Source organism: Massilia sp. LXY-6, from assembly GCF_051233485.1.
Lineage (GTDB): Bacteria > Pseudomonadota > Gammaproteobacteria > Burkholderiales > Burkholderiaceae_D > Telluria.
Genome location: NZ_JBKFGF010000042.1, coordinates 56,385 through 99,141, shown reverse-complemented (window position 1 = coordinate 99,141; position 42,757 = coordinate 56,385). Strand labels below are relative to the sequence as shown.

General features: G+C 65.9%; 42 protein-coding genes and 1 tRNA gene (1 of these 43 running past the window's edge). 29 read left to right on the top strand and 14 right to left on the bottom strand.

Annotated features, from left to right (window positions below; all coding sequences use genetic code 11):
- Positions 1 to 83 precede the first annotated feature (83 nt).
- The 9 genes from ACI48D_RS19190 to ACI48D_RS19150 all read left to right on the top strand — a co-directional run bounded on the left by ACI48D_RS19190 (position 84) and on the right by ACI48D_RS19150 (position 6,608).
- Positions 84 to 836 (top strand): SDR family oxidoreductase, encoded by a 753-nt coding sequence (locus ACI48D_RS19190; RefSeq protein ID WP_435572845.1) that lies wholly within the window; start codon positions 84 to 86, stop codon positions 834 to 836.
- 294 nt (positions 837 to 1,130) lie between these two features.
- The gene (gene ybgC / locus ACI48D_RS19185) at positions 1,131 to 1,535 is read left to right on the top strand and encodes a tol-pal system-associated acyl-CoA thioesterase (protein ID WP_435572844.1); all 405 of its coding nucleotides are present in this window, start codon (positions 1,131 to 1,133) and stop codon (positions 1,533 to 1,535) included.
- 22 nt (positions 1,536 to 1,557) lie between these two features.
- The gene (gene tolQ / locus ACI48D_RS19180; protein WP_435572842.1) at positions 1,558 to 2,241 is read left to right on the top strand and encodes a protein TolQ; all 684 of its coding nucleotides are present in this window, start codon (positions 1,558 to 1,560) and stop codon (positions 2,239 to 2,241) included.
- Positions 2,242 to 2,247: 6 nt separating this feature from the next.
- Positions 2,248 to 2,676, top strand: a complete 429-nt coding sequence (locus tag ACI48D_RS19175; RefSeq protein ID WP_435572841.1) for a biopolymer transporter ExbD — start codon at positions 2,248 to 2,250, stop codon at positions 2,674 to 2,676.
- A gap of 16 nt (positions 2,677 to 2,692) precedes the next feature.
- Positions 2,693 to 3,745 (top strand): cell envelope integrity protein TolA, encoded by a 1,053-nt coding sequence (tolA, locus tag ACI48D_RS19170; RefSeq protein ID WP_435572840.1) that lies wholly within the window; start codon positions 2,693 to 2,695, stop codon positions 3,743 to 3,745.
- Positions 3,746 to 3,776: 31 nt separating this feature from the next.
- A complete protein-coding gene (gene tolB, locus ACI48D_RS19165) occupies positions 3,777 to 5,048 on the top strand; it encodes a Tol-Pal system beta propeller repeat protein TolB (protein ID WP_435572839.1) in 1,272 nt (423 codons plus the stop codon).
- Positions 5,049 to 5,072: 24 nt separating this feature from the next.
- Positions 5,073 to 5,597 (top strand): peptidoglycan-associated lipoprotein Pal, encoded by a 525-nt coding sequence (gene pal / locus ACI48D_RS19160; RefSeq protein ID WP_435572838.1) that lies wholly within the window; start codon positions 5,073 to 5,075, stop codon positions 5,595 to 5,597.
- 116 nt (positions 5,598 to 5,713) lie between these two features.
- Complete coding sequence (gene ybgF / locus ACI48D_RS19155) at positions 5,714 to 6,475, top strand: tol-pal system protein YbgF (protein ID WP_435572837.1); 762 nt, start codon at positions 5,714 to 5,716, stop codon at positions 6,473 to 6,475.
- Between the two features lie 57 nt (positions 6,476 to 6,532).
- Positions 6,533 to 6,608: transfer RNA gene (locus ACI48D_RS19150), tRNA-Lys, on the top strand.
- Between the two features lie 102 nt (positions 6,609 to 6,710).
- Here the strand turns inward: ACI48D_RS19150 and ACI48D_RS19145 are convergent.
- Positions 6,711 to 7,277, bottom strand: a complete 567-nt coding sequence (locus tag ACI48D_RS19145) for a hypothetical protein (protein ID WP_435572836.1) — start codon at positions 7,275 to 7,277, stop codon at positions 6,711 to 6,713.
- A 242-nt stretch (positions 7,278 to 7,519) separates the two neighbouring features.
- Here ACI48D_RS19145 and ACI48D_RS19140 point away from each other — a divergent pair, with 242 nt between their 5' ends.
- Positions 7,520 to 8,533 (top strand): 5'-nucleotidase, encoded by a 1,014-nt coding sequence (locus tag ACI48D_RS19140; protein ID WP_435572835.1) that lies wholly within the window; start codon positions 7,520 to 7,522, stop codon positions 8,531 to 8,533.
- 169 nt (positions 8,534 to 8,702) lie between these two features.
- Positions 8,703 to 10,103 carry an L-cystine transporter gene (locus ACI48D_RS19135; RefSeq protein ID WP_435572834.1) on the top strand — a complete coding sequence of 467 codons (1,401 nt, stop codon included), beginning with the start codon at positions 8,703 to 8,705 and terminating at the stop codon, positions 10,101 to 10,103.
- On the opposite strand, the gene ACI48D_RS19130 is transcribed toward ACI48D_RS19135, so the two are convergent.
- Positions 10,072 to 10,281 (bottom strand): hypothetical protein, encoded by a 210-nt coding sequence (locus tag ACI48D_RS19130; RefSeq protein WP_435572833.1) that lies wholly within the window; start codon positions 10,279 to 10,281, stop codon positions 10,072 to 10,074. The genes ACI48D_RS19135 and ACI48D_RS19130 overlap by 32 nt on opposite strands.
- Positions 10,282 to 10,451: 170 nt before the next feature.
- On the opposite strand from ACI48D_RS19130, the gene ACI48D_RS19125 reads away from it, so the two are divergent.
- The 3 genes from ACI48D_RS19125 to ACI48D_RS19115 all read left to right on the top strand — a co-directional run bounded on the left by ACI48D_RS19125 (position 10,452) and on the right by ACI48D_RS19115 (position 12,848).
- Positions 10,452 to 11,216 carry a histidine phosphatase family protein gene (locus ACI48D_RS19125; protein WP_435572832.1) on the top strand — a complete coding sequence of 255 codons (765 nt, stop codon included), beginning with the start codon at positions 10,452 to 10,454 and terminating at the stop codon, positions 11,214 to 11,216.
- Positions 11,217 to 11,229: 13 nt separating this feature from the next.
- Complete coding sequence (locus tag ACI48D_RS19120; protein WP_435572831.1) at positions 11,230 to 12,201, top strand: NAD(P)H-hydrate dehydratase; 972 nt, start codon at positions 11,230 to 11,232, stop codon at positions 12,199 to 12,201.
- A 236-nt stretch (positions 12,202 to 12,437) separates the two neighbouring features.
- Positions 12,438 to 12,848, top strand: coding sequence for a hypothetical protein (locus ACI48D_RS19115; protein WP_435572830.1), 411 nt, complete (start codon positions 12,438 to 12,440; stop codon positions 12,846 to 12,848).
- Positions 12,849 to 12,997: 149 nt separating this feature from the next.
- On the opposite strand, the gene ACI48D_RS19110 is transcribed toward ACI48D_RS19115, so the two are convergent.
- The 3 genes from ACI48D_RS19110 to ACI48D_RS19100 form a co-directional block, all read right to left on the bottom strand.
- On the bottom strand, positions 12,998 to 16,201 hold the full coding sequence (locus ACI48D_RS19110) for an efflux RND transporter permease subunit (RefSeq protein ID WP_435572829.1): 3,204 nt from the start codon (positions 16,199 to 16,201) through the stop codon (positions 12,998 to 13,000).
- A 12-nt stretch (positions 16,202 to 16,213) separates the two neighbouring features.
- Complete coding sequence (locus ACI48D_RS19105) at positions 16,214 to 17,389, bottom strand: efflux RND transporter periplasmic adaptor subunit (RefSeq protein ID WP_435572828.1); 1,176 nt, start codon at positions 17,387 to 17,389, stop codon at positions 16,214 to 16,216.
- 309 nt (positions 17,390 to 17,698) lie between these two features.
- Positions 17,699 to 18,124 carry a divergent PAP2 family protein gene (locus tag ACI48D_RS19100; RefSeq protein ID WP_435572827.1) on the bottom strand — a complete coding sequence of 142 codons (426 nt, stop codon included), beginning with the start codon at positions 18,122 to 18,124 and terminating at the stop codon, positions 17,699 to 17,701.
- Positions 18,125 to 18,255: 131 nt separating this feature from the next.
- Here ACI48D_RS19100 and ACI48D_RS19095 point away from each other — a divergent pair, with 131 nt between their 5' ends.
- The 4 genes from ACI48D_RS19095 to ACI48D_RS19080 all read left to right on the top strand — a co-directional run bounded on the left by ACI48D_RS19095 (position 18,256) and on the right by ACI48D_RS19080 (position 21,426).
- Positions 18,256 to 19,296, top strand: coding sequence for a DUF475 domain-containing protein (locus ACI48D_RS19095; RefSeq protein WP_435572826.1), 1,041 nt, complete (start codon positions 18,256 to 18,258; stop codon positions 19,294 to 19,296).
- 22 nt (positions 19,297 to 19,318) lie between these two features.
- A complete protein-coding gene (locus tag ACI48D_RS19090) occupies positions 19,319 to 19,894 on the top strand; it encodes a TerD family protein (RefSeq protein WP_435572825.1) in 576 nt (191 codons plus the stop codon).
- Positions 19,895 to 19,968: 74 nt separating this feature from the next.
- Positions 19,969 to 20,376 carry a hypothetical protein gene (locus ACI48D_RS19085; RefSeq protein WP_435572824.1) on the top strand — a complete coding sequence of 136 codons (408 nt, stop codon included), beginning with the start codon at positions 19,969 to 19,971 and terminating at the stop codon, positions 20,374 to 20,376.
- A 75-nt stretch (positions 20,377 to 20,451) separates the two neighbouring features.
- The gene (locus ACI48D_RS19080) at positions 20,452 to 21,426 is read left to right on the top strand and encodes an alpha/beta hydrolase family esterase (protein WP_435572823.1); all 975 of its coding nucleotides are present in this window, start codon (positions 20,452 to 20,454) and stop codon (positions 21,424 to 21,426) included.
- A gap of 37 nt (positions 21,427 to 21,463) precedes the next feature.
- Here the strand turns inward: ACI48D_RS19080 and ACI48D_RS19075 are convergent, their stop codons facing one another.
- Complete coding sequence (locus ACI48D_RS19075; RefSeq protein ID WP_435572822.1) at positions 21,464 to 23,776, bottom strand: hypothetical protein; 2,313 nt, start codon at positions 23,774 to 23,776, stop codon at positions 21,464 to 21,466.
- Between the two features lie 124 nt (positions 23,777 to 23,900).
- Positions 23,901 to 24,893, bottom strand: a complete 993-nt coding sequence (locus ACI48D_RS19070) for a serine/threonine protein kinase (RefSeq protein WP_435572821.1) — start codon at positions 24,891 to 24,893, stop codon at positions 23,901 to 23,903.
- A gap of 243 nt (positions 24,894 to 25,136) precedes the next feature.
- Between ACI48D_RS19070 and ACI48D_RS19065 the strand changes: the two genes are divergently transcribed.
- Both ACI48D_RS19065 and ACI48D_RS19060 read left to right on the top strand, forming a co-directional pair.
- Positions 25,137 to 26,189 carry an alpha/beta hydrolase gene (locus ACI48D_RS19065; protein ID WP_435572820.1) on the top strand — a complete coding sequence of 351 codons (1,053 nt, stop codon included), beginning with the start codon at positions 25,137 to 25,139 and terminating at the stop codon, positions 26,187 to 26,189.
- A 126-nt stretch (positions 26,190 to 26,315) separates the two neighbouring features.
- Positions 26,316 to 27,005, top strand: coding sequence for a UPF0149 family protein (locus tag ACI48D_RS19060; protein ID WP_435572819.1), 690 nt, complete (start codon positions 26,316 to 26,318; stop codon positions 27,003 to 27,005).
- Here the strand turns inward: ACI48D_RS19060 and ACI48D_RS19055 are convergent.
- The 4 genes from ACI48D_RS19055 to ACI48D_RS19040 form a co-directional block, all read right to left on the bottom strand.
- Positions 26,974 to 27,324, bottom strand: a complete 351-nt coding sequence (locus ACI48D_RS19055; protein ID WP_435572818.1) for a cupredoxin domain-containing protein — start codon at positions 27,322 to 27,324, stop codon at positions 26,974 to 26,976. The two genes, ACI48D_RS19060 and ACI48D_RS19055, sit on opposite strands and share 32 nt — an antisense overlap.
- On the bottom strand, positions 27,321 to 27,842 hold the full coding sequence (locus tag ACI48D_RS19050; protein WP_435572817.1) for a DUF4142 domain-containing protein: 522 nt from the start codon (positions 27,840 to 27,842) through the stop codon (positions 27,321 to 27,323). Before ACI48D_RS19050 ends, ACI48D_RS19055 begins: the two co-directional genes overlap by 4 nt.
- A gap of 73 nt (positions 27,843 to 27,915) precedes the next feature.
- Entirely contained in the window at positions 27,916 to 28,602 is a 687-nt protein-coding gene (locus tag ACI48D_RS19045; RefSeq protein WP_435572816.1) for an RNA polymerase sigma factor, read from the bottom strand.
- 159 nt (positions 28,603 to 28,761) lie between these two features.
- Complete coding sequence (locus tag ACI48D_RS19040; RefSeq protein WP_435572815.1) at positions 28,762 to 29,934, bottom strand: HPP family protein; 1,173 nt, start codon at positions 29,932 to 29,934, stop codon at positions 28,762 to 28,764.
- Between the two features lie 126 nt (positions 29,935 to 30,060).
- On the opposite strand from ACI48D_RS19040, the gene ACI48D_RS19035 reads away from it, so the two are divergent.
- The 3 genes from ACI48D_RS19035 (at position 30,061) to ACI48D_RS19025 (ending at position 33,233) form a co-directional block, all read left to right on the top strand.
- Positions 30,061 to 30,405: a MarR family winged helix-turn-helix transcriptional regulator gene (locus ACI48D_RS19035; RefSeq protein WP_435572847.1), complete on the top strand. Its 345-nt coding sequence runs from the start codon at positions 30,061 to 30,063 to the stop codon at positions 30,403 to 30,405.
- Between the two features lie 7 nt (positions 30,406 to 30,412).
- The gene (locus ACI48D_RS19030; RefSeq protein WP_435572814.1) at positions 30,413 to 32,185 is read left to right on the top strand and encodes a chloride channel protein; all 1,773 of its coding nucleotides are present in this window, start codon (positions 30,413 to 30,415) and stop codon (positions 32,183 to 32,185) included.
- Between the two features lie 94 nt (positions 32,186 to 32,279).
- A complete protein-coding gene (locus tag ACI48D_RS19025) occupies positions 32,280 to 33,233 on the top strand; it encodes an MBL fold metallo-hydrolase (RefSeq protein WP_435572813.1) in 954 nt (317 codons plus the stop codon).
- Between the two features lie 3 nt (positions 33,234 to 33,236).
- Here the strand turns inward: ACI48D_RS19025 and ACI48D_RS19020 are convergent, their stop codons facing one another.
- Positions 33,237 to 35,702, bottom strand: coding sequence for an ATP-binding protein (locus ACI48D_RS19020; protein WP_435572812.1), 2,466 nt, complete (start codon positions 35,700 to 35,702; stop codon positions 33,237 to 33,239).
- A 101-nt stretch (positions 35,703 to 35,803) separates the two neighbouring features.
- Positions 35,804 to 36,388 carry an oligoribonuclease gene (gene orn / locus ACI48D_RS19015; RefSeq protein ID WP_435572811.1) on the bottom strand — a complete coding sequence of 195 codons (585 nt, stop codon included), beginning with the start codon at positions 36,386 to 36,388 and terminating at the stop codon, positions 35,804 to 35,806.
- 101 nt (positions 36,389 to 36,489) lie between these two features.
- Here orn and ACI48D_RS19010 point away from each other — a divergent pair, with 101 nt between their 5' ends.
- The 6 genes from ACI48D_RS19010 to ACI48D_RS18985 all read left to right on the top strand — a co-directional run bounded on the left by ACI48D_RS19010 (position 36,490) and on the right by ACI48D_RS18985 (position 41,911).
- Positions 36,490 to 37,779 (top strand): M48 family metallopeptidase, encoded by a 1,290-nt coding sequence (locus ACI48D_RS19010; RefSeq protein ID WP_435572810.1) that lies wholly within the window; start codon positions 36,490 to 36,492, stop codon positions 37,777 to 37,779.
- Positions 37,776 to 38,132, top strand: a complete 357-nt coding sequence (locus ACI48D_RS19005) for a 4a-hydroxytetrahydrobiopterin dehydratase (protein ID WP_435572809.1) — start codon at positions 37,776 to 37,778, stop codon at positions 38,130 to 38,132. Before ACI48D_RS19010 ends, ACI48D_RS19005 begins: the two co-directional genes overlap by 4 nt.
- On the top strand, positions 38,129 to 39,082 hold the full coding sequence (gene rsgA, locus ACI48D_RS19000; protein WP_435572808.1) for a ribosome small subunit-dependent GTPase A: 954 nt from the start codon (positions 38,129 to 38,131) through the stop codon (positions 39,080 to 39,082). The genes ACI48D_RS19005 and rsgA overlap by 4 nt, the downstream gene beginning before the upstream one ends.
- A 42-nt stretch (positions 39,083 to 39,124) precedes the next feature.
- On the top strand, positions 39,125 to 40,051 hold the full coding sequence (gene argF / locus ACI48D_RS18995) for an ornithine carbamoyltransferase (RefSeq protein ID WP_435572807.1): 927 nt from the start codon (positions 39,125 to 39,127) through the stop codon (positions 40,049 to 40,051).
- Positions 40,052 to 40,144: 93 nt separating this feature from the next.
- Positions 40,145 to 41,374 carry an argininosuccinate synthase gene (locus ACI48D_RS18990; protein ID WP_435572806.1) on the top strand — a complete coding sequence of 410 codons (1,230 nt, stop codon included), beginning with the start codon at positions 40,145 to 40,147 and terminating at the stop codon, positions 41,372 to 41,374.
- A gap of 207 nt (positions 41,375 to 41,581) precedes the next feature.
- Entirely contained in the window at positions 41,582 to 41,911 is a 330-nt protein-coding gene (locus ACI48D_RS18985) for a YkgJ family cysteine cluster protein (RefSeq protein WP_435572805.1), read from the top strand.
- An 80-nt stretch (positions 41,912 to 41,991) separates the two neighbouring features.
- Here the strand turns inward: ACI48D_RS18985 and murB are convergent, their stop codons facing one another.
- Positions 41,992 to 42,757 carry the 3' portion of a UDP-N-acetylmuramate dehydrogenase gene (murB, locus tag ACI48D_RS18980; protein ID WP_435572804.1) on the bottom strand. 263 nt of this gene lie beyond the right edge of the window, so only the last 766 of its 1,029 coding nucleotides appear in the window; its start codon lies off the right edge, out of view — the gene reads right to left on this strand; it ends in the stop codon at positions 41,992 to 41,994.

The window sequence follows — 42,757 nt, the reverse complement described above, 5'->3', positions numbered from 1 at the left end:
CGCCCGCCAGGGGGCCGCCCTTCGCGGGATGATCATTTCGGCTACAATCTCGCAGTTCAATCATCCACCTTCCGGGATCCATCATGATCGTATTCATTACCGGCGCTTCGGCCGGCTTCGGCGCCGCGATGGCGCGCACCTTCGTCAAGAACGGCCATCAGGTGGTGCTGGCGGCACGGCGCAAGGAGCGTCTGGAAGCCCTGGCCCAGGAGCTGGGCGACTCCGCGCTGCCGGTCGCGATGGACGTCACCGACAAGGCCTCGATCGAGGAAGCGCTGTCGATGCTGCCGCAGTCCTGGCGCCAGATCGACGTCCTGATCAACAACGCGGGCCTGGCCCTGAACACCAAGCCGGCGCACGAGGTCCCGCTCGAAGACTGGGACACGATGATCGACACCAACGTCAAGGGACTGGTGACCATGACCCACGCCCTGCTGCCCTCGATGGTCGAGCGCGGCAGCGGCCTGGTGATCAACCTGGGTTCGGTCGCCGGTCGCTACCCTTATCCGGGCGGCAACGTGTACGGCGCCACCAAAGCCTTCGTCGAGCAGTTCACGCTGAACCTGCGCGCCGACCTGGTCGGCACCGGCGTGCGCGCGACCAACCTGGCGCCCGGCCTGTGCGGCGGCACCGAGTTCTCGAACGTGCGCCTCAAGGGCAACGACGAGGCAGCCGCCAAGGTCTACGAGGGCACGGTGCCCCTCACCGCCGAGGACATCGCCGCGACCGCCTACTGGATCGCCACCCTCCCCCCGCACGTCAACATCAACCTGATCGAGATGATGCCGACCTGCCAGGGCTTCTCGCCGTTCACCATCAAGCGCAGCCAGGCCTGACATAAGTCACACCGGGGTCAGACTCCAGAATTAGGAAATGGCTCATGGGCTCTTTCCAAAAGCTGGAGTCTGACCCCGGTTTGCGTTAGATCAGCCGTGTAACCGTAGCCCCACTATTTGTGAGAAAGTGTTACAGTTGTTGGCTGAGTATGGGGTACTCACGTCTACTAGTGCCCATTTATCAACGGCCCAGCCATGGGGCCGGATGCGATTCGGATGCATATGTTCAGTACCGTACATATGCAAGATGAAATTCGCGTAGAATGTTTCCCATTTTCATTTATGGCAGCTGAAATGCCTTCAGTTTTCACTTGGACAGTACGGGTCTATTACGAAGACACCGACGCCGGCGGCATCGTGTACTACGCCAATTACCTGAAGTTCTTTGAACGCGCGCGCACTGAATGGCTGCGTTCGCTCGGCATTCACCAGCACACCCTGCTCGAGGAGGAAAGCGCCGCCTTCGTGGTCCGCAGCGCCGCCGTCGAGTACCTGTCGTCCGCGCGCCTGGACGACGAACTGAGCTTGCGTCTTACCGTTGAAAAGCTCGGCCGTGCCTCGGTCCAGTTCGCGCAGCAGGCCTGGCGTGGCGAGACCCTGCTGTCGACCGCAAACGTGAAAGTGGGCTGCGTCGATGCGAAAACCATGCGCCCATGCCCCCTGCCCGCCTCCGCCGCTGTTAAAATGCGTGCCGCCTGAAAACATTTGACCAAATATACTGATGAACGCAGTCCAAGACCTCTCCTTCATTGAACTGATCGCCCACGCGCACGTCCTGGTCAAGCTGATCATGGCGCTGCTGTTCGCGGTTTCGCTCATGAGCTGGACCTACATCTTCCGCAAGATGTTCGCGATCCGCGCCGCCCGCCGTCAGACCGAGCAGTTCGAGCGCAGCTTCTGGGCCGGCGGCAACCTGCACACCCTGCACCAGAGCGCCAGCGCACAGCGCGACCAGATCGGCCCGCTGGCCCGCATCTTCGAAGCCGGCATGGGCGAGTTCATCAAGGGCAAGCAGGCCGCGCGCGACGCGCTCGACATCGGTGCCGTGCTGGACAGCGCCCGCCGCGCGATGCGCGCCGCCTTCCACCGCGAGCTCGACCATCTGGATACTCACCTGAACTTCCTGGCCTCGGTCGGCTCGGTGTCGCCGTACATCGGCCTGCTCGGCACCGTCTGGGGCATCATGAACGCCTTCCGCGGCCTGGCCAACGTGCAGCAGGCAACACTCGCCACCGTCGCTCCCGGTATCGCCGAGGCGCTGATCGCCACCGCGATCGGCCTGTTCGCGGCGATCCCGGCGGTGGTCGCGTACAACCGCTTCACCCACGATATCGACCGCCTCGCGATCCGCTTCGAAAGCTTCGTCGAGGAATTCTCGAACATCCTGCAGCGCCAGTCGCGTTAACAGATCATGGCATTCAACAGCAACCTGCGGAACGGCCGCCGCAAGCTGAAGTCCGAAATCAACGTCGTGCCTTACATCGACGTGATGCTGGTGCTGCTCATTATCTTCATGGCGGTGCCGCCGACGCAGAACCCTAGCGAGATCAAGCTGCCCAGCGCCGAGCGCTCGACCCAGCCGCCGGACGACTACATCCAGATCGCGGTGAAGAGCGACGCCCGGCTGCAGATCGGCATCAACGGCAAGCAGGCGCACGCGCTCGAAGACGTGTCGAGCCGCGCGGCCCTGATCGAACGCCTGCGCACGATCCACGCCGAGCACCCCGACTATCCGGTCATGATTTCCGGCGACCGCGAAAGCAAGTATGACGATGTGATCCAGATGATTTCGGAAGCCAAGAAGATGGGCATCAACCGGGTCGGCCTGGCCACCAAGTAAGGAAAAGCAAGAGTCAATGTCGGCAACCAAGAACAACAGCAATGGCATGGGCGGCTCGCACTACCGGGTGCCGCCCGAACCGAACCGCTGGCCCGCGATCGGCCTGGCGGTGGGCATGCACGCCATGCTGCTGGCCTTCCTGGTGATCGGCATTAACTGGACCAACAACCAGCCGGTGGCAGTCGAAGCCGAGGTGTGGGACACCACCGTGCAAAGCGCCGCCCCGCCCGCGCCGACGCCGCCGCCTGCACCCGAACCCGAACCCCAGCCGCGGCCGGAAACGCCGCCGCCGACTCCACGCGTGGCCGAGCCGCCGCCCAAGGCCGAACCGGCGCCACCCAAGCAACCGGACATCGCGCTGGAACGCGAGAAGAAGCACAAGGAAGAGCTGAAGCGTCAACGCCAGGAAGAAGAGCGGATCGAGCGCGAACGCGAGCGCGAACTCGCCAAGGAGCAGAAGCGCGAGGAAGAAAAGAAAGAAAAAGCCCTGGCCGAGAAGAAAAAGCGCGAGGACGAGAAGAAGGCCGAGGAGCTGGCGAAGAAGGAACAAGAAGCCGAGAAGAAGAGACTGGCGGAAAAGGAACAGGAAGCCGAGAAGAAGAAACTGGCGGAGAAGGAAAAGGCCGCGAAAGAAAAGGCCGACAAGGTGGCCAAGGCAAAGGCGGAGAAGGCCGAAGCCGCCAAGCTGGACAAGCTGCGTAACGACGAATTGAAGCGCATGAACATGATGGCCGGCGCCGGCAGTCCGTCCAGCACCGGCAGCGCCGAGAAATCGACCGGTCCGCGCATCGACAAGGGTTATATCGCCAGCATCGCGGCGAAGATCAAGGGCAATACGAGCTACCCGGGCAGCACGGACGTGCCTGGCAATCCGGAAGTCGTGTTCCAGGTCGAGCAATTGCCGACTGGTGAGATCCTTTCGGTACGCAAAACCAAGAGCAGCGGCATCCCTGCCTTCGACGAAGCCGTGGAGCGCGGCATTAACAAGTCGTCACCGCTACCGAAGAAGAAAGATGGTACGGTAGAGAGATCTGTTCAGGTCGGTTTCAAACTGAAGGAAATGAACTGATCGCTCGACTCAAACCCTAGCTGAGACATTTATGAAGAAACTACATTCCCTGCTGTTTTCGGCCACCCTGCTGATGGGCGTGGCCGCGCATGCCCAGGTGCGCGTCGAAATCGCCGGCGTGAGCGGCACCCAGATCCCGGTCGCGGTGGCCGCCTTCGCGGACGAATCGATCGCGCCGGACCAGGTGTCGGCCATCATCCGCGCCGACCTCGAGCGCAGCGGCGTGTTCAAGGTGATCGATGCGCGCCAGGCGATCTCCGATACGTCCAGCATCGACCTCGGCGCCTTCAAGGCCAGCGGCGCGGACGCGCTGGTGGTCGGCTCGGTCAGCCGCCTGGCCGACGGCCGCTTCCAGGTCCGCTACAAGCTGCTCGACACCGTCAAGCAGACCCAGCTCTCGCAGCTGTCGGATGCGGTCGGCGCGCGCAACACCCGCCTGGAAGCGCATCGTATCGCCGACGACGTCTACGAAAAGCTGACCGGCGTGCGCGGCATCTTCTCGACCCGCATTTCCTACGTGAAGGTGAACCGCGGCGGTGGCAGCCACACCTACGAGCTGGTGGTGGCCGACGCCGACGGCGAAAACGAACAGGTCGCCGCCTACGGCAAGGAAGCGATCATCTCGCCGGCCTGGTCGCCGGACGGCACCAAGGTCGTCTACGTATCCTTCGAAAAGCAGAAGCCGATCATCTATGTGCAGAACCTGGTGACCGGCCAGCGCGCCATCATCGCCAATGAAAAGGGCAGCAATTCGGCCCCGTCCTGGTCGCCCGACGGCACCAGGCTGGCCCTGGCCCTGTCGAAGACCGGCAATACCCAGGTCTTCATCGTGAACGCCGACGGCAGCGGCATGCATCGCGTGTCGAACAGCAACGGCATCGACACCGAGCCGCAGTTCTCGGCCGATGGCCAGAGTATTTATTTCGTGAGCGACCGCAGCGGCGGCCCGCAGATTTACAAGATGAGCGTGAACGGCGGCCAGGCTACCCGTGTCACGTTCAATGGCAGCTATAACATCAGCCCTCGTGTATCCCCGGACGGCAAGACGCTGGCGTGGATTTCGCAACGCGATGGGGTTTTCTCCCTTTATGCGATGGACTTGGCCAGCGGCCAGGAACAACGCTTGGCCGATGGGGCCACCGAACCGAGTTTTTCGCCGAATGGCAAATACATCATGTATGCCAACAAGGGCGGCGGGCGAGCCTCGCTGGCCGTGGTGTCCGTCGACGGACGTGTGAAACAGCGTTTGTCGACCCAGGCGGGAAACATCAAGGAGCCCAGCTGGGGTCCTTTTATGAAGTAAATATTTTTTGACCAGGAGAAAACCATGCGCAACTTTAAATCTGTAGCCTTCATTGCTTCGGCCGCCGCCCTGCTGTCGGCCTGCTCGTCGACCAAACTGCAAGAGACCCCGGTGGTCGAGAAGACCCCGGTCGCCCAGGCCGCACCGGCCGACACCAGCCGCGACGTCCGCCCGGTCGAGACCGGCAGCGTCGACCCGCTGAACGACCCGAAAGGCGTCCTGGCAAACCGCAGCGTCTATTTCGACTTCGACAGCTACGCCGTGCGTGACGACGGCAAGCCGGTCGTCGAGAACCACTCGGCTTACCTGACCAAGAACAAGCAGCGCAAAGTGCTGATCCAGGGTAACACCGACGAGCGCGGCGGCACCGAATACAACCTGGCCCTGGGCCAGAAGCGCGCCGAAGCCGTGCGCAAGTCCATGGCTGCCCTGGGCGTGTCGGACAACCAGATGGAAGCCGTCTCGCTGGGCAAGGAAAAGCCGAAGGCAACCGGCAGCAACGAAGCGGCCTGGGCTGAAAACCGCCGCGCCGACATCGTCTATCAATAATCTGGACGCTGTAGGAGCTGTCGCGAACAGCTCGGCGCCCCCGGCTGATTGACAGCGGGGCGGGATGCGGTGCAGACTGCTTCCCGCCCCGTTTTGCTTAGAAAGAGTCAGACAACATGATCAAACCGTCCCAGTCCCGCCTTGCGGCCATCGCCCTCGCCTTCGCCGCCTGGCTGCCCCTGCACGCGAGCGCCGGCCTGCTCGACGACGATGAAGCCCGGCGCGCCATCCTCGACCTGCGCGCCAAGGTCGACGCGCTGTCTCGTGACGTGAATGCGCGCATCGACACCAAATCGGACAAAAACGCCACCCTCGAAATGCTGAACCAGCAAGAGCAGACGATGCAGGAAATCGCCCGTCTGCGCGGCCAGCTCGAAGTCCTGGCGAACCAGATTGCGATCTCGCAGAAGAGCCAAAAAGACCTGTATGCCGACCTCGACGCCCGCATCCGCAAGCTCGAGCCGCGCCAGGAAACCATCGACGGCCAGACCGCCGAAGTGCTGCCGACGGAGAAGAAGTCCTACGACACCGCGATGGAGCTGTTCAAGTCGGGCGACTACAAGGCCGCCGCCGCCGCCCTGCAGGATTTCGTGCGCCGCTATCCGAACTCGGCCTATGCCGCCAACGCCCAGTACTGGCTCGGCAACGCCTATTACGCCCAGCGCGACTACAAGAATGCGATCGCGGCCCAGGAAGCGGTGGTCTCGAATTACGGCACCAGCGGCAAGGCGCCGGACGCGATGCTCAACATCGCCAGCAACTACATCGAGCTGAAGGACAAGAAGAACGCCAAGAAGGTGCTGCAGCAGCTGGTGTCGAAGTTCCCGGACACCACGGCCGCCGCAACCGCCAAGGACCGCCTGGCGGCGCTGAAGTAAGCCCGTTCATGTGCGTTTGACAGCCCGGCAGATTGACCCTATAATCTTGCTTCTTTCGGGTCGTTAGCTCAGTTGGTAGAGCAGCGGACTTTTAATCCGTTGGTCGCGTGTTCGAGCCACGCACGGCCTACCAGAATTTAGCACCAAGCAATGAAGGCGTTACGAGTGATCGTGACGCCTTTTTGTTTTCGCTTTCCGAATGCGCCGTCATGGTGACGATGGTGGCACAGCCTTGCTAGCCCACGAGTTCTTCCAGGGCATCGAGCGCGTCCGGATTGCGCTTCAGCTTTTCCGCGGCCATCCCGATCTTCCGGTAGTAGATGCCGTTCCTGACGCCGCGATAATCCTTGTACGCTTCCGCGATCGGGTCCGCGCTGCCCTCGCGCCTGGCCTTGTCGATCAGCGCCTGCAGATAGCGGGTGCCGCTACGGATATTGGTCGCTTCGTCGATGAAGGCGGGGCTGGCGTGGAAGGCGTCCGCTTCCCGGTACAGCTCGGCCTCGGGGCGGCGCACGCCCGGCGGCTTGTGCAGGTTGTCGAGGCGGAACAGCTCGCGGTTCGCCACCTTCAGCAGCTGCATCAGCCCGCGCGCGCTGCTGCCCTCGGCTTCTGCGTCCTTGTCGAAGCGCGATTCCATATAGATCTGGCAGACGATCATGTCGGTGCCGAGGCAGGACTGGTTGTTCTCCTCGACCAGCTTCCTGATCGTGCGCAGGCGCGCGAGCTGGTCGTCGGGCGTCGCGACCGCGCCGTTTCCCGGGGCCGAGCCCCGCTCCTGCGTAGAGACCGCCTGTTTGTCCATGTCCGCTCCTTGCGTCCCCATCGATGCTATCGTCGCGCGGGTCTGCCGGGCGGCGCTTGCGTTCGCACAGACGCATGCGGATTGGGTAAAGCGCGCAGAGGCAGCCTTTTTGCTCGACCTCAACGGACCCAAGGATTCTCATCCATTTATTTCTCCTTGGAATATTCTTACCGGGCCAGCTCACGTCTGACCTTCCTGTCGGGTAATATCCGATCAGTTCCTCACTCAACCATTCAGCCGCCATGCCCCTCGACCTTACAGACACCCTCGTCGTCGGCATCTCCGCCACCGCCTTGTTCGACCTGGCCGAAGCGGATGCCGTCTACAAAGCCAAGTACGCGAAGAACCCGCAGAGCGCGCTCGAGGAATACCGCGCCTACATGCTGGAACGCGAAAACGAACCGCTGCGCGACGGCACCGGGATGCCGCTGGTGCGCGCCCTGCTCGGCCTGAACCGCTTTGCGCCGTCCGAATCCAGGCCGCTGGTCGAAGTCGTGGTCATGTCGCGCAACAGTCCCGAGACCGGGGTGCGCGTCTTCAACAACATCCGCTCGCGCGGCTTGGCCGTCTCGCGCCACGCCTTCACCGGCGGGCAGTCGGTGGTCGACTACCTGGATGCCTTCGCGGTCGACCTGTTCCTGACCACCAACGTCGAGGACGCCCAGCGCATCATCGACGCCCAGGCCTGCGCCGCCGCCGTGCTCAAGCCGCCCCCGCATACCGGCGAAGCACCGCTCGAAGACCAGGTGCGCATCGCATTCGACGGCGACGCCGTGCTGTTCGACGATTCCAGCGAGCTCGTGTACAAGACCGAAGGCCTGGGCCGCTTCCACACGGTCGAGGACGAAAAGCAGAACGAGCCGATGAACGACGGGCCGTACGCAATCCTGCTGCGCAAGCTGGCCAAGCTGCAGGAGCGCCTGCCCTTCGGCGCGGATACCTCGCCGGTGCGGATCGCCATCGTCACCGCGCGCAGTGCGCCGGCCGAGATGCGGGTCATCAATACCCTGCGCCACTGGGGTGTCTACGTGAACGAGATCTTCTTCCTGGGCGGCGTGCCGAAGTCGAAGGTGGTGAAGGCCTTCCGGGCCCACATCTTCTTCGACGACCAGGACCTGCACCTGGATCCGGCGGCCAAGCACGTGCCGTCCGGGCGCGTGCCCTACCGCTCCGATTCGCCCTTGTTCACTCCCATCGCAGGCCTCGGACTGGCCGACGATCCGCCGCTGCTGGTCGAGAAGCTCGAAGCCAGCTGAACGTCGCCGCCCACCTCCAACACGGGCGTTCGCGAGCGGGCGCCCGTCCCCGCCCCGCCAGACTCGATTTACACAGCCCCATGCACCGTCTGCATGAATGGCTATAAAATGCGTCTGTTATATTTCCTGAACGCATATACGACGTCCAGGCAGCGCACCGACAACCACCATGAATATCCAACTGATCCTGAACCTGGCCATCGCCCTCGCCGTCTGCGCCCTGCTGTTTGTATTCCAGCAGCGCCATGTTTCCTTCACCAAGCGGGTCTTCACCGGCCTCGGCCTGGGTGTGTTGCTGGGCGCCGGCTTCCAGGCGGTCTACGGCCTCGGTTCCCCGGTCATCGCCGACACCAATGCCTGGCTCGACGTGATCGGCTCCGGCTACGTCAAGCTGCTGCAGATGATCATCATCCCGCTGATCATGGTCTCGATCATCCAGGCCATCCTGAAGCTGCGCGACGCCTCTTCGCTGGGCAAGATCAGCGCGCTCACGATCGGCACCCTGATGGTCACCACGGCCATCGCCGCCGGCATCGGCATCCTGATGGCCAAGCTGTACGGCCTGTCCGCGGTCGGCCTGACCTCCAGCGCGGCCGAAGTCGCGCGCGGCCACTACCTCGAAGGCAAGCTGGCGGCCGCCCAGCAGCTGTCGCTGCCGAATACCATCCTGTCCTTCATTCCGGACAATCCCTTCCTCGACATGACCGGGGCGCGCAAGACCTCGACCATCGCCGTGGTGCTGTTCTCGATCTTCATCGGCGTCTCCGCCACCGGCATCACCGCCAAGAAGCCGGACGTGTTCGAATCCTTCAGCCACTTCGTGCACGTCGCCCACGTGATCGTGATGCGCATGGTGACCCTGGTGCTGCGCCTGACGCCGTTCGGCGTGTTCGCCCTGATCACCCAGGTGCTGGCCAGCTCGAGCCTGCAGGACATCCTCAAGCTGATCGGCTTCGTGATGGCCTCGTACAGCGCGCTGATCCTGATGTTCATCGTCCACTTGGCCATCGTTTCCGGCGTCGGCCTGAACCCGGTGCGCTACGTGAAGAAGATCTTCCCGGTGCTGGTGTTCGCCTTCACCTCGCGCACCTCGGCCGGCAGCATCCCGATGAACGTGCAGACCCAGACCGCGCGCCTCGGCACGCCGGAGGGCATCGCCAACTTCGCGGCCTCGTTCGGCTCGATGATGGGCCAGAACGGCTGCGCCGGCATCTATCCGGCCATGCTGGCGGTGATGATCGCCCCGACCGTCGGCATCGACCCGTTCACCAGCGCCTTCCTGCTGCCGCTGATCGGCATCGTCACCATCGGCTCGGTGGGGGTGGCCGGGGTCGGCGGCGGCGCCACCTTCGCCGCCCTGATCGTGCTGTCGGCGATGAACCTGCCGGTGGCGCTGGCGGGCCTCCTGATCTCGATCGAACCGCTGATCGACATGGGCCGCACCGCGCTGAACGTGAGCGGCTCCATCACGGCCGGCACCCTGGCCAGCCGCGTGCTCGGCCAGACCGACATGCGCGTCTTCAACAGCGACGCCGCCCTCAACCTGGACGGCGACGAACAGGTCGCCTGACACTCCCCTGCCCGCGCGCCAGCCGCAGGGCCAGGCCGGCCGCCAGCAAGGCGAGCAGCGGCGGCCCGGACACGCCCTGCGCCGCTCCCCGCCAGACCTCCTGGCCGGGAGCGGCATCGATCGGCACCAGCAGGACCGCGACGGCAAGCAACGACTGCGCATATCGGCTACGACACATGGTGGGCGGCTCCGCCGTTTGGACAGACGCGAGCATAGGACATGCCGGATGCGTCCGGCATGAGCGCGCTCAGCGATCGCACGGAAGACGTTTTCGAAAAGAATCGTGCGCGAAGGTCCCGCCGAATCCGTCTATGATCGCCACATGTCAAAATCACAAACAGGCAGGTGATGGACCAAAAGTGGCCTCAGGAAATCTGGCTGGTCAGGCACGGGCAGAGCGCGGGCAACGTCGCGCGCGATGCCGCCGAGGCAGCGGCCGGGTTGCACATCGATATCGCGGAGCGCGATGTCGACGTGCCGCTGTCCGAGCTCGGCGCGCGCCAGTCGGAAGCGCTGGGCGCCTGGTTCGCGGCCCTGCCCACGCACGGCCAGCCCAACGTAGTGCTGTATTCGCCGTATGTGCGCGCGGTCCAGACCGCGGACATCCTGATGCGCCGCCTCGACCGCGACGGGCTGCTCGCGGTGCACGCCGACGAGCGCCTGCGTGAAAAAGAGTTCGGCATCCTCGACCGCCTGACGGTGCGCGGCATCGCAGAGCAATATCCCGACCTGTACGAACAGCGCCGCCACGTGGGGAAGTTCTACTTCCGCCCGCCCGGCGGCGAGAGCTGGTGCGACGTCATCCTGCGCCTGCGCAGCGTGTTGGACACCCTCACCCGCGAATACTGCCGCGAGCGCGTGCTGATCGTCGGCCACCAGGTGATCGTCAACTGCTTCCGCTACCTGCTCGAACGCATGGACGAAGCCACGATCCTGGAGCAGGACCGCCAGGGCGACGTGCCGAACTGCTCGGTCACCTCCTATTCCTTCGACCCGTCGCTGGGCAAGCGCGGCAAGCTTGCGTCGCGGCTGGTCAACTTCGTCGCCCCGCTCGAAGCAACGGGTACCCGCGTCACCACCGGCAAGGATGTGCCGACGGCGGCCAAAGCTTGAGGCAAACTCCACCATGACGCTGCACACCCACGCCCGTCCGCGCGACCTCGATGCCATCCTGCTGCGCAACTGGCCGCTGCCGATCCCGTCGGGCGAAGGCGACAAGGAAGAACGCGGCCACGTGCTGATCCTGGGCGGCTCGCGCGAGATGCCGGGCGCCGTCATCCTGGCCGCCGTCGCCGCCCTGCGCGCCGGCGCCGGCAAGCTGACGGTCGCCACCGGCAACAGCGTGGCCCAGCTGGTCGCGCTGGCGATTCCCGAATCGCGGGTGCTGGGCCTGGCCGAGAACGAGGCCGGCGGTTTCACCGTCGAAGCCGTGGCGGAACTCGATCCGCTGGCCGACCGCATCAACGCCATCCTGATCGGGCCCGGCATGCAGGACGAGGAAGCGACCGCGCGCCTGGTGCACGCGCTGCTGCCGCGCCTGCACGGAACGGACACCAGCGTCATCCTGGACGCGAATGCGATGGGTGCGATCCTGCATCCGCCGGCAGGCGTCAACCCGCCCTTCCGCTTCGGCGTTCCAGTCCTGGTGACACCGCACGCCGGCGAGATGGCGCACCTGACCGGCATCGCCAAGGAAGAGATCGCGGGCGACGCCGACCGCATCGCGCTCGAGGCCGCGCAGCGCTGGAACGCGGTGGTCACCCTGAAGGGCGCGCGCACCGTGATCGCCACGCCGCGGGGCGAGCGCTGGCAGCATGAAGGCGGCAACATCGGGCTCGCAACATCGGGCTCGGGCGACGTGCTGGCGGGCATCGTGGCCGGCCTGGCGGCGCGCGGCGCCGACCTGGCCCAGGCTGCGGCCTGGGGCGTGGTCCTGCATGCGCAGGCTGGCGAACACCTGGCGGCGCGCATGGGGAAAATCGGCTATCTGGCGCGGGAACTGTCGGACGAGGTCCCCGCGCTGCTCGAACAAGCCGCCGGCGAACCGGCCGACGCGGCGCTACGACCATCCGGCAACTTCGCTGGTGGGAAGAGTTGAACGAAAAAGTTCGGCTCTTAAAGCAAAAGGTGTGCAATTCGGCGAACTGGCAAGAACCATGCAGGCCTGCCGGAGTCGAATTCGTACACCACACGGGGCCGCGTATTGCGTCGGTTCCCTGATGGTTCCATGACTGGGCCGACAGGTCCTGTAGGAACTAACCTGGCGTCGTCGACCCTCCAGCGCCTCACCTGGAGACGGCGGCAAAAAATAGACGTGAACGAGGAGTAAAACCAATGAAAGCTCTTAACAACGCATCGAAGATTCTGTTTGCCGCAGCCCTGATGGCAAGCCTGGCGGCTTGCAAGAAAAACGACACCACCAGCACGACCGGCACCGGCGACACGTCGGCCACTGCGCCGAGCAGCACGTCTGGCACCAGCGGCACCGGCAGCACCGGCGCAGCGGGTAGCACCGCTACCGGCACGGGCACCACCGGCGCGACCGGCACCACCGGCGATACCGGCACCGGCGCAACCGGCACCGGTACCACGGGCACCGGCACCACCGGCACCGGCACCACCGGCGACACCGGCACCGGCGCAACCGGCACCGGCACCTCGGGTACCGGCACCTCGGGCACGGGCACCAGCGGTACCGGGACCAGCGGCACCGGCACTACCGGCACCGGCACCAGCGGCCATTGATTGGCTGCCAGCCGCCAGCCGGCGCCATGGCGCCTCGGCAAAGGGACTGCAACAGGTCCTTTGTGCCCGGTTTGCCAACCTTTTCCGGCTGGCATTGCGTGAAAAAAAGGCCTGCGCGAGCAGGCCTTTTCTTGCTCCGGGGATGCCGCTCAGGCAGCTACCGGACCGCGGCGGCCGGTCGCGAAGCGGCCCGCCTTGACGATCATGCGGAACACGAAGCGCACCATCGCGATGGTGAGGATCGCTTCGACGAAGGTCATCACGAAGGCCGGCAGCGCCGTGAAGCGCACCACGCGGCGGTGGAACTTGGCGGCCATGCGTTCGCGGGCGATCTCGATGCTGTCGTAGAAGGTCGGCACGACCAGCAGGGTCAGCATCGTCGAGGTGATGGTGCCGCCGATGATGGCGACCGCCAGCGGACGGTAGAACTCGCCGCCCTCGCCCAGGCCCAGCGCCACCGGCAGCATGCCGGCGATCAGCGCGAAGGTCGTCATCAGGATCGGACGCAGGCGGGCACGGCCGGCGGCCATCAGCGCGTCCTCGCGGTCCATGCCTTCGGCTTCGCGCGAACGTGCCGCATCCAGCAGCAGGATCGCGTTCTTCGCCACCAGGCCCATCAGCATGATGACGCCGATCAGGCTCATCAGGTTGATGGTCGAACCGGTGACCAGCAGCGCCAGCACCACCCCGATCAGCGACAGCGGCAGCGACAGCATCACGCCGCCCGGCGCCGTGAACGAGCCGAACTGCATCACCAGGATCAGGTACATCAGGCCGATGCCCGACAGCAGCGCGATCACCATCTCGGTGAACAGTTCCTGCTGGTTCTGGCCCATGCCGCCCAGCTTCAGGCCGTAGCCCGGCGGGAAGTCCATGCTCTTGGCCAGCTTCATGGCGTCGGCGGTGACTTCGCCGTTCGAGCGGCCCTGGGCATTGGCCGAGACCGCGATGATGCGCTTGCCGTCCTTGTGCTCGATCGTCGACGGACCCTTGCCCATGGTGATCTTCGCGATCTGGTCCAGCGGCACCATCATATTGCTGCCGGTAACCGCGATCGGCAGGCGCTCGATGTTCTCGGTCGCGACCCGGTCTTCCGGATGCAGGCGCACCGCGACGTCACGGGTCTCGCCGGTCGGATCGACCCAGTCGCCCACTTCGATGCCGGCGAAGGCCACGCGCAGCGCGGTGGCGGCGTCGCCGACCGAGATGCCCATCGAGTTCGCCAGGCCGCGGTCGAGCACGATCTGCAGCTCGTCCTTCGGGTCTTGCTGCGACAGGCTGACGTCGACCGCGCCCGGCACCTGGCGCAGCTTCTCCATGTAGGCCGTGGTCAGTTCCATCAGCTTGCGCGAATCCGGGCCGGTGAACTCGATCCGCACCGGCTTGCCGCCGCCGTTGTTCAGATCGTCCTGGACCACGAATTCCGCGCCGACCAGCGGCTTGATCTTTTCGCGCAGTTCGGCGGCGATCTCGGCGGCGGTACGCTTGCGCTCGGTGCGCTTGCCGATGTCGACGTAGATGCGGCCGCCGCTGGCGGTGATGTTGCTGTTGGTTTCCTTGGTTTCCTTGATCGAGCGGGCGATCTCGGCCGCCTTCTCCATCTTCAGGCGCGCATACTCGACCGAGGTCGACGGCGGCGTGCGCACGTCGATCGCGATGTTCTGCTGGTCGGACTTCGGCAGGAAGGACGAGCCGCCGAAGGACATGTGCAGGGCGATCGCGGCAATGAAAGTCGCCACGGCGATCACGGCCATCGATTTGCGGTGGTGCAGCGCCCAGGCGATCACGTTGCCGTAGCGGTCGGCCTGGTGGTCGAACCAGATATTGAAGCGGGCCAGCAGCTTCGACAGGCCCTTTTTCGGCGCATGGTGGTAGCCCGGCGGATCGCCCCAGAACGCCGACAGCATCGGGTCGAGGGTGAAGGAGATGAACAGCGACACCGCCACCGAGGCCGTCACGGTCAGCGCGAACGGACGGAACCATTCGCCGGACACGCCCGGCATGAAGGCGACCGGGATGAACACGGCCATGATCGAGAAAGTGGTAGAGGCCACCGCCATGCCGATCTCGGCGGTACCGTTGAGGGCCGCGGTGCGGCGGTCGGAACCGTTTTCCATGTGACGCACGATGTTTTCACGCACCACGATGGCGTCGTCGATCAGCACGCCGATCGCCAGCGACAGGCCGAGCAGGGTCATGAAGTTCAGCGTAAAACCGCACAGCCACACGGCGATGAAGGCGGCCAGCACCGAAGTCGGCAGCGACAGTGCGGTAATCAGGGTCGAACGCCACGAGTTCAGGAAGGCGTACACCACGAAGATGGTCAGCACGGCACCCAGCACCAGCGATTCGATCACGTTGTTCAGGCTGTTCTGGGCGTTCTTGCCGCCGTCGCGCACGACTTCGATCCGGGTGCCTTTCGGCAGTTCCTTCTGGATCTGGTCGACCATCGTGCGCACCTTCTCCGCCACCGTCACGGTCGAAGCGTCGCGGGTGCGGGCGATCTGGATACTGACGTTGTCGGCACCGCTGCGGATCGACAGGCTGTCGATGTCGCCGAAACCGTCCTTGATCTCGGCCACCTGGTTCAGGCGCACGATCTGCTCGCCGTTGCGCTTGACGACCACCTGCTGGAAGTCTTCCGGATGCTCGATGCGGCCGACCAGGCGGATGCTCTTCTCGTCCAGCACGCCGCGCACCTTGCCCACCGGGGCGTTGGTGTTCTGGCGCTGCAGCGCGCTGGTCACTTCGCCGACCGAGACGTTGTATTCGCGCAGCTTGTCGGCGCGCAGCAGCACGGACAGCTCGCGCTTGAGCGAACCGCCGACGTTGACGGTGGAGACCCCGTCGATGCTGCGGAAGCGGTCCGCCAGCACGTCCTCGGCCAGGCGCGAAATCTCGGCCTTGCTTTGGGTCGTCGACGACAAGGCCACGTTCATGATCGGCTGGGCCGACGGGTCGAAGCGGCGCAGGATCGGCTCGCGCATCTCGATCGGCAGCTTGTAGCGCACCGCGGCGATCGCGTTGCGAATGTCGTCCGAGGCTTCGATCACGTTGCGGTTGAACTCGAATTCGACCCAGAACTGGGCCGAGCCCTCGTTGGCGGACGAGTTCATCTCGTGCACGCCGGGAATGCTCTGCATCGACTTTTCGAGGCGGTTGACGATTTCGCGCTCGACCGTCTCGGGCGATGCGCCCGGATACGGAATCTGGACGATAATGAAGGGCGCCTCGACGTCCGGGCTCTCGTTCACGCGCAGCTTCTTGAGCGCGAGCAGGCCGAGGCACATCATCATCAGGATCAGCACGATCGTGGCGATCGGCTTCTTGACGCTAAAGTTAGACAGGAACATGGTTTATTTCCCTTATTTCCCTTGTGCGCCGGGGTTGCCCGCGCTGGCCAGCGATTGCGGCGGCGCCTTCGGCGAGGCCATTTCGACCGGCTGGCCATCCTTCAGGCTCGAATTGGGTGCGCGCAGCACCAGGTCGCCGGCGGCAAGGCCCGACTTGACCTCGTAGCTGCCGGTGCGCTGGTCGCGCGCGCCGATGCTCAGGTCGACCTTCGTCAGCGACTTGGGGTTCACTTTCCAGGCATAGGTCTTGTCGCCGGACTTCACCAGCGCGCTCTCCGGCAGCATCAGCGCCGAGGTGCTTTCGGCTTCGATGCGGCCTTCGGCGTACAGGCCGGACACGCGCGGCTGCTCGCCGGTCAGGCCGACCAGCACCTCGACCTGGCGGGTCACTTCGTTGGCGGCCGGGTCGATGCGCTTGACCACGCCGGTGAACTGGCGGTCGCCGTAGCCGTTGATGTGGTAAGACACGCGCTGGCCCACCTTGACGGTGCTGATCTTGTCGGCCGAGACGCGGCCTTCGTAGCGCATGCTGGTCGGATCGATCACCTTCAGGAGTTCCTTGCCGATCGCGGCGGTATCGCCGTTGGATACCTTGCGGTCGGAAACGATGCCGTCGAACGGCGCCCGCACCACGGTACGGCCGACCTGCTGGCGCGCCGTCGCCAGGCGCGCGCGCGCGGCCGAGACTTCGCTCTGGGCGTTGTTGCGGCGCACTTCGGCATCGTCAAGGGCCTGGGCCGAGGTCATGCCCGAGGCGCGCAGGGTCTTCAGGCGGTCCAGGGCGCGCTGCGACTGGTCGAAGGCCTGGGTGGCGGCGCGCAGCGCTTCCTCGGCCGACATCAGGCTGTCGCGGATCGAGGTCTCGTCGAGCTTGACCAGCACGTCGCCACGCTTGACCGGCTCGCCGTTTTCCTTGAGCACCTGCAAGACCACGGCCGAGACTTCGGCACGCAGGTCGGCCTTGCGTTCCGGCTGGATCGAACCGGTGATCACGGGGCCCGAAGCAAGCGCATTGCTCTGCACCGTCAGCACGTCTTCCGGCTGCACCAGCAGCTGGACCGGCTTGCCGTCCTTCTTGGCATCGGCCTGCGCGGTGGCAGGGCCCGGCTTGGCAGGTTCCTTGGAACCTTTACCGCAGGCAGCAAGCGCCGAGGCAATGGCAAGGACGAGAAGGGTTTTGCGCAGCATTCGTGGATCTCCCGGGTGGACTCGTAAGCTATAAATATAAGAATTGTAAAAGCTAGCGCGCAGTATCCGTGAGCCCGCCAGGGCAGTCAATCGACGTAAAGGCAGAGCGTGGTTTTGGATGGATGAACTGCGTTTTTCGGGGATGAACTGCGGTTGGAGAGGATGAAATGCGTCCGGAAATCGGACGGGGTGGACGTCCGGGACGCTCAGCAAACTTGGTCCCCCGCCTGCGCGGGGGCGACGGTGTTGAGGCCAGCGGCTTCAGCACGTCGTACCCGCGAAGGCGGGAACCCAAGTGCCTTTAAGTTTTTACTTCACGAACAGGTGATACACCAGGTTGCCCATCAGGATACCGGTGACGATCCCGCCGCCGATCTCGACCAGAGTGTGCCCCATCCGCTCGCGCAGCGGGCGGTGGCCGGCGTCGGCCGCGCCCGCGGCCAGCCGGTTGATGGCGGCGGCCTGGCGGCCGACGTGCTGGCGCAGGCTGTTGGCGTCGATCATCACGATGAAGCACAGGGTGACCGCCACGCCGAACGCCGGGTGGCCGATGCCTTCGCGCAGGGCGATCAGGGTCGCCATGCTGGTCACGGTGGCGCTGTGGTTGCTCGGGAAACCGCCGTTGCCGACCAGGTTGAAGGCCCAGCGCCGCTGGCGCGCACTGTTGATCAGGAATTTGATCGGGCCGACCACCAGCCAGGTCAGCAGCGGGGTCAGCAGGTAAGTGAAGTCCATGTGAGTTCCGATGTGTTAATACAAAGTAATGCCGGCCAGCATTATCGCAGAAGCGATGCGCCTACCACAGCCAGAAACCAGTAATATGCAGTCCAGTGTGGTTTATCAGACAACGTAGAACGGAGAACTAGATGCAACATTTCAAGCTGTCATTCGTGGTGACGATCGTCCTGCTCGGCCTTGCCGGCTGGTGGGGCTTCAGCCACGGCGGCACCGGCGGCTTGGTCCAGGCATTGTGGATCGCGGCGGTGCTGGGTGTGCTTGAAGTGTCGCTGTCCTTCGACAACGCGGTGGTCAACGCCACCGTACTGCGCAACTGGAACGCGTTCTGGCAAAAGCTGTTCCTGACGGTCGGCATCGTGGTGGCCGTGTTCGGCATGCGCCTGGTGTTTCCGCTGCTGATCGTCTCCATCGCGACCGGGCTGGGCCTGATCGACGTCTGGCACATGGCGATCAACACGCCCGACGAGTACGCGCGCGCCCTGACTTCCAAGCATGCCGAGGTGTCGGCCTTCGGCGGCGCCTTCCTGCTGCTGGTCTTCCTCAACTTCCTGTTCGACGAGGAAAAGGAACTCCACTGGCTCGGCTGGATCGAAGAAAAGGTCGGCCAACTCGGCAGCGAAGGCCTGGCCGTCCTGCTGACCCTGCTGGCTGTGTTCGGCTGCATGAGCCTGATGCCCGAGCAGCGCAAGCTGCCGGTGCTGGTCGCCGGCGTGGTCGGCGTGATCGTCTACGTGGGCGTGGACTGGCTCAGCGGCCTGCTGGAAGAGGAGGAATCGGATCCGGCGGTCGGCAAGCTGATCACGCAGGGCAGCATCGGCGGCTTCCTGTACCTGGAAGTATTGGATGCCTCGTTCAGCTTCGACGGCGTGATCGGCGCCTTCGCCATCACCAACGACGTCGTCATCATCATGCTGGGCCTGGCCATCGGCGCGATGTTCGTGCGTTCCCTCACCGTGTTCCTGGTACACAAGGGCACGCTGGAAGAATTCGTCTACCTCGAGCACGGCGCCCACTACGCGATCGGCATCCTGGCCCTGATCATGTTTGCCAGCGTCGAGTACGAGATTCCCGAGTGGTTCACCGGGCTGTCCGGCATTGCCTTCATTCTGGTGTCGCTGTGGTCGTCGATACGCCACAAGCGGCGCGAACAGCTCGAAACGGCAATCTGATTTTCAACGAAAGGAATTCATTATGGCGATCAGTCTGCAAAAAGGTGGCAACGTCAACCTGTCCAAGGAAGACCCGAACCTCAAGAAAGTGATCATCGGCCTGGGCTGGGATCCGCGCGCGTCCGACGGCGCCACCTTCGACCTCGACGGCAGCGCCTTCCTGCTGCGCGGCGACGGCAAGGTGCGCGGCGACAACGACTTCATCTTCTACAACAACCTGCAGTCGAGCGACGGGTCGATCAAGCACACCGGCGACAACCGCACCGGCCAGGGCGAAGGCGACGACGAGCGCCTGCTGGTCGACCTGAGCCGGGTGCCGCCCGAGGTCGAGAAGATTGCCTTTGCCGTCACCATCCACGAAGCCGACCAGCGCCGCCAGAATTTCGGCCAGATCGCGCGCGCCTTCATCCGCTGCCTGAACGCCGAGGGCGAACGCGAGATCGCGCGCTACGACCTGTCCGAGGACAGCTCGACCGAGACGGCGATGATCTTCGGCGAACTCTACCGCTACGGCAGCGAGTGGAAATTCCGCGCCGTCGGCCAGGGCTACAACGGCGGCCTCGGTCCGCTGGCGCGTTCCTTCGGCGTCAATGTCTGACGCGTTCATGAGCTTTTGACAATCCGCGCGCTCATCGGCAGAATGGGCGCGACTTCACTCAACGCCCATCGACCATGCCCTCGACCTTCCCACGGCGCGCCAGCGCCCTCCTCGCTTCCGTCATCGTCGCCGCCATCGTGCTGTTCGCGCTGTACACGGCCATCGTGCTGCACTGGTCGTATTCGGAAGGCGAACGCGCCGGCTACCTGCAGAAGCTGTCGCGCAAGGGCTGGCTGTGCAAGACCTGGGAAGGCGAGATCCTGCTGTCGAGCATGCCGGGCGCCATCCCCGAGCGTTTCGCCTTCACCGTGCGCGACGACAACGTGGTCAAGCAGCTGCAGGCCGCGATGGGCCAGCGCGTACAGCTCAGCTATTCCCAGCATGTCGGCCTGCCGACCAGCTGCTTCGGCGAGACCGGTTATTTCGTCGACAAGGCGGTGGTCGGCGGCAGCAATCCGGTGGCGCCGAATCCCGGCTCCTGAGCTTTTCCCGCCTGGATGACAAAGTATCAAGCTTGTGTCACCATCCGTTCCTGATGACAACAAACAGGGTGGCATATGCGGGGACGGACGGCGGGAATATGGCTGGCGGCGGCGGGAACGCTGGGCGCGGCGCAGGCGTCCACCATCGTCGACTACACGCTGCTGCGGCCCGAGGGGCGGCGCCACTACCTCGTGGTCGAGCCGGACCGCCTGGCGCGCAGCAACCGTCCCACCGTGATCCTGCTGCACGGCCACGGCGCCTCGGCCGCCTTCATGGTCGGCCTCGATTCCTTCGGCACCTATAAAGCCCAGGACTGGATCCGCCTCGCCGAACGCGAGCGCGTGATGCTGATCGCGCCGGACGGCATCAAGGGCAGCGACGGCAAGCAGGCCTGGAACGATTGCCGCCTCGATGCCGCCGGCAACGCCAACAGTGACGACGTCGGCTTCATCGCCTCCCTGATCGATACCGCGGTCTCCGAACTCGGCGCCGATCCCGAGCGCATCTACGTGTACGGCAGTTCGAACGGCGGCGGCATGGCCTACCGCCTCGGCATCGAACTGGCGCCCCGGCTGGCCGCGATCGGCGTGCAGAGCGCCCTGATGCCGATGCAGAGCCGCTGCAAGATGCCGATGCACCCGCTCTCGGTGTTCGTCGCGCACGGTACCGCCGACGAGATCGCGCCCTACAACGGCGGCAAGGTCGGCCACTGGCTGCTGCGCGACCGCGGCAGCGGCGTCAGCGCCGATGAATCGGTGGCGGTCTGGCGCCGCGCCGCCGGGCTGCCGGAGACGCCGATGCGCTTCCGCCTGCCGCACCTGCAATCGTCGGACCCGACCTCGGCCACGCGCTATGTCTGGGGCAACGATCCGGCCCGCGTGCAGATCCAGTTTATGCGCATCGACGGCGGCGGCCACGTGCAGCCGTCGAAGACCGAGGAGCTGCCGTGGATCCTGCGCAAGATCGTGGGAAATATGAACCACGACGTCGACACGGCCGAGGAAGCCTGGAACTTCTTCAAGGATAAGAAAGCGACTAGCGCACACTAGTCGGGCGTGCGCCAGGCCTGCCTCGGCGCGCCCCGGCTCAGCTTTCGCCGCGCTGCTTGGCGACGACTTCCGACAAGCGTGCCGCAGCCTGCTGCGCCGACGGCAGCTGAGAAAAACGTCCCAGCACTTCGCGCGCCAGGTCGGCCGATTCGGCGCGCTGCTTGGCCTCGGCCTGGGCCGCATCGATCCGTTCGCGCAGGATTCCCAGCTCCGCCACCTGCTCTTCCTGGCGCGCCGATTCGAGTTCCACCAGGCGGCGCTTGGCCTCGGCCATTTCCTGGGTCGCCTGAAGCGTCTTGCGCTGCATCTCGGCGGCCTGCTGGGCGCGCTCCATCAGGGTACGCTGGGCGTCGCGCTTGTCCATCGCGGCCTGGGCCGCGGCCTGCTCGGCCTGCTCGCGCATCGTCGCCAGCTGCGCCTTTTCTTCCTCGGCCTTGGCGCGCGCTTCAGCGGCGGCGACGGCGCCCTGTTCGGATGCCAGGCGCGCCGCGGCCGCCTGGTTGGCGCGGGCATCCGCGGCGGCCTGCTGGCGCTGGGCGGACAGCTTCTGTTCGAGCAGCAGCAGGGCTTCGCGGGCGGCGTCCGCACCCAGCTGTTCGGCGGCCAGCAATTCCTCGGCCAGCTGCTGCTGGCGGCGTTCATGTTCGGCACGCTCGGCCTGGGCGCGCGCCAGCCCGGCGGCGCCTTCCCTCTGCGCCTGTGCAGCCGCCGCGGCCGCTTCCTGGTGCGCGGCCTGCTGTTCCGCCGCGAATGCCGCCTGGCGCTGGGCTTCCAGGGCCGCCTGTTGCGCCGCCAGCGCGCGCTGCTCGCTGTCCAGCTGGGCGCGCAGCAGTTCCTCCTGCTTCCGTTCGGCGGCGATGCGTGCCTGGGCCTGCGCCGCCAACGCGCGCTCGGCGTCCCGGCGCGCGTTCAGCCCGGCCAGCGCTTCCTCCTCGATGCGCACCCGCTCGCGCTCGGCCGCCAGCAGCGCCTCGGTTTCGCGGGCACGCTGTTCGGCCAGGCGCGCCGCTTCACGCTGCAGTCCGACCTGTTCCGCTTCATGGGCCAGGCGCGTCTGCTCGGCCGCGTTTTCCGCCGCGCGGGCATCCGCCGCGGCGCGCGCCAGCGCTGCCCGCTCCTCAGCCAACGCGCGTTCGCGCTCGTGCTGTTCGGCTTCGAGTGCCGCCGCTTGCGCCGCCTCGCGGTCGGCCTCGGCCCGCCTGCGCGCCTGCTCGGCGGCGGCGCGCTCGGCATCCAGGCGGGCCCTAGCCTGCGCGGCTTCCTCTTCCTCGGCCTGGGCGCGCTCCAGCGCCACCTCGCGCAGCTTGCGGTCGGCCTCGATGCGGGCCCCGGTGGCAGCCAGGATCCGGCCTTCCGCCTCGCGCCTTGCCTCGAGCGCGGTCACGGCCATCTCTTCCTGGCGCTCGCGGTGGACGGCGGCGTCGCGCAATTCCTTCTCGGTCTGCAGGCGCATGCGCAGCGACTGCGCGGCCGTGCGTTCGTACTCGGCCTGGGCCACGGCGATCGCCTCGCGCTCCTGCTCGATATGGGCCAGGGCGCGCGCCTCCTCCAGCGCCCTCGCCTCGGCGGCGGCACGGGCGAAGCTCGACGCCAGCGCGACCTGGTCGGCGCGCTCGCGCTGCAGCGCCAGTTCGAGGGCTTCGGCTTCGGCCTCGGCCAGCTTCTCGGCGGTCTGGCGCGCGGCCTTTTCGGCACGCTCGCGTTCGCGCGCCAGGATCGCGACCCTGGCATCGGCGCTGGCGCTATGGCTGACCTCCTCACGCGCCGCGTGCACGGCGGCGACCCGCTCGGCGGCCTGCAGGCGCGCCTGCTCGGACTGCAGGGCCAGCTCCTCGGCCTGGCGCGCGGCCCGTTCGGCGATCTCGGCGTCGGCCCTGGCCTGTTCCTCGGCGCGGCGGCGCGCTTCTTCCTGGGCGCGGGCGCGCGACTCGGCGGCCAGGCGGATCTGGGTGTCGGCTTCGACGCGGGCGCGCAGCTCGGCGGTTTCCTGGCGCATCGCATCCAGGCGCTCGGCGGAGGCCTTGGCGGCGGCGCGCAGGGTCTCGATACGGTCGCGGTTGGCCTCGATCGCGTCTTCCGACGCCTGGGCGTTGGCCAGCGCGGCGGCGGCGGCTTCGGCGTCGATCGCGGCGCGCTCCTCGGCCAGGCTCCTTGCGCGGGCTTCGGCATGGGCGCGGTTCTCGGCCGCCACCGCCGCCTTGGCCTCCGCCTCGACCCGGGCGATGCCTTCCTTGATCGCACGTTTTTCCAACTGCTCGCGCTGCGGCTCGGTGCCGGGCGCCGGATGCTGGCCGGACCTCAGGTCGATCGTGAAATGGGCATCATCGTGGTGGTCGGGGCGATCGGTCATGGGCTACTCGCTGGGTACGGACGGACTGGGGCTCAGCCTGATTATGCGCCATGGCTACAAAATCTGTCACGCCGAACTGAGGCGTGAATCCGCGTCAGTTCGGTGTTTCGCTCATGCGCTGCGGCTAAACCGGCCAGAGCGGCGGTTCGTCCATCAAGGCCACCTGCTCGCGCAGCTCGAGGATGCGGTCCTGCCAGTAGCGCTGGGTATTGAACCAGGGGAAGGCGGCGGGAAAGGCGGGATCGTCCCAGCGCATCGCCAGCCAGGCCGAATAGTGGATCAGGCGCAGGGTCCGCAGCGCTTCGACCAGGTACAGCTGGCGCGGGTCGAACTCGCAGAAGTCCTCGTAGCCGGCCAGCACGTCGCCGAGCTGGCGCACCATCTCCTGGCGCTCGCCCGACAGCAGCATCCACAGGTCCTGCACGGCCGGGCCCATGCGGCTGTCGTCGAAGTCGACGAAGTGCGGGCCGTCGCCGGTCCACAGCACGTTGCCGGCGTGGCAATCGCCGTGCAGGCGGACCGTCGCGAGCTCGCCGGCCCGGTCGAAGCAGCGCGCCACGCCGTCCAGCGCCTGGTCGAGCACGCTGGTGTAGGCGGTCAGCAGTTCGTGCGGGATGAAGCCGTGCCCGATCAGCCAGGCGCGCGGCTCGCGCCCGAAGGTATCCAGGTTCAGCGCCGGACGTTCGACGAACTCCTTGGCCGCGCCCACCGCGTGGATGCGGCCGATGAAGCGCCCGATCCACTCGAGCACCTTGGGATCGGACAGCTCGGGCGCACGCCCGCCGCGGCTGGGAAAGACGGCGAAGCGGAAGCCCCCGAATTCGTGCAGCGTGCTGCCGTCGAGCTCGCGCGCCGGCACCACCGGTACCTCGGCGTCGGCGAGTTCCTGGGTGAAGGCATGTTCCTCGAGGATGGCGGCGTCGCTCCAGCGCGCCGGGCGGTAGAACTTGACCACCACCGGCTGGCCTTCCTCGCGGCCGACGCGGTAGACCCGGTTTTCGTAGCTGTTCAGGGCCAGCAGGCGGCCATCGCCGTGCAGGCCGACGCTCTCGACCGCGTCCAGCACCATGAGCGGATCGAGGCGCGAAAAGGGATGGGATTCCGATTGATTATTCATGCCGTCATTGTAAGGCGCGCGGCGGGCCGGTGCACCCCTTCCTTTTGACGAATTTACTCATCAAATCTTAAGAAACGGGCTAGTTTTTTCTGATAAGCACCGTTATTGCTTAAAATTTGCCGGTTTTACCAATCCTGACGCCATAATGTGTGTGAGCGTACCGAGATATCAAACGCTGCGGAGTCTGATGTCACCTCAGCACCTGAGCGCGATCGCGCGACATGCTGCCACCTGGAGAGAACGATGACGAAAACGACGCTGAGGCTCACCGCGCTCGCCGCCGGCTTTGCTGCTGCCTTCGCCTGCCACGGCGCCATGGCCGCCGACGCGGCCCAGCCGCCCAAGGCCGAACCCCACATGCAGAAGGTGCTGGACGCCCTCAAATCGCTGAACGGCAAACCGATCGAAACCTTGACCCCGGAAGAGGCGCGCAAGCAGCCGACGCCGGCCGACGCGGTCAAGAAGGTGCTTGCCGACGAGAAGAAAAGCACCGCGCCGGAGCCTGGCGTCACGGTCAAGGACATGACGGTGCCGGTCGACGGCGGCAGCATCCCGGTGCACATCTACACGCCGGAGGGCAAGGGGCCGTTCCCGGTGATGGTCTATTACCACGGCGGCGGCTTCGTGATCGCCGACACCAAGGTCTACGACGCCTCGCCGCGCGCGCTGGCGAAGATGGCCAAGGCGATCATGGTCGCGGTCGACTACCGCCAGGCGCCCGAGCACAAGTTCCCGGCTGCGCCGAACGACGCCTACGCGGCCTATCTCTGGACCACCCAGCACGCCAAGGAATTCAACGGCGACCCGGCGCGCGTCGCGGTCGGCGGCGAATCGGCGGGCGGCAACCTGGCCACCGTGGTGTCCATGATGGCGCGCGACAAGAAGGCGCAGATGCCGGTGCACCAGCTGCTGGTCTACCCGGTGGTCGACGACGACATGAACAACGCGTCCTACCAGCGCAACGCCAATGCCAAGCCGCTCAACAAGCCGATGATGGCCTGGTTCTTCAAGTACTACGGCGGCGATCCGAAGAACCCCTACGCCCTGCCGATCAAGGCCGGCTCGCTGAAGGGCCTGCCGCCCGCCACCATCGTCGCGGCCGAGATCGACCCGCTGCTCACCGAAGGCAAGGCCTATGCCGACAAGCTCAAGAAGGACGGCGTGAAAGTCGACTACAAGGAATACAGCGGCGTGACCCACGAATTCTTCGGCATGGGCGCGGTGGTGCCGAAGGCCAAGGATGCCGAGCAATACGCCGCCGATGCGCTGAAGAAGGCCTTCGACGCGAAGCACTGATCATCGATAGCGTTTTTCCGTTTGCGCCGGACGGCCCGAGCAGGCTGCCCGGCGCTTTTTTTCCGCCCGTGCGGCGGCGCAGGGGTTAAACTGGCGCCTTCAACGCCAATGGAATCACCAGTACACATGCAACTCGAACAGCCCCTTTCCGACAAAGAATTCGACGATCTCGACAACTTCCTGCTGTCCGAGCGCAGTCCCGAAGGCGCCATGACCCTGGACACGCTGCACGGCTACCTGACCGCGATCGCGATCGGCCCGGAGTCCATCATGCCGGCCGAGTGGCTGCCGCGCGTGTGGGGCGAGGACGGGGCCGCGCCGAAGTGGAAGAATCCGAAGGAAGAGCAGCGCATCGTCAACCTGATCATGCGCTTCATGAACGAAGTCCTGATTACCTTCGAGGTCGCGCCCAAGGAATTCGAACCGCTCTACGTCGAGCATGAAGTCGACGGCGAGACCCTGATCGACGCCGAAGCCTGGTGCTGGGGCTTCTGGGAAGGCATGGACCTGCGTCCCGGCTCCTGGGACGAGATCTGGGACTCGGAAGCCGGGCCGCTGATGCGCCCGATCTACCTGCTGGGCGCCGACGAGATCGAGGAAAGCGAACTGGCCGAGGTCGAGGATCCGCGCCTGGCGCACAAGCTGGCCCTCGACATCGAAGCCAACCTGCCCGGCATCCACCGCTACTGGCTGCCGCGCCGCAAGGCCACGGTCGAGACCGTACGCCGCGAGGAGCCGAAGGTCGGCCGCAACGACGACTGCCCCTGCGGCAGCGGCAAGAAGTTCAAGAAGTGCTGCGGGGCCGAGCAGGCCTGAGCGCAGCCGCCTTCGCCTCGACCTCCACCCTCCCCGTCATCACCGGGTGCAGGGTGCAGAGGTAGTCGAAGGCCTCTCCCTTTCGCACGGTGTGGCGCCAGCTCTGCCCGGGCTTCAGGTCGCCCGACTTGATGCCCGCCGCGGCCGAGGTCACGTTGTGGATGAACATGTCCTTGTTCACCCAGGTGACCGTATCGCCGGGCCGCACGGCCACCACCTTCGGCGTGAACGCCATGCCGTCGATCACGACGCGGTGGTCGGCCGCCATGGCGGCGGCGGCCCACGACAGCAAGCCAATCGCCACCGCCGCGGATTTCATTTCAGTTGCGCCTGGATCTGCTTCGCATGGTCGAGGTGGGCCGCAATGTTCGGCCGGACCTTGTTCAGCAGCGCTTTCAGCTCGGCGTTGGTCGCGCTCGGGATCAGGGTCTTGTCGATCGCATCGAGGACGGTCTGGTGGTAGGTCACTTCGTTGTCGACATAGGCCTTGTCGAATGCCGCGCCGGACAGGCCCTTCAGGTGCTCGCGGTTGGTTTCGCCGCCCTGGGTGAGCGACTTGCTGGTGTCGTTCTCTTCCGGCGTGACGTGCAGCTTTTTCACCAGCGCCACGGCCTGCTTGTTCACGGCCGAATGGTCGTGCACCATCTGCTTGGCGAAGTCGCGGACTTCCTTGTTCTTGGTTTTCGCTTCGGCCAGCTTGCCGGCATCGATGTCGACCGTGTTGGCGGCGACGACGATGGCGGCGATCTGCGGATCGGTCGGGTTGGCGGCGTGAGCAGCACCCAGCGGGCCGGCGGCCAGCAGTGCGAAGAGGATCGGGGCGAGGGTTTTTTTCATGGCAGTCTCCGTTGGTATTAGAAGTGGAACATACCATTGGATGCAGCAAACCGGCGCCGCGTTCCCGGAAAGTTCAGCCCGCCTTTTCCTCGTCCAGCCGGCGCATGACGCCCTCGACGATCCGGTCGCAGCGCGCGCCGTCGAAGCCGAACGCATCGTCGAGTGCGAAGTCGAGTTCCCGCGCCAGCGCCTCGCGCAGCATGCCACGCGCGCGGAAGTAGCGGCTGCGCACGGTCGCCTCCGGAATGTCGAGCAGCTTGCCGGTTTCCTCGACGCTGAGCTCCTCGACGGCGCGCAGGATGAACACGGTGCGGAAGACTTCCGGCAGGCCATCGATCTTCGCTTCGATCAGGCCGCGCGCCTGGGCGCGCTGGGCCGCCTGTTCCGGCTGCCCGGCCGTGTCGCCGGTGCCGGTGCCGGCGTCGCCGTACTGCTCCATGGCCGGCTCGGCGCCCAGTTCGATCACCTCGGCCATGCGCCCGCTGCTGCGGCGGCGCATCAGCGCGGCATTCATCACGATGCGCGTCAGCCAGGTGGCGAGCGAGGACTCGCCGCGGAAGTCCGGCAAGGCGCGGTAAGCCTGGATATAGGCGTCCTGCAGCGCGTCCTCGGCTTCGGCGTCGTCGCGCAGGATGCTGCGCGCGACGCGGTAGAGCCGGCGGTTGTAGCGCCGCATCAGGCCGGCGAAGGCCGCCTGCTCCCCATCCACCACGCGCTGCCGGAGCGCGGCGTCCGAATCGTCGTCGACTGCAAGCTGCATGAGGCTCTCCCGTGATCGTCTGCGGATTGGATGCACGCCGCGCGCGAAGCGTTCCCAAAATCCATAGCCAAAAACCGGGGTCAGACTCCGATTTTTGGAAATATTCTCATAGATATTGCCAAAATCGGGAGTCTGACCCCGGTTTGTTTTGGCGCAAACTCAGGCGGCGGCTTGCGTCAGGCGGCTTTCGTACATGGCCGCCAGCATGTCGGACTGGCTGACGATGCCGGCGAACACGCCGTCGCGGTCCACCACCGGAATGTGGTGCAGGCCCTGGTTGGTCATCAGCGGCACCAGTTCGGCGATCGGCTCATCGGCGCCCACCGTCTGCACGTGGCGCTGCATGATCTCGACTACCTTGCCCGGACGGTCGCCGCGCATGCCCAGCAGGTGGACGAACAGTCCGCGCAGGCGCTCGCCGAGGGTCTGGTAATCGTCCAGCCCCGCATGGTGCAGGAAATCGTTCTGGCCGACCATGCCGACCACGCGCCGCGCCTTGTCCAGTACCGGCAGCGCGTGCAGGCCGTGCTGGCGCAGCAGGCGCCAGGCTTCCGCCAGCGGCATCCCGGGCCGCACCGTCACCGCATCCTTCGACATGATCGCGCCGCAGGTGATGACGCCGAAGCGGCGCCCGTAGGCCTGGACTTCGGTCTCGAGCAGGATCGCTTCGAGGTCGTCGCGGCTGATGTCGAGCACCTGGCCGTAGCGCGCCAGCGCGGCGTCCAGGTCTTCCTTGGTGAAGCCGAGGCGCGCGGTCGGCACCGGATCACGCGTCGCATGCACGTTCTGCAGCATCGATTGCTGGGTATGCGGGTAGCGGCGCCCCGTCAGGTTGTTGAACAGCAGCGCGACCAGCACGATCAGGGTCGAGTTCAGGCACACCGGCACGAAGGCGAAGCCGAAGCCGGCCGCGTGCACGGCCGGGCCGCCCAGCACCGTGGTCAGCGCCACCGCGCCGCTGGGCGGGTGCAGGCAGCGCAGCAGGAACATCACCAGGATCGCCAGCGAACCTGCCAGCGGCGCCGCCAGCAGCGGATTGCCGATCGCCTTGGCGCAGGCGATGCCCACCAGGGCTGAGATAGTATTGCCGCCGATGACGGACCACGGCTGGGCCAGCGGGCTGGCCGGCACGCAGAACAGCAGCACGGCCGAAGCCCCCATCGGCGCCACCAATGCCAGCGGCAGGGTGGCGGTGCCGAGCATCAGCATACTGAGGCCCGCGGTCAGCAGCAGGCCGAGGAGCGCCCCGGCGACGGCGCGCATGCGCTCGTGGCGCGGGACGGTATTACGTTGCGGCACAAAGGCACGCATCCATTGCAAGGTCTGGTCCAAGATAAAGCTTCTACGAAAAAAACATCACAATATGATATATTATTCGGCTCTTCCCTGCCACTACCTCCATTCGTGAAGCCGATTGCCAAGTCTGATTTCTCCGCTCTTTCCGAATTCCGCTACCAGATGCGGCGCTACGAGCACTTCTCCGAAAACGCTGTCCAGGCCGAGGGCATCACGCCCCTGCAATACCTGCTGCTCCTGCACATCAAGGGTTTCCCGGGCCGCGAGTGGGCCACGATCGGCGAACTGGCCGAGCGCCTGCAGGCCAAGCAGCACGGCGTGGTGGCGCTGGTCACGCGCTGCGAGGCGAGCGGCCTGGTCGAGCGGCGCGCGAATGCCGACGACCGCCGCCGGGTCGAGGTCCACCTGCTGCCGCCCGGCGAAGCCATCCTGACGCGCCTGGCCGAGATCCACCGCGCCGAACTGCGCGCCCTGCAAGGCGTGTTCACGATTCCCAACCTGCCCTGAGCTCCCTATGTCCGTTCACCACCATCTACCCGAGCGCCGCGACTTTTCCGGCGACCTGCGGCTGCTCTTGATCGCCGCGATCGCGGCCGTCATCGGCGGGCTCGCCGTGCTCGCCGCCCACGTGCTGCTGCTCCTGATCCGTTTCTTTACCGACCTGTTCTTCTACCAGCGCTTCTCGGTGGCCGACCTGTCGCCCGCCAACCACGGCCTGGGCGCCTGGGTGGTCCTGGTGCCCGTCATCGGCGGCCTGGTGATCGGCCTGATCGCCCGCTACGGCACCGAGCAGATCCGCGGCCATGGCATTCCGGAAGCGATCGAGGCGATCCTGTTCAAGGACAGCGCGATGTCGCCGAAAGTGGCGGTGCTGAAGCCGCTCGCTTCCGGCATCGCGATCGGCAGCGGCGGCCCGTTCGGCGCCGAAGGCCCGATCATCATGACCGGCGGCGCGATCGGCTCGCTGATCGCCCAGCACTTCCACCTGACCGGCGGCGAGCGCAAGTCGCTGCTGGTGGCCGGCGCGGTGTCCGGCATGACGGCGGTGTTCGGCACCCCGGTGGCGGCGGTGCTGATGGCGGTCGAGCTGCTGCTGTTCGAACTGCGCCCGCGCAGCCTGCTGCCGGTGGCGGTGGCCTGCGCGGTGGCCGGTTTCCTGCGCCCGCTCGCGATGGAAGCGGGGCCCCTGTTCCCGCTGCAGACCGTGCCGGTGGCGCCGCTGGCCCTGCTGTCCTGCCTCGCGGCCGGCCTGCTGTGCGGCGCGCTGTCCTGGACCATGTCGACCATGCTGTACAAGGTCGAGGACTGGTTCCACCGCCTGCCGATCCACTGGATGTGGTGGCCGGCGCTGGGTGCGCTCGCGGTCGGCATCGGCGGTTATTTCCAGCCGCGCGCCCTGGGCGTGGGCTACGACGTGATTGGCGACCTGCTGCACAATCACTTGGCGCTGGGCGCGGTGCTGGCTCTGCTGGGCGTCAAGTTCGTGATCTGGCTGATCGCGCTCGCTTCGGGCACCTCGGGCGGGGTGCTGGCCCCGCTGCTGATGCTCGGCGCCGGTCTCGGCTCGCTGCTGTCGCCCTGGCTGCCGGGCGCCGAGCCGGCCCTGTGGCCGCTGGTGTTCATGGCCGCCACCCTGGGCGGCATGATGCGCGCGCCGGTGATGGCGGTGGTGTTCGCCTTCGAGCTGACCCACGATGCTAACGCCCTGCTGCCGCTGCTGGCCGCCGCCGCCGGCGCCTACGGCTTCACGGTGCTGACGATGGGCCGCTCGATCCTGACCGAAAAGATCGCGCGCCGCGGCCACCACATCTACCGCGAATACGGGATCGACCCGCTCGAGCGCCACAGCGTGGCCGAAGTCATGACGCCGCAGGTCCAGAGCGTCGACGCCAATGCTACCGTGGCCTCGGTGCTGGCCTCGCACTTCGGCCCGGACCAGCGCCACCGCGCCTTTCCGGTAACGCGCGACGGCCTGCTGGTCGGCATGCTCGACCGCGACGCACTCGACGGCCAGGCGCCCGACATCCGGCTTGGCCAGCTGTTCGGCATCAACCGTCCGCCGGTCGCGCTGGCCGGCGAAACCTGCCGTATCGTCGCCACCCGCCTGGCCGTGCACGGCATCGAGCGCCTGCCGGTGGTCGCCAGTGCGGCGGAACCGCGGCTGCTCGGCATCGTCAGCCGCAGCGACCTGATCAAGGCCACCGCCGGACTGCACGCCGAGGAACATGAACGCCGCACCCTGCGCCGCCATCCGCTGGCGCGGAAGGGAGCGGAACGGCGCGCCTGAATCCTGCGCCGGGTCCAGCGACTTATCGAGCAATCATGTACGATAGGCAATACGCGCATCCGCGCCATTGCCTATCTCTCTTGAGGACAAGAACATGCTGAACCCGCTCAAGCGCACCCTTTTCGCCATCGCCGCCGCCACTGCGCTGGCCTCCGCCGCCCATGCCGCCGCGCCGATGGTCAAGTCCCCGTCCCCGGGCTTTTTCCGCCTGATGGTCGGCGACTTCGAAGTCACCCCGATCAGCGACGGCACCGTCGACCTCCCGGTCGACCAGTTGCTGCACCAGAAGCCGGAACAGACCCGCGCCACGCTGGAAAAGAACTTCCTGAAAGTACCGCTGGAAACCTCGGACAACGCCTTCCTGGTCAATACCGGCAGCAAGCTGGTGCTGGTCGACACCGGTGCCGGCGCCCTGTTCGGCCCGACCCTCGGCAAACTCCTGCAGAACCTGAAGGCGGCCGGCTACCAGCCCGAGCAGGTCGACGAGATCTACATCACCCACATGCACGGCGACCACGTGGGCGGCCTGGTCCATGACGGTGAGCGCGTGTTCCCGAACGCGGTCGTGCGCGCCGGCAAGGCGGATGCCGACTTCTGGCTGAGCCAGGCGAACATGGACAAGGCCCCGGCCGACAAGAAGGGCTTCTTCCAGGGCGCGATGGCCTCGATCAATCCTTATGTAAAAGCCGGCAAGTTCAAGGCCATCGAGGGCAACGGCGAGCTGGTGCCGGGCATCTCGGCCGTGGCGGAACACGGCCACACTCCGGGCCACACCACCTACATGATCGAGAGCCGCGGCCAGAAACTGCTGCTGATGGGCGACCTGATCCACGTGGCCGCCGTGCAGATGGATAATCCGCAGGTGACGATCGGCTTCGACAGCGACGAGAAGGCCGCGTATGCCGCCCGCAAGCAGGTGTTCGACGACGCCGCGAAGAAAGGCTACCTGGTCGGCGGCGCCCACCTGCAGTTCCCGGGCCTGGGCCACCTGCAGACCCAGGGCAAGGGCTACCGCTGGGTGCCGCTCAACTACACCCAGATGCGCTGACGTTCAGCTTTTCACTTCGGCCAGGATCGCCGCCAGCTTGTCCAGGTCGACCGGTTTGACCATGTGGTGGTCGAAGCCGGCTTCGAGAGCAGCGCGGCGGTCCTGCTCCTGGCCGTAGCCGGTGATCGCCACCAGCAGCGCCGGCCGGGTGCGTGGATCGGCGCGCAGGCGCCGCGCCAGCTCGTTGCCGTCCATCTCGGGCAGGCCGATGTCCAGCAGGGCCGCGTCCGGCTGCTCGCGCAGCGCCCGGTCCAGGGCGCGCAGCGAATCGTTCTCCACCATCACCACGTAGCCGCAGGCTTCCAGCAGCATCGCCAAAGTGGCCGCGGCGTCGACGTTGTCGTCCACCACCAGCAGGCGCAAGGGACGCGCCTGGTCCGCCAGCGCAGCCGCCGCCGTGCCGGCGTCATGGGCAGGCGCCGCCTGCATCAGCGGCAGGGTCACGATGAAACTGCTGCCCTGCCCCAGCCCGGGGCTGGAGCAGGCCACGCTGCCGCCGTGCAGCTCGACCAGGTTCTTGACCAGCGCCAGGCCCAGTCCGAGGCCGCCCTGCGAGCGGTCGGACGAGCGCTTAGCCTGCGAGAACAGGTCGAACACGCGGGACGGCAGCTCGGGCTCCATGCCGATCCCCTCGTCGCGCACCGCCAGCACCAGGCCCTGCGGACCGGCGCGCGCGTCGACCTCGATGCGGCGCTCCTCGGGCGTGTACTTGCACGCGTTGTTGAGCAGGTTGGTCAGCACCTGCACCAGGCGCGCCTTGTCGCCCAGTACGGTGGCGTCGGGATCGGCCATCTTCACCGCCAGCGACTGGCGGCGCGCCTCGAACAGCGGGCGTACCTGCTCGATTGCCTCGTCGACGATGGTGCGGGCCGCCACCGGCGCGCGCGCCAGCGTCACCAGCCCGCGCGTGACGCGCGAGACGTCCAGCAGGTCGTCCACCAGGCTGGTCATGTGCCTGACCTGGCGCCCGATGATGGCGCTGCTCTGGCGCACTCGCGCTTCGTCCAGGCGGCCGATCTTCAGCAGGTCGGCGGCGGCGCTGATCGGCGCCAGCGGGTTGCGCAGTTCGTGCGCCAGCATGGCCAGGAATTCGTCCTTGCGCTGGTCGGCCGCGCGCAGCTTTTCCTCGGCCTGCTTGCGCTCCGTGATGTCGAGGAAAAAGCTGACGATGCCGCCGTCGGTGGTCGGATAAGCGCGCACCTCGTAGTAGCGCTCCTGCCCGTCCGGCATGCGGTGCAGGTATTCGGCGCGTCCGGCCACGCGGCTTTCCTTTACCTCGTGGTACATGCGGCCCAGCTCCGTATCCACCGCTTCCGGCCAGACATCCCAGTGGTTACGCCCGAGCGTCTGCTCAGCGGTACGGCTGGACAGGCGCAGCCCTTCCGCGTTGATCTGTAGCACGGTCCAATCGGGCGCTATCAGGGCGAAGCCTTCGGCGATCGAGTCCAGGATGATCCGGCTGCGGTCGCGTTCCTCGCGCAGGGCCGAGCGCGCGCGCGCCAGGTCGACCGCGGTCCACAGGCGCTCGGACATGCTGCGCGCCAGCGCGATCTCGGCATCGCTCCAGCGGTGCGGATGCTCGTGCCCCAGCGCCAGGAAGGACAGCAGGCGCCCGGACTTCACCAGCGGCACCAGCAGGCTGGCGGTCACGCCCATCGCCATCAGGTAGGCCTGCTGGCAGGCGGCGGTGCGCGGGTCGGTGCGCACGTCGGTGATGGCGATGATCTCGCCGGCGCGGCCGGCCGCCGCGACCTCCGCGCCGAAGGCTTCGATCGCGAAGGTATTGCCGGACAGGTTCGAGCTGCCGTGCCGCTTCCAGTCGCGCGGCACGTAGAAAGTGTTGCGCTCGTCGTCGACCTCGCCGTACATCACGCGCTCGACCGCCAGCTCCTCGCCCAGCAGGGCGCTGGCGGTGCCGATCGCCTCCTCGCTCGATTCGAGCGTGCGCAGGGCGTCGGCCAGCGCCAGCTCGAAGGCGGCGCGCTGTTCGGCGACGACGCGGGAGGTGGTCTCGATGCAGGTGCAATACATGCCCATCACCCTGCCCTGGCCGTCGTGCAGCGGCGCATACGAGAAGGTGAAATAGGTCTGCTCGGTATAGCCCTTGCGCTCCATGATGAGCGGCATGTCCTCGAAGTAGGAGGACTGGTTGGCCAGGGCGCGTTCGGCGATCGGCGCGAGGTCCGGCCAGATCTCCCACCAGACGCGGTGGAACAGCTCGCCGAAGGCGGCCGGGTGCTTGTCGCCGAGGACCGGGACGTAGGCGTCGTTGTAGAGGAAGACCCGCTCCGGCCCCCAGGCCACGAACATCGGGAAGGGCGAGCTGAGCGCCATCGACACGGCCGTCGCCAGTTCGGGCGGCCAGGATTCGGGAGGGCCGAGCGGCGAAGTGCGCCAGTCGCGCGCGCCGAGCAGGCGCCGCGTCTCGCTGTCGCCCAGCCCGGCGGTTATGCGCAAAATGTCAGCCATGGGTCGATTATTCCACACTTCATGGCTGGGTAAGTTCACGATTTCAACATTGTGTCGCGCCGGCTCGCTTATTTCACAGCTTGCGCATCACAGCTTACGCATCACAGCTTAATAAAATGTTCGCGGTAGTAGCGCAGTTCCTCGATCGACTCGACGATGTCGGCCAGCGCGGTGTGCTTCTGGTGCTTCTTGAAACCGGACGCCAGTTCGGGCTTCCAGCGGCGGCACAGTTCCTTCAGGGTCGACACGTCCAGGTTGCGGTAGTGGAAGAAGGCTTCCAGCTTCGGCATCCCGCGCGCCATGAAGCGGCGGTCCTGGCAGATCGAATTGCCGCACATCGGCGACTTGTTGGCCGGCACCCACTGCTTCAGGAAGGCGATCAGCTGCTCTTCGGCCTGGGCTTCATCGACGGTCGAGGCTTTCACGCGGTCGATCAGGCCGGATTTGCCGTGCGTACCCTTGTTCCAGGCGTCCATCTTGTCCAGCGTCTCGTCGCTCTGGTGGATCGCGAACACGGGGCCTTCGGCCAGGATGTTCAGCTCGGCGTCGGTGACCACGACGGCCACTTCGATGATGCGGTCGTTGTCCGGATCCAGGCCGGTCATTTCCATGTCGAGCCAGACGAGGTTCATATCGTTCGGGCGCGGGCTTGCAGTCGGGGTTTGGGTTTCGTTGGCTTGTGACATAATTCGTTCTTTGTTAATCAGCTCTGATTAGTCGGGGTCAGAGCACAGGCGTGAAAACCGTGATCTGACCCCGAAATGGTGGATTTTCTCACAGGCACACGATGCTTTCATTCGCGTTTTCGGTTTTGTTCGTCATTTTCTTCATGCTGACCCTGGTGTTGCGGTACTGGCTGGCGAGCCGGCAGGTCCGCCACGTCGTGGGCCATCGTGAACAGGTGCCGGCCGAATTTGCCGGCAAGATCCCGCTCGAGGCGCACCACAAGGCCGCCGACTACACGGTCGCCAAGACCCGCTTCGGCCTGATCCATGCGATCTACAGCGGCATCGTGCTGATCGGCTTCACGCTGCTGGGCGGCCTGCAGGCACTGTCGATCGCGCTGCTGCATGCGTTCGGGCCGGGCATGGCGCACCAGATCGGGCTGATCGTGGCCTATGTGCTCATCGCCGGCGCGCTCGACCTGCCCTTCACGTACTGGTTCCAGTTCGTGCTGGAGGAGCGCTTCGGCTTCAACAAGATGACGCTCAAGCTATGGCTGGCCGACACCCTCAAGAGCACGCTGCTCGGCGCCGTGATCGGCCTGCCGCTGCTGTGGCTGGTGCTGACCCTGATGGAGCGCAGCGGCCCGCTGTGGTGGCTGTATGCCTGGCTGGCCTTCAGCGCCTTCCAGCTGCTGCTGATGGTGATCTACCCGACCCTCATCGCGCCGCTGTTCAACAAGTTCACGCCGCTCGCCGACGACAGCCTCAAGAACCGCATCGAGGGCCTGATGGCGCGCGTCGGCTTTGCCTCGAAAGGCCTGTTCGTGATGGACGGCAGCAAGCGCTCGGCACACGGCAATGCCTATTTTTCCGGCTTCGGCGCCAACAAGCGCATCGTGTTCTTCGACACCCTGCTGGAACGCCTGGCTCCTGCCGAGATCGAGGCCGTGCTGGCCCACGAACTGGGCCACTTCAAGCTCAAGCACATCGTTAAGCGCATCGTGGTCGCGTTCGCGCTGTCGCTGGTGTTCCTGGCCCTGCTCGGATGGCTGAAGACCCAGGTGTGGTTCTACACCGGCCTGGGCGTGCTGCCGCTGCTGGGCCAGAACAACGACGCGATGGCCCTGCTGCTGTTCATGCTGGTGCTGCCGGTGTTCACCTTCCCGTTCGCGCCGCTCACCTCGATCACCTCGCGCAAGCACGAGTTCGAGGCGGACGCCTTCGCGGCCAGCCACAGCGATGCGCGCGACCTGGTCTCGGCGCTGGTCAAGATGTACGAGGACAATGCCTCGACCCTGACGCCGGACCCGCTGCACTCGGCGTTCTACGATTCGCATCCGCCGGCGTCGATCCGGATCCGCCGCCTGCACGAAGCCGGCACCCCGGCCGGCGCCGGCATGGAGCCGGCATGAGCGCGCCTCTGCCATTGAATCAGCGCCACTGCACGCACGGCGCGGCGGCCCTGGATGACGCGGCCGTCACCAGCCTGCCGGCCCAGCTGCCGGACTGGCGCCAGGAGAATGCGGATGGCGGCCAGCGCCTGGTGCGCGAGTTCCTGTTCCGCGACTACCACGAGACCATCGAATTCGTGAACGCGCTGGCCTTCATGGTCCACCGCGAAGACCATCATCCGGACTTGCAGGTGGGCTACCGCCGCTGCACCGCTTCCTGGACCACGCACTCGGCCGGCAACCGGCTGAGCGAAAACGACTTCATCTGCGCGGCGAAGGCCGACGCACTTTACGCGGGACGGGCAGGCGCATGAGCAAGAACAATAACAATAACAATAACAATAAGCCGGAGGAACTGAACGGCACCATCGTCGCGGCGCACGGCCGCCACTACCTGGCCGAGGTCGGCGACGCCGAGTCGCACGAATTCCTGCAATGCGTCACGCGCGGCAAGAAGACCAACGTCGCGGTCGGCGACATCGTGCACCTGCAGCGCACCTCGAACAACCAGGCCGTGATCGAGAAGATCGCCGAGCGCAGCACCCTGCTGTATCGCTCCGACCAGTACAAGTCGAAGCTGCTGGCGGCGAACATCACGCGCCTGTTCATCGTCGTCGCCACCGAGCCGAGCTTCGCCGACGACCTGGTCTCGCGCGCCCTGGTGGCCTGCGAGGCGGCCGGCGTCGAGGCTCACCTGATCCTCAATAAGATCGACGTGACTGAACCGCTGGCACGGGCGCGCGAGCGCGCGGGCCTGTACGCGAGCCTCGGCTATCCGCTGCACGAGGTGTCGGCCAGGACCGATCCCGATGGCACCGTCGCCACCCTCACGCCGCTGCTGGCCGGCCAGTCCTCGATCTTCATCGGCCAGTCCGGCATGGGCAAGTCCTCGCTGATCAACCTGCTGGTGCCGGACGCCGACATCGCCGTGCGCGAGATTTCCGAAGCGCTCGACACCGGCAAGCACACCACGACCTTCACCCGCCTGTACCGCCTGCCCGCAGCTGAAGGCGAAGCGCGCGGGCAGATCATCGACTCGCCGGGCTTCCAGGAATTCGGCCTGTACCACCTGACGGAAGGCATGCTGGAGCGCGCCTTCGTCGAGTTCAAGCCCTTCCTGGGTGGATGCAAATACTACAATTGCCGGCACCTGGCCGAGCCCCAATGCGCGGTCCTCGGCGCGGTCGCGGACGGCAAGATCGCGAAGATCCGGCACGAGCTGTATGCGCAATTGCTGCACGAGTCCGAACAGACCTTGTATTGATGGAATATAATTCATCGGATACCCGCATCTCCAAGACATGACATGGCTGGCCAAACTCCCATCAAGCACTTCCTGCAATTCTCCGACTTCTCCCGCGACGAGTTCGAGTACGTCATCGAGCGCGCGGCTGTCATCAAGCGCAAGTTCAAGGCCTACGAGGTGTACCACCCGCTGGTCGACCGCACTCTGGTGATGGTGTTCGAGAAGAGCTCGACCCGGACCCGCCTGTCCTTCGAGGCGGGCATGCACCAGCTGGGCGGCGCCGCGATCTACCTGAACACCCGCGACAGCCAGCTTGGCCGCGGCGAGCCGGTCGAAGACGCCGGCCAGGTCATGAGCCGTATGTGCGACATCATCATGATCCGCACCTTCGGCCAGGACATCATCGAGCGCTTCGCCGCGAATTCGCGCGTGCCGGTGATCAACGGCCTGACCAACGAACACCACCCCTGCCAGGTGCTGGCCGACGTGTTCACCTTCCACGAGCACCGCGGTTCGATCGTCGGCAAGACCGTGGCCTGGATCGGCGACGCCAACAACATGCTGTATTCGTGGCTGCAGGCGGCCGAGGTGTTCGGCTTCCACCTGAACGTGTCGACCCCGAAGGGCTACGACATCGACCCGGCGCTGGTCACCACCAAGAACTACAGCTTCTTCGAGAATCCGTCGGACGCCTGCGCAGGCGCGCACCTGGTCAACACCGACGTGTGGACCAGCATGGGCTACGAAAAAGAAAATGCCGAACGCCTGAAAGCCTTCGACGGCTTCATGGTCGACGGTGCGAAGATGGCGCGTGCCGCACCCGACGCGCTGTTCATGCACTGCCTGCCCGCACACCGCGGGGAGGAAGTGGCGGCCGAGGTCATCGACGGCCCGCAATCGGTAGTGTGGGACGAAGCCGAGAACCGGCTGCACGTGCAGAAGGCGCTGATCGAGTACCTGCTGCTGGGCCGCATCGAAGATAAATAAGGCATCACCAATCACCTTCAGCTTGATCGTCATCCCGGGCATGGTCCGGGCTGGCTGACCATCATTCCCTCCATCTCATTCACTGGAACTCCCATGAGCGACATTAAAAAAGTAGTCCTCGCCTACTCCGGCGGCCTCGACACCTCGGTCATCCTCAAATGGCTGCAGGATAACTACAAGTGCGAAATCGTTACCTTCACCGCCGACCTGGGGCAAGGTGAAGAGCTGGAACCGGCGCGCGCCAAGGCCATCAAGTTCGGCATCAAGCCGGAAAACATCTACATCGACGACGTGCGCGAAGAATTCGTGCGCGACTTCGTGTTCCCGATGTTCCGCGCGAACACCGTCTACGAAGGCGAATACCTGCTGGGTACCTCGATCGCGCGCCCGCTGATCGCGAAACGCCTGATCGAAATTGCCAATGAAACCGGCGCCGACGCCGTCTCGCACGGCGCGACCGGCAAGGGCAACGACCAGGTGCGCTTCGAGCTGGGCGCCTATGCGCTCAAGCCGGACGTCAAGATCATCGCCCCGTGGCGCGAATGGGACCTGCTGTCGCGCGAGAAGCTGCTGAAGTACGCGGAAGACGCCGGCATCGACATCGACATGAAGCACAAGAACGGCGGCGCGCCCTACTCGATGGACGCCAACCTGCTGCACATCTCCTTCGAAGGCCGCCACCTGGAAAACCCGAGCGCGGAAGCCGAGGAATCGATGTGGCGCTGGACCGTGTCGCCGGAAGCGGCACCGGACCAAGCCGAGTACCTCGACATCGAATACGAGCGCGGCGACATCGTCGGCCTGAACGGCGTCAAGATGAGCCCGGCCCAGGTGCTGACCGAGCTGAACCGCCTGGGCGGCAAGCACGGCGTCGGCCGGCTTGACCTGGTAGAGAATCGCTACGTCGGCATGAAGTCGCGCGGCTGCTACGAAACCCCGGGCGGCACCATCATGCTGCGCGCCCACCGTGCGATCGAATCGATCACCCTGGACCGCGAAGTGGCGCACCTGAAGGACGACCTGATGCCGCGCTACGCCTCGCTGATCTATAACGGCTACTGGTGGGCCCCGGAGCGCGTCGCGCTGCAGACCCTGATCGACCACACCCAGCAGAGCGTCAACGGCTGGGTCCGCGTGAAGCTCTACAAGGGCAACGTGATCGTGGTGTCGCGCGACTCGAAGACCGACTCGCTGTTCGACATGAACATCGCCACCTTCGACGAAGACGGCGGCGCCTACAACCAGGCGGATGCGGGCGGCTTCATCAAGCTGAACGCGCTGCGCATGCGGATCGCCGCGAAGGCGAAGGCTAAGCGTAGCTAAATCCCATGGGGTCAGAGCCCGGTTTTCAAGGTTGGGCTCTGACCCCATCTGATCTTGCCATGGGGTCAGAGCCCGGTTTTCAAGGTTGGGCTCTGACCCCATCTGATCTAGGAAAAGCCGCCGATCCGAAAAGCTCGGCGGCTTTTTCCATCCCGCTTTTCATATCGCCGCGAGCGCGCTACCATCCGGACTTCACCTCCGCCCGACATGCGCGAAACGAGCGAAACCAACCCCTGCCGGTCCTGCGGCGCCTGCTGCATGAGCTACCGGGTTTCTTTCTACTGGGCCGAAGCCGAGCAGCGCGGCCTGCCCGCCGTCCTGACCGAACAGCTCAGCCCCTACCTCGCCTGCATGGCGGGCACCAACGCGAGGCGCCCGCATTGCGCGGCCCTGCAACGGTCGCCGGACGGGTCGTTTGCCTGCCGCGTGTATGCGCAGCGCCCCGAACCTTGCCGCGACGTGCAGATCGGCGACGAAAAATGCCTGCAAGCCAGAGCGCGCCATGGCTTACCGCCGCTGATGCATGACGAGGCATAACAGCCGCGCAGGAAATTTTGCCACTTGGCAAAATCGTCGCGACCCTGGACGGCCAGGCGCGCTGCTTCAGGTCCGCTGCTTCAGATCATCACCGGTTCCGGCTCGAGCAGCACGCCGAAGCGCGCCTGCACGTCGGCCTGGATCGCACGCGCCAGCGCCAGCACTTCCTCGCCGCTGGCGCCGCCATTGTTCACCAGCACCAGCGCCTGCTTCGGGTAGACCCCGGCGCGGCCCAGCTGCCTGCCCTTCCAGCCGCACTGGTCGATCAGCCAGCCGGCCGCCAGCTTTTCGCTGCCGTCGGGCTGCGCATGGTGGACCAGCTTCGGCCAGGCCTGCAGCAGGCGGGCGCAGTGCTCGCCCGGCACCACCGGATTCTTGAAGAAGCTGCCGGCGTTGCCGATCTCGGCCGGGTCGGGCAGCTTGCGGCGCCGGATCGCGACCACGGCGTCGGACACCTGGCGCGGCGTCGGTGCGCTCGCGCCCTGCGCCTCCAGGGCCTGGGCCAGCTCGGCGTAGCGCAGGTTCGGCACCCAGGCGCGCGGCAGCGCGAACGTCACGTCCAGCACCGCCAGGTGGCGCCCGTCCGCGTGCTTGAACACGCTGTCGCGGTAGCCGAAGCGGCAGGCCGCGGCGTCCATGGTACGCGTCGTTCCCGCCTCGAAATCGAAGGCGGTGAGCGAATGGAACAGGTCCTTGACCTCGGCCCCGTAGGCGCCGATGTTCTGGATCGGCGAGGCGCCCACCGTGCCCGGAATCAGCGACAGGTTCTCCAGACCGCCCAGGCCCTGCTCGAGGGTCCATTGCACGAAGCTGTGCCAGTTCTCGCCGGCGCGTGCGCGCACCAGG

Coding starts and splice junctions, on each gene's coding strand:
- ACI48D_RS19115 (WP_435572830.1), top strand. CDS start 12,438: ATGAAAGCTCTTAACAACGCATCGAAGATTCTGTTTGCCGCAGCCCTG.
- ACI48D_RS19085 (WP_435572824.1), top strand. CDS start 19,969: ATGCCCTCGACCTTCCCACGGCGCGCCAGCGCCCTCCTCGCTTCCGTC.
- ACI48D_RS19010 (WP_435572810.1), top strand. CDS start 36,490: ATGCTTTCATTCGCGTTTTCGGTTTTGTTCGTCATTTTCTTCATGCTG.
- ACI48D_RS19025 (WP_435572813.1), top strand. CDS start 32,280: ATGCTGAACCCGCTCAAGCGCACCCTTTTCGCCATCGCCGCCGCCACT.
- ACI48D_RS19030 (WP_435572814.1), top strand. CDS start 30,413: ATGTCCGTTCACCACCATCTACCCGAGCGCCGCGACTTTTCCGGCGAC.
- ACI48D_RS19100 (WP_435572827.1), bottom strand. CDS start 18,124: ATGGACTTCACTTACCTGCTGACCCCGCTGCTGACCTGGCTGGTGGTC.
- ACI48D_RS18985 (WP_435572805.1), top strand. CDS start 41,582: ATGCGCGAAACGAGCGAAACCAACCCCTGCCGGTCCTGCGGCGCCTGC.
- ACI48D_RS19190 (WP_435572845.1), top strand. CDS start 84: ATGATCGTATTCATTACCGGCGCTTCGGCCGGCTTCGGCGCCGCGATG.
- ACI48D_RS19175 (WP_435572841.1), top strand. CDS start 2,248: ATGGCATTCAACAGCAACCTGCGGAACGGCCGCCGCAAGCTGAAGTCC.
- ACI48D_RS19060 (WP_435572819.1), top strand. CDS start 26,316: ATGCAACTCGAACAGCCCCTTTCCGACAAAGAATTCGACGATCTCGAC.
- ACI48D_RS19005 (WP_435572809.1), top strand. CDS start 37,776: ATGAGCGCGCCTCTGCCATTGAATCAGCGCCACTGCACGCACGGCGCG.
- tolA (WP_435572840.1), top strand. CDS start 2,693: ATGTCGGCAACCAAGAACAACAGCAATGGCATGGGCGGCTCGCACTAC.
- ACI48D_RS18990 (WP_435572806.1), top strand. CDS start 40,145: ATGAGCGACATTAAAAAAGTAGTCCTCGCCTACTCCGGCGGCCTCGAC.
- ACI48D_RS19045 (WP_435572816.1), bottom strand. CDS start 28,602: ATGCAGCTTGCAGTCGACGACGATTCGGACGCCGCGCTCCGGCAGCGC.
- ACI48D_RS19110 (WP_435572829.1), bottom strand. CDS start 16,201: ATGTTCCTGTCTAACTTTAGCGTCAAGAAGCCGATCGCCACGATCGTG.
- tolB (WP_435572839.1), top strand. CDS start 3,777: ATGAAGAAACTACATTCCCTGCTGTTTTCGGCCACCCTGCTGATGGGC.
- ACI48D_RS19090 (WP_435572825.1), top strand. CDS start 19,319: ATGGCGATCAGTCTGCAAAAAGGTGGCAACGTCAACCTGTCCAAGGAA.
- ACI48D_RS19145 (WP_435572836.1), bottom strand. CDS start 7,277: ATGGACAAACAGGCGGTCTCTACGCAGGAGCGGGGCTCGGCCCCGGGA.
- ybgF (WP_435572837.1), top strand. CDS start 5,714: ATGATCAAACCGTCCCAGTCCCGCCTTGCGGCCATCGCCCTCGCCTTC.
- ACI48D_RS19140 (WP_435572835.1), top strand. CDS start 7,520: ATGCCCCTCGACCTTACAGACACCCTCGTCGTCGGCATCTCCGCCACC.
- ACI48D_RS19080 (WP_435572823.1), top strand. CDS start 20,452: ATGCGGGGACGGACGGCGGGAATATGGCTGGCGGCGGCGGGAACGCTG.
- argF (WP_435572807.1), top strand. CDS start 39,125: ATGGCTGGCCAAACTCCCATCAAGCACTTCCTGCAATTCTCCGACTTC.
- ACI48D_RS19135 (WP_435572834.1), top strand. CDS start 8,703: ATGAATATCCAACTGATCCTGAACCTGGCCATCGCCCTCGCCGTCTGC.
- tolQ (WP_435572842.1), top strand. CDS start 1,558: ATGAACGCAGTCCAAGACCTCTCCTTCATTGAACTGATCGCCCACGCG.
- ACI48D_RS19095 (WP_435572826.1), top strand. CDS start 18,256: ATGCAACATTTCAAGCTGTCATTCGTGGTGACGATCGTCCTGCTCGGC.
- ACI48D_RS19020 (WP_435572812.1), bottom strand. CDS start 35,702: ATGGCTGACATTTTGCGCATAACCGCCGGGCTGGGCGACAGCGAGACG.
- ACI48D_RS19050 (WP_435572817.1), bottom strand. CDS start 27,842: ATGAAAAAAACCCTCGCCCCGATCCTCTTCGCACTGCTGGCCGCCGGC.
- ACI48D_RS19120 (WP_435572831.1), top strand. CDS start 11,230: ATGACGCTGCACACCCACGCCCGTCCGCGCGACCTCGATGCCATCCTG.
- ACI48D_RS19075 (WP_435572822.1), bottom strand. CDS start 23,776: ATGACCGATCGCCCCGACCACCACGATGATGCCCATTTCACGATCGAC.
- ACI48D_RS19035 (WP_435572847.1), top strand. CDS start 30,061: ATGCGGCGCTACGAGCACTTCTCCGAAAACGCTGTCCAGGCCGAGGGC.
- ybgC (WP_435572844.1), top strand. CDS start 1,131: ATGCCTTCAGTTTTCACTTGGACAGTACGGGTCTATTACGAAGACACC.
- ACI48D_RS19055 (WP_435572818.1), bottom strand. CDS start 27,324: ATGAAATCCGCGGCGGTGGCGATTGGCTTGCTGTCGTGGGCCGCCGCC.
- ACI48D_RS19125 (WP_435572832.1), top strand. CDS start 10,452: ATGGACCAAAAGTGGCCTCAGGAAATCTGGCTGGTCAGGCACGGGCAG.
- ACI48D_RS19130 (WP_435572833.1), bottom strand. CDS start 10,281: ATGTGTCGTAGCCGATATGCGCAGTCGTTGCTTGCCGTCGCGGTCCTG.
- rsgA (WP_435572808.1), top strand. CDS start 38,129: ATGAGCAAGAACAATAACAATAACAATAACAATAAGCCGGAGGAACTG.
- ACI48D_RS19105 (WP_435572828.1), bottom strand. CDS start 17,389: ATGCTGCGCAAAACCCTTCTCGTCCTTGCCATTGCCTCGGCGCTTGCT.
- ACI48D_RS19065 (WP_435572820.1), top strand. CDS start 25,137: ATGACGAAAACGACGCTGAGGCTCACCGCGCTCGCCGCCGGCTTTGCT.
- ACI48D_RS19070 (WP_435572821.1), bottom strand. CDS start 24,893: ATGAATAATCAATCGGAATCCCATCCCTTTTCGCGCCTCGATCCGCTC.
- pal (WP_435572838.1), top strand. CDS start 5,073: ATGCGCAACTTTAAATCTGTAGCCTTCATTGCTTCGGCCGCCGCCCTG.
- orn (WP_435572811.1), bottom strand. CDS start 36,388: ATGTCACAAGCCAACGAAACCCAAACCCCGACTGCAAGCCCGCGCCCG.